52 protein-coding genes (2 of these 52 only partly in view) are annotated in these 56,475 nt (G+C 63.3%); 29 read left to right on the top strand and 23 right to left on the bottom strand.

Annotated elements, in window-relative coordinates; genetic code table 11:
- Positions 1 to 683: the 3' portion of an SAM-dependent methyltransferase gene (locus ABIE35_RS08660; protein WP_354514097.1), read on the top strand. It extends 64 nt beyond the left edge of the window; only the last 683 of its 747 coding nucleotides appear in the window; its start codon lies off the left edge, out of view; the stop codon is at positions 681 to 683.
- Between the two features lie 113 nt (positions 684 to 796).
- Positions 797 to 1,435, top strand: coding sequence for a LysE family translocator (locus ABIE35_RS08665; RefSeq protein WP_354514099.1), 639 nt, complete (start codon positions 797 to 799; stop codon positions 1,433 to 1,435).
- A gap of 40 nt (positions 1,436 to 1,475) precedes the next feature.
- On the opposite strand, the gene ABIE35_RS08670 is transcribed toward ABIE35_RS08665, so the two are convergent.
- Positions 1,476 to 3,062, bottom strand: coding sequence for a molybdopterin-dependent oxidoreductase (locus tag ABIE35_RS08670; protein WP_354514101.1), 1,587 nt, complete (start codon positions 3,060 to 3,062; stop codon positions 1,476 to 1,478).
- A 125-nt stretch (positions 3,063 to 3,187) separates the two neighbouring features.
- Here ABIE35_RS08670 and ABIE35_RS08675 point away from each other — a divergent pair, with 125 nt between their 5' ends.
- The 3 genes from ABIE35_RS08675 to ABIE35_RS08685 all read left to right on the top strand — a co-directional run bounded on the left by ABIE35_RS08675 (position 3,188) and on the right by ABIE35_RS08685 (position 8,078).
- A complete protein-coding gene (locus tag ABIE35_RS08675) occupies positions 3,188 to 4,699 on the top strand; it encodes an aldehyde dehydrogenase family protein (protein ID WP_354514102.1) in 1,512 nt (503 codons plus the stop codon).
- A complete protein-coding gene (locus ABIE35_RS08680; RefSeq protein ID WP_354514104.1) occupies positions 4,700 to 6,355 on the top strand; it encodes a GMC family oxidoreductase in 1,656 nt (551 codons plus the stop codon).
- Positions 6,356 to 6,500: 145 nt separating this feature from the next.
- Positions 6,501 to 8,078: an APC family permease gene (locus ABIE35_RS08685; protein ID WP_354514106.1), complete on the top strand. Its 1,578-nt coding sequence runs from the start codon at positions 6,501 to 6,503 to the stop codon at positions 8,076 to 8,078.
- An 8-nt stretch (positions 8,079 to 8,086) separates the two neighbouring features.
- Here ABIE35_RS08685 and ABIE35_RS08690 read toward each other — a convergent pair whose 3' ends face one another.
- Positions 8,087 to 9,304 (bottom strand): acyl-CoA dehydrogenase family protein, encoded by a 1,218-nt coding sequence (locus ABIE35_RS08690; protein ID WP_354514108.1) that lies wholly within the window; start codon positions 9,302 to 9,304, stop codon positions 8,087 to 8,089.
- A gap of 133 nt (positions 9,305 to 9,437) precedes the next feature.
- Here ABIE35_RS08690 and ABIE35_RS08695 point away from each other — a divergent pair, with 133 nt between their 5' ends.
- Entirely contained in the window at positions 9,438 to 11,156 is a 1,719-nt protein-coding gene (locus ABIE35_RS08695; RefSeq protein WP_354514110.1) for an AMP-binding protein, read from the top strand.
- Between the two features lie 42 nt (positions 11,157 to 11,198).
- Entirely contained in the window at positions 11,199 to 11,708 is a 510-nt protein-coding gene (locus tag ABIE35_RS08700) for a MarR family winged helix-turn-helix transcriptional regulator (RefSeq protein ID WP_354514112.1), read from the top strand.
- A gap of 14 nt (positions 11,709 to 11,722) precedes the next feature.
- Here the strand turns inward: ABIE35_RS08700 and ABIE35_RS08705 are convergent, their stop codons facing one another.
- On the bottom strand, positions 11,723 to 13,027 hold the full coding sequence (locus tag ABIE35_RS08705) for an HNH endonuclease (protein WP_354514114.1): 1,305 nt from the start codon (positions 13,025 to 13,027) through the stop codon (positions 11,723 to 11,725).
- 153 nt (positions 13,028 to 13,180) lie between these two features.
- On the opposite strand from ABIE35_RS08705, the gene ABIE35_RS08710 reads away from it, so the two are divergent.
- The gene (locus ABIE35_RS08710; protein ID WP_354514116.1) at positions 13,181 to 14,371 is read left to right on the top strand and encodes an MFS transporter; all 1,191 of its coding nucleotides are present in this window, start codon (positions 13,181 to 13,183) and stop codon (positions 14,369 to 14,371) included.
- Between the two features lie 4 nt (positions 14,372 to 14,375).
- On the opposite strand, the gene ABIE35_RS08715 is transcribed toward ABIE35_RS08710, so the two are convergent.
- The gene (locus ABIE35_RS08715) at positions 14,376 to 15,083 is read right to left on the bottom strand and encodes a helix-turn-helix transcriptional regulator (protein WP_354514118.1); all 708 of its coding nucleotides are present in this window, start codon (positions 15,081 to 15,083) and stop codon (positions 14,376 to 14,378) included.
- Positions 15,084 to 15,166: 83 nt separating this feature from the next.
- Here ABIE35_RS08715 and ABIE35_RS08720 point away from each other — a divergent pair, with 83 nt between their 5' ends.
- Positions 15,167 to 16,036, top strand: coding sequence for an NAD(P)H-binding protein (locus tag ABIE35_RS08720; RefSeq protein WP_354514120.1), 870 nt, complete (start codon positions 15,167 to 15,169; stop codon positions 16,034 to 16,036).
- A gap of 56 nt (positions 16,037 to 16,092) precedes the next feature.
- On the opposite strand, the gene ABIE35_RS08725 is transcribed toward ABIE35_RS08720, so the two are convergent.
- Both ABIE35_RS08725 and ABIE35_RS08730 read right to left on the bottom strand, forming a co-directional pair.
- Positions 16,093 to 16,983: a helix-turn-helix transcriptional regulator gene (locus tag ABIE35_RS08725; protein ID WP_354514122.1), complete on the bottom strand. Its 891-nt coding sequence runs from the start codon at positions 16,981 to 16,983 to the stop codon at positions 16,093 to 16,095.
- A gap of 59 nt (positions 16,984 to 17,042) precedes the next feature.
- The gene (locus tag ABIE35_RS08730; protein WP_354514124.1) at positions 17,043 to 17,912 is read right to left on the bottom strand and encodes a universal stress protein; all 870 of its coding nucleotides are present in this window, start codon (positions 17,910 to 17,912) and stop codon (positions 17,043 to 17,045) included.
- A 107-nt stretch (positions 17,913 to 18,019) separates the two neighbouring features.
- Between ABIE35_RS08730 and ABIE35_RS08735 the strand changes: the two genes are divergently transcribed.
- Positions 18,020 to 18,169, top strand: coding sequence for a hypothetical protein (locus tag ABIE35_RS08735; protein ID WP_354514126.1), 150 nt, complete (start codon positions 18,020 to 18,022; stop codon positions 18,167 to 18,169).
- Between the two features lie 16 nt (positions 18,170 to 18,185).
- On the opposite strand, the gene ABIE35_RS08740 is transcribed toward ABIE35_RS08735, so the two are convergent.
- The 8 genes from ABIE35_RS08740 to ABIE35_RS08775 form a co-directional block, all read right to left on the bottom strand.
- Entirely contained in the window at positions 18,186 to 18,764 is a 579-nt protein-coding gene (locus ABIE35_RS08740; RefSeq protein WP_354514128.1) for a dihydrofolate reductase family protein, read from the bottom strand.
- A 273-nt stretch (positions 18,765 to 19,037) separates the two neighbouring features.
- Positions 19,038 to 19,331, bottom strand: a complete 294-nt coding sequence (locus ABIE35_RS08745) for a DUF4190 domain-containing protein (protein ID WP_354514129.1) — start codon at positions 19,329 to 19,331, stop codon at positions 19,038 to 19,040.
- Positions 19,332 to 19,393: 62 nt separating this feature from the next.
- Positions 19,394 to 20,173 (bottom strand): enoyl-CoA hydratase, encoded by a 780-nt coding sequence (locus tag ABIE35_RS08750; RefSeq protein ID WP_207596061.1) that lies wholly within the window; start codon positions 20,171 to 20,173, stop codon positions 19,394 to 19,396.
- Between the two features lie 53 nt (positions 20,174 to 20,226).
- A complete protein-coding gene (mmsB, locus tag ABIE35_RS08755) occupies positions 20,227 to 21,168 on the bottom strand; it encodes a 3-hydroxyisobutyrate dehydrogenase (RefSeq protein ID WP_354514131.1) in 942 nt (313 codons plus the stop codon).
- A complete protein-coding gene (locus ABIE35_RS08760; protein ID WP_354514133.1) occupies positions 21,165 to 22,238 on the bottom strand; it encodes an enoyl-CoA hydratase/isomerase family protein in 1,074 nt (357 codons plus the stop codon). Before ABIE35_RS08760 ends, mmsB begins: the two co-directional genes overlap by 4 nt.
- On the bottom strand, positions 22,238 to 23,737 hold the full coding sequence (locus ABIE35_RS08765; RefSeq protein WP_354514135.1) for a CoA-acylating methylmalonate-semialdehyde dehydrogenase: 1,500 nt from the start codon (positions 23,735 to 23,737) through the stop codon (positions 22,238 to 22,240). The genes ABIE35_RS08760 and ABIE35_RS08765 overlap by 1 nt, the downstream gene beginning before the upstream one ends.
- Before the next feature lie 161 nt (positions 23,738 to 23,898).
- A complete protein-coding gene (locus ABIE35_RS08770; protein ID WP_354514137.1) occupies positions 23,899 to 25,290 on the bottom strand; it encodes a cryptochrome/photolyase family protein in 1,392 nt (463 codons plus the stop codon).
- 95 nt (positions 25,291 to 25,385) lie between these two features.
- Positions 25,386 to 25,727, bottom strand: coding sequence for a hypothetical protein (locus tag ABIE35_RS08775; RefSeq protein ID WP_354514139.1), 342 nt, complete (start codon positions 25,725 to 25,727; stop codon positions 25,386 to 25,388).
- Between the two features lie 278 nt (positions 25,728 to 26,005).
- Between ABIE35_RS08775 and ABIE35_RS08780 the strand changes: the two genes are divergently transcribed.
- The gene (locus ABIE35_RS08780) at positions 26,006 to 28,159 is read left to right on the top strand and encodes an amylo-alpha-1,6-glucosidase (RefSeq protein ID WP_354514141.1); all 2,154 of its coding nucleotides are present in this window, start codon (positions 26,006 to 26,008) and stop codon (positions 28,157 to 28,159) included.
- Here ABIE35_RS08780 and ABIE35_RS08785 read toward each other — a convergent pair whose 3' ends face one another.
- Positions 28,160 to 29,572, bottom strand: a complete 1,413-nt coding sequence (locus ABIE35_RS08785) for a ferredoxin reductase (RefSeq protein ID WP_354514143.1) — start codon at positions 29,570 to 29,572, stop codon at positions 28,160 to 28,162.
- Positions 29,569 to 30,870 carry an aromatic ring-hydroxylating oxygenase subunit alpha gene (locus tag ABIE35_RS08790; RefSeq protein WP_354514145.1) on the bottom strand — a complete coding sequence of 434 codons (1,302 nt, stop codon included), beginning with the start codon at positions 30,868 to 30,870 and terminating at the stop codon, positions 29,569 to 29,571. Before ABIE35_RS08790 ends, ABIE35_RS08785 begins: the two co-directional genes overlap by 4 nt.
- Before the next feature lie 172 nt (positions 30,871 to 31,042).
- Here ABIE35_RS08790 and ABIE35_RS08795 point away from each other — a divergent pair, with 172 nt between their 5' ends.
- A complete protein-coding gene (locus ABIE35_RS08795; protein ID WP_354514147.1) occupies positions 31,043 to 31,975 on the top strand; it encodes a LysR family transcriptional regulator in 933 nt (310 codons plus the stop codon).
- Between the two features lie 21 nt (positions 31,976 to 31,996).
- Here the strand turns inward: ABIE35_RS08795 and ABIE35_RS08800 are convergent, their stop codons facing one another.
- From ABIE35_RS08800 to ABIE35_RS08810, 3 genes are all read right to left on the bottom strand, one after another.
- Complete coding sequence (locus ABIE35_RS08800; protein ID WP_354514149.1) at positions 31,997 to 32,221, bottom strand: hypothetical protein; 225 nt, start codon at positions 32,219 to 32,221, stop codon at positions 31,997 to 31,999.
- A gap of 6 nt (positions 32,222 to 32,227) precedes the next feature.
- Complete coding sequence (gene pdxS / locus ABIE35_RS08805) at positions 32,228 to 33,103, bottom strand: pyridoxal 5'-phosphate synthase lyase subunit PdxS (protein WP_354514666.1); 876 nt, start codon at positions 33,101 to 33,103, stop codon at positions 32,228 to 32,230.
- 199 nt (positions 33,104 to 33,302) lie between these two features.
- The gene (locus ABIE35_RS08810; protein ID WP_354514151.1) at positions 33,303 to 33,983 is read right to left on the bottom strand and encodes a GntR family transcriptional regulator; all 681 of its coding nucleotides are present in this window, start codon (positions 33,981 to 33,983) and stop codon (positions 33,303 to 33,305) included.
- A gap of 120 nt (positions 33,984 to 34,103) precedes the next feature.
- Here ABIE35_RS08810 and purU point away from each other — a divergent pair, with 120 nt between their 5' ends.
- From purU to ABIE35_RS08860, 10 genes are all read left to right on the top strand, one after another.
- On the top strand, positions 34,104 to 35,018 hold the full coding sequence (purU, locus tag ABIE35_RS08815; protein WP_354228697.1) for a formyltetrahydrofolate deformylase: 915 nt from the start codon (positions 34,104 to 34,106) through the stop codon (positions 35,016 to 35,018).
- Between the two features lie 48 nt (positions 35,019 to 35,066).
- Positions 35,067 to 37,559: a GcvT family protein gene (locus tag ABIE35_RS08820; protein WP_354514153.1), complete on the top strand. Its 2,493-nt coding sequence runs from the start codon at positions 35,067 to 35,069 to the stop codon at positions 37,557 to 37,559.
- A 134-nt stretch (positions 37,560 to 37,693) separates the two neighbouring features.
- Positions 37,694 to 38,320, top strand: coding sequence for a cyclodeaminase/cyclohydrolase family protein (locus ABIE35_RS08825; RefSeq protein ID WP_354514155.1), 627 nt, complete (start codon positions 37,694 to 37,696; stop codon positions 38,318 to 38,320).
- A complete protein-coding gene (locus ABIE35_RS08830) occupies positions 38,317 to 39,201 on the top strand; it encodes a bifunctional 5,10-methylenetetrahydrofolate dehydrogenase/5,10-methenyltetrahydrofolate cyclohydrolase (RefSeq protein WP_354514157.1) in 885 nt (294 codons plus the stop codon). The genes ABIE35_RS08825 and ABIE35_RS08830 overlap by 4 nt, the downstream gene beginning before the upstream one ends.
- Before the next feature lie 10 nt (positions 39,202 to 39,211).
- On the top strand, positions 39,212 to 41,530 hold the full coding sequence (locus ABIE35_RS08835) for an FdhF/YdeP family oxidoreductase (RefSeq protein ID WP_354514159.1): 2,319 nt from the start codon (positions 39,212 to 39,214) through the stop codon (positions 41,528 to 41,530).
- 199 nt (positions 41,531 to 41,729) lie between these two features.
- A complete protein-coding gene (gene fdhA, locus ABIE35_RS08840; RefSeq protein WP_026005570.1) occupies positions 41,730 to 42,947 on the top strand; it encodes a formaldehyde dehydrogenase, glutathione-independent in 1,218 nt (405 codons plus the stop codon).
- Positions 42,948 to 43,058: 111 nt separating this feature from the next.
- Complete coding sequence (locus ABIE35_RS08845) at positions 43,059 to 44,282, top strand: molybdopterin molybdotransferase MoeA (protein ID WP_354514162.1); 1,224 nt, start codon at positions 43,059 to 43,061, stop codon at positions 44,280 to 44,282.
- Between the two features lie 127 nt (positions 44,283 to 44,409).
- Entirely contained in the window at positions 44,410 to 45,216 is an 807-nt protein-coding gene (locus ABIE35_RS08850; RefSeq protein ID WP_354514164.1) for an IclR family transcriptional regulator, read from the top strand.
- 375 nt (positions 45,217 to 45,591) lie between these two features.
- On the top strand, positions 45,592 to 47,610 hold the full coding sequence (locus ABIE35_RS08855; RefSeq protein WP_354514166.1) for a BCCT family transporter: 2,019 nt from the start codon (positions 45,592 to 45,594) through the stop codon (positions 47,608 to 47,610).
- Positions 47,611 to 47,655: 45 nt separating this feature from the next.
- Positions 47,656 to 47,844, top strand: coding sequence for a hypothetical protein (locus ABIE35_RS08860; RefSeq protein ID WP_354514168.1), 189 nt, complete (start codon positions 47,656 to 47,658; stop codon positions 47,842 to 47,844).
- 74 nt (positions 47,845 to 47,918) lie between these two features.
- Here the strand turns inward: ABIE35_RS08860 and ABIE35_RS08865 are convergent, their stop codons facing one another.
- Positions 47,919 to 48,605: a fasciclin domain-containing protein gene (locus tag ABIE35_RS08865; protein ID WP_354514170.1), complete on the bottom strand. Its 687-nt coding sequence runs from the start codon at positions 48,603 to 48,605 to the stop codon at positions 47,919 to 47,921.
- Between the two features lie 227 nt (positions 48,606 to 48,832).
- Here ABIE35_RS08865 and ABIE35_RS08870 point away from each other — a divergent pair, with 227 nt between their 5' ends.
- A complete protein-coding gene (locus ABIE35_RS08870; protein ID WP_354514172.1) occupies positions 48,833 to 49,405 on the top strand; it encodes a GNAT family N-acetyltransferase in 573 nt (190 codons plus the stop codon).
- On the opposite strand, the gene ABIE35_RS08875 is transcribed toward ABIE35_RS08870, so the two are convergent.
- Positions 49,402 to 50,160 (bottom strand): IclR family transcriptional regulator, encoded by a 759-nt coding sequence (locus tag ABIE35_RS08875; protein WP_354514174.1) that lies wholly within the window; start codon positions 50,158 to 50,160, stop codon positions 49,402 to 49,404. The two genes, ABIE35_RS08870 and ABIE35_RS08875, sit on opposite strands and share 4 nt — an antisense overlap.
- A 175-nt stretch (positions 50,161 to 50,335) precedes the next feature.
- On the opposite strand from ABIE35_RS08875, the gene ABIE35_RS08880 reads away from it, so the two are divergent.
- Genes ABIE35_RS08880 through ABIE35_RS08890 form a run of 3 tightly spaced genes read left to right on the top strand, consistent with a single transcriptional unit; the run spans position 50,336 to position 52,986 of the window.
- On the top strand, positions 50,336 to 51,067 hold the full coding sequence (locus tag ABIE35_RS08880) for a CoA transferase subunit A (RefSeq protein ID WP_354514175.1): 732 nt from the start codon (positions 50,336 to 50,338) through the stop codon (positions 51,065 to 51,067).
- Between the two features lie 21 nt (positions 51,068 to 51,088).
- Positions 51,089 to 51,775, top strand: coding sequence for a CoA transferase subunit B (locus ABIE35_RS08885; RefSeq protein WP_354514177.1), 687 nt, complete (start codon positions 51,089 to 51,091; stop codon positions 51,773 to 51,775).
- Entirely contained in the window at positions 51,772 to 52,986 is a 1,215-nt protein-coding gene (locus ABIE35_RS08890) for an acetyl-CoA acetyltransferase (RefSeq protein ID WP_354514179.1), read from the top strand. Before ABIE35_RS08885 ends, ABIE35_RS08890 begins: the two co-directional genes overlap by 4 nt.
- On the opposite strand, the gene ABIE35_RS08895 is transcribed toward ABIE35_RS08890, so the two are convergent.
- A complete protein-coding gene (locus tag ABIE35_RS08895) occupies positions 52,987 to 53,739 on the bottom strand; it encodes an ankyrin repeat domain-containing protein (RefSeq protein WP_354514181.1) in 753 nt (250 codons plus the stop codon).
- Between the two features lie 9 nt (positions 53,740 to 53,748).
- Positions 53,749 to 54,324, bottom strand: a complete 576-nt coding sequence (locus tag ABIE35_RS08900; RefSeq protein ID WP_354514668.1) for a GlcG/HbpS family heme-binding protein — start codon at positions 54,322 to 54,324, stop codon at positions 53,749 to 53,751.
- 175 nt (positions 54,325 to 54,499) lie between these two features.
- Between ABIE35_RS08900 and ABIE35_RS08905 the strand changes: the two genes are divergently transcribed.
- The 3 genes in view from ABIE35_RS08905 to ABIE35_RS08915 are tightly spaced (at most 26 nt apart) and all read left to right on the top strand, a layout consistent with a single transcriptional unit that may run on beyond the window.
- A complete protein-coding gene (locus ABIE35_RS08905) occupies positions 54,500 to 55,696 on the top strand; it encodes a sensor histidine kinase (RefSeq protein ID WP_354514183.1) in 1,197 nt (398 codons plus the stop codon).
- Positions 55,693 to 56,319, top strand: coding sequence for a response regulator (locus ABIE35_RS08910; RefSeq protein ID WP_354514185.1), 627 nt, complete (start codon positions 55,693 to 55,695; stop codon positions 56,317 to 56,319). The genes ABIE35_RS08905 and ABIE35_RS08910 overlap by 4 nt, the downstream gene beginning before the upstream one ends.
- A 26-nt stretch (positions 56,320 to 56,345) precedes the next feature.
- A protein-coding gene (locus ABIE35_RS08915; protein ID WP_354514187.1) for an HdeD family acid-resistance protein crosses the window boundary here: on the top strand, positions 56,346 to 56,475 show its beginning. The gene runs 437 nt beyond the window's last position; only the first 130 of its 567 coding nucleotides appear in the window; its start codon is at positions 56,346 to 56,348; the stop codon falls past the right edge of the window.

The raw sequence follows: 56,475 nt of genomic DNA on the forward strand, positions 1-56,475 counted from the left end.
TGGCCTTCCTGTCCGACCCGGCGCCGGCTGAGGTTCTGGACATGGGGTGCGGATGGGGTGAACTACTGCTTCGGGTTTTGACGGAGGCCCCGCAGGCACGGGGACGCGGAGTGGACAGTGCTTCCTCGTTCATCGACCGAGCGAGGCAACAAGCATTGACTCGTGGGCTGCTCGACAGAGTGACGTTTGATTCGATGCTTGGGCTCGAAGCCCCGGATCGCCCAGCAGACGCTGTCATCTGCATCGGCGCGAGCCAGATCTGGGGGCCGCCGGTGGAGGACGCGCAGCCGCTCGACTACGCCGCAGCCCTGCGCGTCCTTCGATCTCTGGTGCTTCCCGGCGGCCGGCTCGTCTACGGCGAGGCGATCTGGTCGGCAACGCCGCATCCGGATGCCACTGCCCCTCTGGCTGGACGTGATGACGAGTTCCTGACGGAAGATGCGTTACGGGAGCAGATCCGCTCCGCTGGTTTCGACGTGGTGGACGGCGACCAGGCAAGCGTTCACGAGTGGGACGTCTTCGAGACCGGGTATCGCGACAGGTTTACCCGTTGGCTCGAAGCACACGATGCCGACCACCCCGCCGCAGAACAGGTCCGACGGCGATATGAGGAACAACGCGCAGCATATGAAGAGGGCTACCGAGGCGTACTCGGGATGGCGTATTTCTGCCTAAGGGGGTAGGAGTCCCCCCGACTCTGGGTGCGCGTTTATAAACGACGACATCTCGCATCCTCTCGGGACCCGAAGTGCGTTACATTCGGTTTACCTAATCCTGCCGTCGATTGGAACTCAACATGTTGCCCGCAGCCAGCGTCTGGGCCTTCGCCTTTGCGGCGTTCGCGCTCATCGTCGTCCCGGGTCCAAGCGTGCTCTTCGTGATCGGACGCTCGCTCGCCCTCGGACGAAAGAGCGGCGTCCTAAGTGTGCTCGGCAACGCCCTCGGCATGCTCCCCGCCGTCGCCCTTGTGTCCCTCGGTGTGGGTTCCATCGTCGCTGAATCGATAATTGTCTTCACAGTCATCAAGTTCATCGGTGCTGCCTACCTGGTCTATCTCGGCATCCAAGCCTTTCGTCACCGCAAGGACCACACCGACGCATCCTCCACAGCCAAGACTCCGCCGTCCTCTTTCCGGCTCCTACTCGAAGGATTCACAGTCGGCGTGACCAACCCCAAGACCATCGTCTTCTTCGTCGCAGTCCTCCCCCAATTCGTCGACTACGCCCACGGCGCCATCCCCCTCCAAATGACGGCCCTCGGAATGATCTTCTTCACGATCGCCCTCGCCAGCGACACCATATGGGCCGTTACCGCAGGCACCGCGCGCGCCTGGTTCGCCCGAAACCCGAAACGCCTCGCCCGGATGAGCGCTGGCGGCGGCCTCATGATGATCGGCCTAGGCGGAAGTCTCGCCCTGACGGGCAACAAAACATAGGCAGCTCAAAAGGCACGGCTGGTCGCGCCAACCCGAACCCTTACTCCACCGTCACCATCACCGACGGCCAACCCGAGGCTCCGTCAGGCACCGGATCGGCGCGCTTTTCGGTCTGGGTTTCGCCAGTGGCGTCGGTGGCCCGGGCCTTGACATAGTGCATGCCGGGCGTGGCATCCCATTCATAGGACCATTGGCGCCACGTGATGGTGGATGCTTCGTCGGAGAGGGTAGCTTCCACCCAATCGCCGTCGTCAATCTGGACTTCCACCTTGGTGATTCCCCGGGTCTGGGCCCATGCGGTACCGCCCACAGCAACCTTCCCTGCCTTCAATCTCGCAAAGGACGTAGGTACATCCACCCGTGCCATGGTCTTGATGGGGCCACGTTCTGACCAGCCGCGCTCGGTCCAATAGGCCTTGCTGTCCGCGAAGCGGGTGACCTCCAACTCCACTACCCACTTGGTCGCGGAGACAAACCCATACAGCCCCGGAACCACCATGCGGACGGGGTATCCGTGCTCCACCGGAAGCGGCTCACCGTTCATGCCAATCGCCAGCATGGCATCGCGGTCATCCTGAAGGACCTCCAGCGGAGTGGAGGCACTGAAGCCGTCGATGGATCGTGAGAGCACCATATCCGCGCCGTCCTTTGGCTTGGCCCTTTTCAGGACTTCGCGGATGGGTAGGCCCAGCCATTTGGCGTTTCCAGCAAGCTTTCCGCCCACCGGGTTGGACACACAGGTGAGGGTGACGTGCGATTCGATCAGATCGGCGTCGAGCAGGTCCTGGAAGGTGAGGGTAACCTCTTCCTCAACCATTCCGTGCACCCGCAGTGACCAATCGTTGACGTTGATCTCGGGGACGCTCAGCGCCGTATCAATACGGTAGAACTCGTTGTTCGGTGTCAGCCAGGGGTAGACTCCCGGAACCGGGGACTGGACCCCAGCCGGAACAGGGGGCGCGGCCCTAACCGGCGCCGGCAGCCTGAGTGCATCCCGGGCCTGCGCAACATTGTTGCGCGCGGCCCCCAGGAGCCGCCCACCGGTCGCCGCGATACCGGCGGCGACGGCGGTGATCCCGGCGGCTGCAAAAAAGCGACGGCGGCTGGTACCGGCGCCGCCTACCTGAGTATCGGCGTCGGCCGCTATGTCGGCAGGGGCTTCCGGCCATGCTTTCAACCCCCACAACGGCACCATGAGTCGACGCAGGACGATGAGCCCGGAGATGGTTCCCAGGACGGAGGGGATGGCATCGGCGGGCCCAACCCCGGCTCGAGTCAGGACGCTGGCCACAATTACAACGCCCATGAACAGCACACCCAGGACGCCCAAGGCCCACTTCCGGTAGGCCACAACCCCCAGGACGCAGGCCAGCAGGGCGATGGTCAAGCCCATGCCCACGAACAGCGCAGCCTTGTCATTAGTCCCGAACGTGGCGATCGCAAAGTCCTTCATCCACGACGGCGTGAAGTCGATGAACGTCGATCCCAGGGCAAACACCGGGGTGGCCCTGGCGGTGAAGAAGGCGCCGATCAGCTCGGCAACCGCGAGTACGACGGCGGCAGAGACCACGCCTGCCAGCGCTGCCATGGTTTCGGGGCCTTTGGTCCGGAGTCCGAGCTTTTTCATGTCAGTGGTTCGTAGCGGCCGGGAGCAGGGATGGGTGCAGCATCCTCATGACACACAGCGGCACTTTGAACATCTGTTCATAATTTTCCTTGAACAGATGTTCAAGATGCACTAGCCTGCTTCGTATGACCCAAGCCACATTTTCCGATTCCGCCTCCACCCTTTTCATCAACGGCCGGTGGGAGCCGGCAGCGTCCGGCGCGGTGCGCGAGATCCACAACCCGGCCGACGGCGAACTGGTCGCCACGGTGTCCGAAGCCGACCGTGAAGATGCCGAGCGCGCCATTTCCGCAGCCCGCAAGGCCTTCGATTCCGGCGTTTGGGCGAACGTCCCCGCTCCCGAGCGCGGCGCCTTCCTGCTCAAGGTCGCCGCTGAACTCCGCGAACGCCGCGAGAAGTTCGCCCGTGCCGAATCGCTTGATACCGGCAAGCGGATCGTCGAAAGCCGCATCGACATCGATGACATCGCCGCCTGCTTCGAATATTTCGGAAGGCTCGCCGGGCAGTCTGCGGGCCGGGTAGTCGACGCCGGGGACCCCGCCGTCGTCAGCAGAATCGTCTACGAACCCGTGGGCGTCTGCGGCCTGATCACACCGTGGAACTACCCGCTGCTCCAGGCTGCGTGGAAGATCGCCCCCGCACTGGCCGCCGGCTGCACGTTCGTCCTGAAGCCTGCCGAACTGACCCCCTCCACCGCAATCCTGGCCATGCAGTTGCTGCAGGACCTGGGCCTGCCCGACGGCGTCGCCAACCTGGTGACCGGCCCCGGAGTAAAAGTGGGCGCACCGCTTTCGGAGCACCCCGACATCGACTTGGTTTCCTTCACCGGCGGCTTGGAAACCGGCAAGCGCATAGCCGCGGCCGCCGCCGGCACCGTAAAAAAGGTCGCACTGGAACTCGGCGGCAAGAACCCCAACGTCGTCTTCGCCGACGCTGACTTCGATGCCGCCGTCGACAATGCGCTGAACGGCGCCTTTGTGCACTCAGGCCAGGTCTGCTCGGCAGGGGCGCGGCTGGTGGTGGAGGAATCCATCGCCGAGCGCTTCGTCGACGAACTGGTCCGCAAGGCACAGGGCATCCGTATCGGCGGCCCGTTCGATGAGTCCGCCGAAACCGGACCACTGATTTCCGCAGCCCACCGGGAGAAGGTGGACGCCTATGTCCAGCGTGGCGTAGCCGAAGGCGCGCGGCTGCGGTGCGGCGGCGCGGCCCCTGAAGGCGAAAAGTTCGACGCCGGTTTCTACTACCAGCCCACCGTCCTGGACCGCGTGACCAGGGGAATGTCGGTAGTCATCGACGAAGCCTTTGGCCCGGTAGTAACAGTGGAAACCTTCCGTACCGAGGACGAAGCCGTGGCCACCGCCAACGACACCATCTACGGGCTGGCGGGTGCGGTCTGGACCCAGGATGCCGGCAAGGCCCAGCGGGTGGCGGGCCGTTTGCGCCACGGCACAGTGTGGATTAACGACTACCACCCCTACCTTCCTCAGGCCGAGTGGGGCGGCTTCGGCCAGTCAGGCGTCGGCCGCGAACTCGGCCCCACCGGGCTGGGCGAGTACCAGGAAGCCAAGCACATCTACCAGAACACCAGCCCCCAAGTGACCGGCTGGTTTGCAGACCACGGCAAGGAGAAATAGATGCACGTCGACACCATCGACAACCTCAGCGAGCGCGGGTTCGATTACGTCGTCATTGGCGGAGGATCTGCCGGAGCTGCCGTCGCCGCCCGGCTGAGCGAAGACCCGGCTGTCACCGTGGCCTTGGTGGAAGCCGGCCCCGATGACCGCAACCTGCCGGAGATCCTGCAACTGGACCGCTGGATGGAGCTGCTGGAATCGGGCTACGACTGGGACTACCCGGTAGAACCGCAGGAAAATGGCAACTCCTTCATGCGCCACGCTCGCGCCAAGGTCATGGGTGGCTGCTCCAGCCACAACTCCTGCATCGCTTTCTGGGCTCCCCGCGAAGACCTGGACGAGTGGGAGTCAAAGTACGGCGCCACTGGCTGGAATGCTGCTGCCGCCTGGCCTTTGTACCAGCGCTTGGAAAGCAACGAGGACGCAGGCCCGGAAGCTCCACACCACGGTGACTCCGGTCCAGTGCACCTGATGAACGTTCCCCCGAACGATCCCGCGGGAGTCGCCCTCCTCAATGCCTGTGAGCAGAGCGGCATCCCCCGGGCCAAGTTCAATGACGGCACCACCGTGATCAACGGCGCCAACTTCTTCCAGATCAACCGCCGCTCGGACGGGACGCGTTCCTCCAGCTCGGTGTCATACATCCACCCCATAGTGGATCGCGAAAACTTCACGCTGCTGACCGGCTTGCGGGCCCGACAACTGGTGTTCGACGCGGACAAGCGCTGCACCGGCGTCGACGTCGTGGACTCGGCCTTCGGCCGCACGCACAGGCTGAACGCGCATCGCGAGGTCATCCTGTCCACCGGTGCCATCGACTCACCCAAGCTCCTCATGCTTTCCGGCATCGGTCCGGCCGAACACTTAGCAGCGCATGGCATCGAGGTCCTGGTGGATTCCCCGGGCGTCGGCGAGCACCTGCAGGACCACCCGGAAGGCGTGGTCCAGTTCGAGGCCAAGCAGCCCATGGTGCAGACCTCCACCCAGTGGTGGGAGATCGGCATCTTCACTCCCACCGAAGAGGGCCTGGACCGCCCGGACCTGATGATGCACTACGGTTCCGTGCCGTTCGACATGAACACCCTGCGCTACGGCTACCCCACCACGGAGAACGGCTTCAGCCTCACGCCGAACGTCACCCACGCGCGTTCCCGCGGAACGGTCAGGCTGCGCAGTCGGGACTTCCGGGACAAGCCCATGGTGGATCCGCGGTACTTTACGGATCCTGACGGCCACGACATGCGCGTCATGGTGGCCGGCATCCGCAAGGCCCGGGAAATCGCAACGCAGCCGGCCATGGCTGAGTGGACCGGCCGGGAGCTCTCCCCCGGCATCGAGGCACAGACCGACGAGGAACTGCAGGATTACATCCGCAAAACCCACAACACCGTCTACCACCCCGTCGGCACCGTCCGCATGGGCGCGGTGGACGACGACATGTCCCCGTTGGACCCCGAACTGCGGGTCAAGGGTGTTACCGGATTACGCGTGGCCGATGCGTCCGTCATGCCGGAACACGTCACCGTGAATCCGAACATCACCGTGATGATGATCGGCGAGCGCTGCGCCGATTTCATCAAGGCCGATTCCAGCAAGGCCAGCAGAACGGAGGAAACCACGACGGCGGAAGCCGACTTCAGCTTGTCTGTCGCCTGAACAGGCACCCTGCTTTTAGACCCACGCAACAAACAATGGGGGAAACAGCCGGAGGCACAGCGTGGTGCCCGGCCTTTGATTTCGACTGCGACCAACGGCGGCCGCAGGTTATCACCATTCGTGCACGTCTGAACTAGGAGTTCGCATGTCAGAACCCAGCAAATTAGGACCCTGCAAGAGCGATGCTAGCGGCATGGACGAGTTTGGCTATGCCCAAACCCTGGACCGCAGCATCGGTAAGTTCGCCAGCTTCGCCGCCGGCGTCAGCTATATCTCCATTCTCACCGGTGTTTTTCAACTGTTCTACTTCGGATTTTCGACGGCGGGACCCGCCTACGCCTGGTCGTGGCCCATCGTTTTCGTAGGCCAACTGATGGTCGCCCTGTGCTTTGCGGAATTGGCCGGGCGCTATCCGGTGGCTGGGTCGGTGTACAACTGGGCCAAGAGGCTTTCGACTGGAACGTGGGCCTGGCTGGCGGGCTGGTTGCTGCTGCTCTCCTCCATCGTGGCTCTGGGGTCCGTTGCCTTGGCCCTCCAAATCACCCTCCCGCAAATCTGGAGCGGCTTCCAGCTGGTGGGCGACGGAACAGGTCCCTACGACTTTGCCGTCAACGGGGTCATTCTGGCCAGCATCATGATCGGTATTTCCACGCTGATCAACGCGTTCGGCGTGAAACTCATGACAATGATCAACAGCGTGGGCGTGTTCGTGGAACTGGTTGCGGCCGTCCTGCTCATTGCGGCGCTTATCTGGCACTCCGTGCGGGGGCCCGAAGTCCTCCTGGATACTGCCGGATTCGGTGAAGAACATCCCTTGGGCTTCTTCGGAGTTTTCCTCATTGCTGCCATGGCTTCGGGGTACGTCATGTACGGCTTCGACACCGCCAGCTCCTTGGGCGAAGAAACCAAGGACCCCAAGAAGACCGCTCCCAGGGCGATCCTTCGCGCCGTCACGGCTTCCTTCCTCCTGGGAGGCTTGCTCCTCCTCGGCGGAATCCTGGCCGCGCCCGATCTCTCCGATCCCAAGCTTGGGGCGCCTGACGGCGGACTGCAGTACATCGTCCTTTCAGTATTGGGCGGCCCGTTCGGCAAGGCCTTCCTGGCGTGCATCGTGGTAGCAGTGGTTGTCTGTACCCTCGCCGTCCATGCAGCAGCCATCCGGATGATGTTCGCCATGGCCCGGGACAACAACCTTCCCTTCAGCCGGCAGCTCAGCAAAGTTCACCCCACCCGGAAAACGCCCACTGTTGCTGCCATCGTCATCGGCATAGTTGCCGTTATTCCGTTGATCGTCAACATCTCCCAGCCGGCCATTTTCACCATCCTCTCCAGCATCAGCATCGTCCTGATCTACCTGTCTTACCTCTTGGTGACAGTGCCCATGCTGCGGCGCCGGTTCTTGAAGAAGTGGCCCTTGAAGGACGACGGATCAGAACCGGGATTCAGCCTCGGCAAATGGGGGCTGCCCGTGAACATCCTGGCCGTGCTGTGGGGCGGCGCCATGACGCTGAACCTTGTGTGGCCACGGCCGGAGATTTACAACTCGGTGCCACCGTTCGAGTGGTACCTGCAATGGGGAGGTGTGATCTTTGTTGGCACGGTCGTCATCGGCGGAACGCTGCTCTACCGTCTCCGCATCAGGCACAAGACCGGAGTCCTGGCCGAGCACGCCGCCCTGGTCACTCCCGAGGAGTCTCCCCAAGTGGTAGGCCAAAACTCCTAGCCCGCTACTTAGACGAACGCCGATTTCCCTGTCACCGCGCGGGCCACGATCATGGAGTTGATCTCGTAACTGCCCTCGTAGGTGTACAGGATTTCGGCGTCGCCAAAGAGCTTGGCCATCTCGAAATCAGTGGTGATTCCGTTCCCGCCCAGCAGGGAGCGACCCATCGCAACGGAGGAACGCGCCAGCCGGGTGGTGGTGGCTTTACACATGGCCGCCTGCACCATCTGGAGTTTCCCGGCCTCCTGGATCCGGGCGAGCTCAACCATCATGGACAAGGACGCGTTGGCGTTGCCCAGAATGTCGGCGAGCTGCTGCTGGACCAGCTGGAAGCGAGCCAGCTGTTTGCCGAACTGCTTGCGTTCCAAGGCGTACGAACGGGCAATATCAAAGGCTGCCAACTGAATTCCCGCGGCCTGCCACCCCACCCATGCCCGGGAATCGCGCAACAGGTCATTGGCTCGGGAAAACTCCGTGGCCCCCGGAAGGAGGTTCTCCACTGGGATGCGGACTTCGTCCAGGACGATGTCCGCATTCTGCATGATGCGCAAGCCGATTTTGTTCGAAATCTTGGTGGCCGAGTAACCGGGGCGGTCCGTCTCCACAATGAAGCCCTTGATGTGGCCGTCGGATTCGTCCCGGGCCCACACCAACGCGAAGTCGGCAATCGTGCCTGCCCCGATCCAGCGCTTGGCACCGCTGATGACCCATTCGCCGCCGTCGCGCCGCGCCGTCGTCGAAAGTCCTCCGGCGATGTCCGAGCCGTGATCCGGTTCGGTGAGGGCGAAGGCGCCAAGCTGAGTGAGAGCTTCCAGTCCGGGCAACCACTTGCGCTTCTGCTCTGGGGATCCGAGCTCGTCAATCATGCCCACGATGAGTTCGTTGTGGATGCCCACCAACGCCGAGAGTGACACATCCGCCCGGGCTATCTCCGTGTACATGAGGCCCTTGAAGAGCTTGGTAGAGCCGTCTGTTTGGAGTCCACCGAGCCCGAACTTGGCCATGTCAGCCAGCAGCCCGAACGGGAACTCCTCCCTGTTCCAGTACTCGATGCTGGCCGAACGAATGCGGGTCTGCAGGAACTCCCTGATCTCCTGGTACCGCAAGCGCTCTCCGGCCGGGAGCAGGTCCACTACGTGCATCAGGTCCGCCTCCGGATAAGGAGGGAGGACGCGTTCTGGTGCCGCACCGCTGGTAACGGTGCCGGCAGCTTTGTCGTCGAGCATTAGACCCCTTCGTCATGTCCCGCACAGGCTCTTCCAAACCCTTGGATGTCCTAGTATATTGCAAGGTGATGTGGATCACTAGGCGGGGTATCCGGCAAAGGTGCCAGGGAAGCCCGAAGGCGAAAGGCGGACTATGACAGTCACAGAAGACTTCCGTGCGGCCCGCGACCGGCTGTTGGAACTGCGTGAGGACTACACGCTGGCGCATGCCGAATTCGAATGGCCGCGGTTTGAGGAGTTCAACTTCGCCTTGGACTGGTTCGATCAGATCGCGGCGGACCCGGCCAGGGGCAGCAAGCCCGCCTTGGTCATCGTGGAACAGGACGGCAGTTCCACGCGCCGCAGCTACAAAGACCTCGCAGAACGTTCTTCCCAGGTAGCCAACTGGCTGCGGAGCCAGGGCGTCCAGCGAGGCGACCACATGATCATCATGCTCGGCAACCAGGTTGAACTGTGGGAACTCATGCTGGCCGGCATCAAACTGGGCATTGTCATGATTCCCACCACCACCCTCATGGGCGCCCGTGATCTCCAAGACCGCGTTGAACGCGGCGGTGCGGCTTGGGTGGCTGTCGGAAGTGCCAACATCGGCAAGTTCGCCGACGTCGAGGGGCATTACACCCTGATCGAGGTCGGCGCGGATCGCGCCAACGCAGCCGCCAAACAGTACGCAGATGCGTACGACGCCGGCACGGACTTTACACCCGACGCCCCCACTAAAGCGGACGAGACACTGCTGCTCTACTTCACCTCCGGCACCACGTCACGGGCGAAGCTCGTGGAGCATACCCACACGTCCTACCCCGTGGGCCACTTGTCCACCATGTACTGGATCGGTCTGGAACCGGGCGACGTCCACCTGAATGTCGCCTCCCCCGGCTGGGCCAAACACGCCTGGTCCAATGTCTTCACGCCGTGGATCGCTGAGGCCACGGTCTTCATTTACAACTACCAGCGCTTTGACGCAGTCGCCCTCATGGAGCAAATGGGCCGCGAAGGCGTCACCAGTTTCTGCGCGCCTCCCACGGTGTGGCGCATGCTCATCCAGGCCGACCTCACGCAGCTCACCAGCCCGCCACGCAAAGTGGTCTCGGCCGGGGAGCCACTGAACGCCGAAGTTATCGGCCAAGTGGAGAAGGCTTGGGGAGTCACCATCCGCGATGGCTTCGGCCAAACCGAATCCACCGTCCAGATCGCCAACACTCCGGCCCAGCCGGTGAAGATCGGCTCCATGGGCCGCCCGCTCCCCGGGTACGACGTCGTGCTGGTAGACCCCGTCACTGGCCAGGAAGCCGACAACGGCGAACTCTGCTTGCGCTTGGACCCGCGGCCCGTGGGACTCATGAAGAGTTACTTCGGCGACGAAGCGAAAACGGCCGAGGCCTTCCGTGATGGCTACTATCACACGGGCGACATGGCCAGCCGCGATGCCGACGGCGTCATTACGTACGTCGGCCGGGACGACGACGTCTTCAAGTCCTCCGACTACCGTTTGTCGCCTTTCGAACTCGAAAGCGTCCTGATCGAACACCCCGCAGTGGCGGAGGCCGCCGTCGTGCCTTCACCTGATGCTGTGAAGCTGTCGGTTCCGAAAGCGTTCGTGGTTCTGGCTGCCGGCTATGAAGCCGGACCGGCGGTCGCGGAGGACATTCTCAAGTATTGCCGCGAGCATCTGGCACCGTTCAAACGCATCCGGCGGCTGGAATTCGGCGAGCTTCCCAAGACGATCTCCGGAAAGATCAGGCGGGTGGAACTGCGCGGCACGGAAGTCGCCCGGCACGGCGAGGGGCCGCTACCCTCCGGTTTGGGCGTGGAATACACCGAGGAAGAGTTCCCGAATCTGAAAGACTAGCCACCCGGAAGATCAGGCCAACCAAGCAACCGAAGGAGGCCCATGGGCACGCCACTCCCCCGAGACCCCATCGCCGACGCCCAGCGCAACTGGGAGCGGCATGGCTGGGGCGACGTCGCCGCGCCCATGGCCGCCATCACGGCGATCATGCGCACGCAGCAGATCCTGCTGGCCCGCATCGAAACGGTCCTCAAACCGTTCGGGCTGACCTTTGCACGCTACGAACTGCTGGCACTTCTGAGTTTCGCCCGCAGCGGCGCGCTGCCCATGAACAAGGCCAGCGCGCTCCTGCAGGTGCATCCCACCTCGGTGACCAACGCCGTCGACCGCTTGGAAAAAGCCGCCCTGGTGGCACGCTCTCCGCACCCAACCGATGGGCGCACCACCTTGATTGAGCTCACCGCTGAGGGCCGTACCCTCGCCAAGAAGGCGACTGCGGCACTCAACTCAGAGGTTTTCGGCAAGTCAGGTTTCGGATCCGACGACGTCGATCACCTCATCCGCGTCCTGGGGACCTTCCGGAGGGATGCCGGGGATTTCACCGATGAATAGTGCTTTTTACCCTTCTACGTTCTGGAGGGTTGGTGCCCGGGCAGGGGTGGAGCCTTTGATTGGTACGAGTGTCCGGTGGGGGTGCTGATTTCCAAGGTGTGAACATCACCGGGCATGGCTTTGGTGCTCCAGCCGGGGTTTTCCTTGGTGTGGTTGCACGCCTCGCATAAACCAGCGCCGTTAGCCAAACTGGTCTTTCCTCCTGAGCGCCACGGAACCACATGGTCAATATGCCGGATGGGCGCATCGCAATAGGGAGTCCGGCAACTATCGTCGCGGGTTTCGATGAAGCGCCGGAGCCCACCAGGGAAGAGCCGGGCCTTGGAATCGGTGGCAAGGAGCTCTCCCGTAGCTGGAGCCGTGTAGAGCCGGCGAAGCCAAACGGAGAGGTCCTGGTCATGGGCTGTCTGCCCCGACCCGAGCAGTTCCCTTCCCCATGCAGCGGGGACGATTCCATAGCCCTTGAGCCGGGCTGGTTCGCTGTCACCTTGGAACAAGGTGCGGTCGGTCATAACGAGGTCCAGGTTGATCCCCGAAATCCCGCTCGGGGTACCCGTAATGCGTTCGGTCAAGGTGTCGGCCATGAGCTGGCCCCGGCCTCGGGCATCCCCACTGGAACGGCCCGAATCAGCCGCCCGAGTCAGCGCGGCGTAGACCGCTACTCCCTGGGCAACCGGAAGCAAGGCCGTCAGGTACGTCATGGTGTCCGGGGCCGGGCGCAGGCTGACAGTCCGTTCGGCGGCAGCACGGCTGGCACGCCCGACTACCGCCCGCGGATCCCGCCGATATGCGGCAGCTTTCGCGGCGGCAATGATCGCTTTGTCGCCCTTGCCGTCAAAGGTCCCGGTATCGGGGGCTAGCTCCTGGTCCACCGCACAACGGTCCTCGACAGACAGGCAGGCCGTTTCCCTAACAAGAAGCGTGGCACGCCATTCATTCAAGTGCCCCGATTTCAGGGCCGCCAAGGTGCGGGGCATCTCCGTGACAAGGGCTTTCGCCAAGCCCAGGAGACGGGACCCGCGGTTTGGTGACTCGCGCCGGGCCAACGCAACCTGCGCTCCCACCCCTTGTCCACGCTCGGTCGCGGGGACGCCTGCCTCGGCTTGCTCGGCACGCTGGGCAAGGTCAAAAGCCACAGCAACCCGCGCCTGCAAAGCGGAGATCGCAGCCTTCATCTCCTCCAGGACCCGCAACTGTTCGATCAGGTCACTGCTAACGGTGCTGGCGGGTACAGTGCCGGGCCGAACAGAATCCGCCAAGACGGGAGCGCGCCCGAGCACCACCCCTGCGCCCGCTGGCCTCTCCCCAATTCGCTCCATGCACTAACTCTGGCAGCAGGCACCGACAATATAACGTCGGTGACCGCAGGCGAAGCCCAATGAGCGGGCCGCTCTTGAGGGAGTCCCTCGGAGGACCTCCCTTAAGCGGGACTCCCTCCCAGTCCTTAACCCTGATGGTCTGGAGTCATGACCATGACTCTCCCCAGTACCAAGACCCGGCGTTTGCCATTGGTGACCTACGTTCTGGCAGCGGGTGTGTTCCTGATGGGAACCACCGAATTTATTGTTGCGGGCATCCTGCCGGAGATCGCCGCTGATCTTGGCACGTCCATTGCCGATGCGGGCCTCATGATCACGGTCTTCGCAGTGGGGATGATCGTGGGTACTCCCACTATGTCCATCCTGACCCTTAAGCTGCCACGCCGCCTGACGCTGGGCCTCGCACTGGTGGTGTTCGCGGTGGGTCACGTCATCGTGGCGCTCACCTCCGATTTCACGCTCATTCTTGGTGCGCGTTTCCTCACGGCCTTGGCGACCGGCGCTTTCTGGGCGGTAGCCGCCGTCGTGGGTGCTAAAGCCGCAGGCTCGGCTTCCGCGTCCCGCGCGTTGGGCGTTGTTTTGGGCGGCGGGATGCTCGCCAACGTAGTGGGTGTTCCCTTGGGAGCGTTCGCCGGACAGGTGATTGGTTGGCGTGGGCCGTTTTGGATACTTGCCGCACTGGCACTGGTGGGTGCAATGGCCGTGTACCGGTTGGTTGCCGCAGATCCTGATTCAGGACACACCGCGTCCGTCCGTGCGGAGCTGGCGAGCATGCGGGACTCGAGGATGTGGCTTGTCCTTGCAGGTTGCGCGATGGTGTGCGGATCTTCCTTGGCTGCGTACACCTTCATCTCCCCGCTGCTCACGGAGAACACCGGGCTTGCCGCTGCGGCTGTGCCCTTGGTGCTGATGGCCTACGGCATCGGTGCATTTCTTGGTTCCACTCTGGGTGGCCACTTCGGGGCCCATCGCCCGTACCCGGCACTGTTCGTCTCGGCAGGCATGACCTTCCTGGTTCTTGGCGCCCTTTTCCTGTTCTCCCGCTTCGCCGTAGTGACAGTGGCCCTGATCTTCCTGCTGGGCCTCTTCGGCATGGCAACCAACCCGATCTTGATCGGCAAGGCAGTTGGATATGCCGGGCAAGCGCCAACTCTGGCTTCGGCGCTCAGCACCTCCGCGTTCAATCTGGGCACGGCCGTGGGATCCTGGATGGCCGGCGTCGCCCTGGAATCGGCGCTGGGGGCCAGCGGACCGGTGCTGGTTGGCGCCGGCGTCGCTGCGCTCTACTTCCTGCCGCTCACGGTGCTGATGCTCAAAGATCGGAAGGAAGCCGCCGTGGCGTGAAAGCCTACTGTGCGTCGCTCACGCCGAAGTCGCTTGTGAGCCAGTCCTCAATCGAATTCCAGGGAAAGGTGCGCCGAACATGTGGCCCGGGCGAGACTGTGGAGGCCTCCATCCGGTCCAGCCGGAAGAGGCGCCAGTCGTCCCGGTCAACGTCATAAGCGACGAGGTACCAGTGCTGTTGCCGCAGGAGATGTCGGTAGGGCTCGACCGTGCGGGGCGAGCGGCGGCCATGTTGGTCCGTGTAGTCGAACCCGAGGCGTGCGCCCGTCGCGACGGAGTCGGCGATCGTGCCGACAAGCTCCCAGTCCACGGACGCAGGAGCCTCGCGTAGAACCTGCGTGGAAAGCGCCACCGCTGCGGCCCGCCGCTGCAGGCCGCCAGGCAACACCTGTTCGAGCTTCGTGCGCGCGGTCGCGGCTGTGGCATCCTCCGGCTGCCACGCTTCCAGGATCAGGAGGCTCGTGATGATCGTCGAGACTTCGTCCGCGCTGAGCAGCAGCGGTGGAATCTTCATGCTCGGCCGCAGTGCGTACAGAGCACCTGGGCCCGGGCGGGAACTGACGTCGTAACCCATGCCGCGAAGACGCAACGCGTCCCGGCGTACGGTTCGCGTGCTTACCCGCAGGCGGGCCGCGAGGTCGTGAGCGGCCCACGTCCGCCCTGACTGGAGAAGTGCCAGCAACTCCAACGACCGTGTCGAAGGTGAGTCCATGGATCCATGATTACCCAAGATACGGCCAGGATACGGCCGCATCTGCTTATAGCGTGGAAGAACGAGCGGAAGAAAGGAATTCCATGAAGATTGCCGTCACAACACCTCAAGGCAACGTCGGCCGACATCTGACGCGGATGCTCATCCGGGCAGACGTCAGGCCGATGCTGCTCACCCGCCACCCAGAGAACGTCACCGCTGCCCTCGCTGCGCACGTCGATCTGGTGGCAATGGACTCGCGCGAGCCAGGTCAGGTCGTTTCGGCTACCGTAGGCGTCGACGCCATCTACTGGGTCGATCCGCCCGCCGAGTCCCCCGACCCGATGGCCGACTATCGCCGCGCGACGGAGTCCGTTGTCGCCGCAGTTGAGACGAACCGGATCGGACGGGTCGTCTTCCAGAGCAGCGTCGGCGCGGAGAAGCGGCACGGCGCGGGCGAGATCGACGGCCTCGCGGAGACGGAAGTCGCCCTCGACGGCTGCGGTGCGGACGTTACCTACCTGCGGTGCGGCTACTTCTTCACCAACCTGCTGTTCGAGGCGGACTCGGTGAAGACCGGGCTGCTCCAGACCGTACAACCTGTCGATGCCCCAATGAGCTGGGTCGCACCGCGGGACATCGCCGAAGTGGCCGCGCTCAGCTTGTTGAATCACGAGTGGAGCGGACGCCGCGTCCAGGCAGTCCACGGCCCCGAAGACCTGACATGGACGCAGGTCGCCAAGATCCTCGCGGAGGAACTCGGTCGCGAGGTGCGCGTCGAGCGGATCGGCGACGAGCAGATGCGCGAGCACTACCTCCAAGCCGGCATGCCGCCCGCCGTGGCAGACGCGGTGCTGGGGATGTCCACCGGGCTGCGGGAAGGCTTCGTGCCGGAGCAGGAACGTTCGATCGTCACCACCACCCAGACCCACCTGCGGAGCTGGATCCGTGAGGAGCTCATCCCGCTCCTCTGAAACAGGATGGGAGCACGATGGAGTTGAAGCTGCAGTGCGGGCCCGCTGTCCTGCAGTCAGCCGTCCGCCCGGGTCCTTTCGGCAGCGGACTCGACGGCGTATTCGCTGGCCGCCCACGAGGCCAGCAACTGGAGGCGCTCGGCCGACGGCGAACCGGGTTCCGCCGCGTAGATGGTCAGCGTCAGCCCGGGTTCGGCCGCCATCTCGAGGCCCTCGAAGGCGAGGGTCATCTCGCCGACGATCGGATGGTTGAATGTCTTGAATCCAGTGCCGTGATGGCGGACGTTGTGGGCGCCCCAGCGGGTGCGGAATTCCTCGCTGCGGGTGCTGAGTTCACCAATGAGATCGTGAAGTTCTTTGTTGTGCGGGTCGCGTCCAGCCTCCGTGCGCAGTATGGAAACGGTCACCTCCGCAAAGGCATCCCAGTCCGGGTAGAACTCCTGGGCACGGCTATCCAGGAACGTGAACCGTGCGATGTTGGGCGCCTGGCCCGGCATATCGTAACAGTCCTTGTAAAACGCCCGGGCCAACGGGTTCACGGCCAGCAGATCCATCCGGCCGTTCCGAACAAAGGCCGGACCAGCGGTGACAGCGTCCAGTGCCCACTGCAGGCTCTGATGCGGCACGTAGGACTTGGCGCTGCGTCGCCTCGGCGGCCGCGCTACTGGACTGGCGGCGTGAGCGAGATCGAACAGATGGGCCCGCTCCGCGTCATCGAGGATCAACGCCCTCGCGAGGCTCTCAAGGACTTGTGGGGAGGCTCCGCTGATGGCGCCGCGCTCCAAACGCGTGTAATACTCCACGCTCAGCCCCGCAAGGGTGGCCACCTCGCTGCGACGCAGTCCTTGGACCCGCCGATTCGAGCCGGCCGGCAGCCCCACTTGCTCGGGTGCCACTTGGGCTCGCCGGGAGATCAGGAATTCGCGAACTTCTGCCCGATTGTCCATACCTTCACCCTAGTTCCGGGCCGTCGCGGCAGGGAGTCCCTGCGGGGGCCTCCACCGGCTTATGCAGGCTCGGCTTTCCGGCGGGACACCAAAACGGGACTGTGGGCATGGTGCAGGACAGCGTGCGCGGTGGAGCCGATAGTGCCCTTGATGACGCCGTGCCCTTTGGTCCCCACCACCGTCAGGCGTGCTCCTTGTGAGGCTTTGACCACGGCCCGGGAGAAGGAAGCATCCACCAGCAACTCTCCGGCCACCGTGATTCCGGGAGCCTTGTGCCGGGCATGGCTCATGACGGAATCCAGGAGGGCTTCCGCGTCGGGATAGTCTTCTACGGGATCGCGCAACCGCCGGTACCCGGCAGGTTCGTGGAGCACATGCACGATCTTGAGATCAGCACCTGTTGCTTCAGCGAAATGGCAGGCATCCTCAAGCGCTGTCGGTGTTCCCGAGTCATCCACGGCAAGCAACACAAGGCCCTCAGGGTTGTCGTCAGCACGAATCACGGCCACAGGACATTCTGCCGTCGCGGCCAACTCCAGGCTGACGGATCCCACCAGCAAACCCATGAACCCGCCAAGTCCCCTGCTTCCGAGCACCAACATCGCAGCACCGGCCGAAACGTGGGCCAGGTGATCTCGAGGCATCCCGTGCAACAAGGTGGAGCGGACTTCCAGATCGGGAACGGCCTCCTTGGCGAGGGCAACACCTTCTTCCAGGACTTTCTGGGCTGCCCGTTCCAGACCGCTATCGGCAACACCGGGAACGGGTCCCCTGTTGTGGGACAGCAGGACCCACAAGGAACAGTGCACCACGTGGAGGGAACAGTCCCGCAGGATCGCATGCTGGGCGGCCCACTGAACGGCGCGGTGTGATTCTTCGGATCCGTCATAGCCAACCACGATCGTCTTGGATGCGCCCTCGTTCGTCATGGCCAGAGCCTACGCCGGCCCCGGGGGCGGCACCATAGCGTAATCCTCGCCGCCACGGAGCGGGTAGGCTACTAGGCTCCGATGCTGACACTTCAGGAGGAAACACCGTGGGCTTTGCCGAAGAACTCAGGAACCAGTCCGCCGGGGATTGGGACGCCGCCGTCAACCATGCATTCGTGGACCAGCTGCTGGACGGGGCCCTCCCCGATGAGCAGCTGCGGTGCGGCTGGAGCGGGCGTTCTTCGACGCAGCGCTGATCCCCGCCGCTATCAGCTAGCCCTGCTTCCGAACGGTGTAACTGAGCTCCACCAAGCCTTGGTCATAGCTGTTCACGGACACGAGTTTCAAAAGTGCGGGGTCGCGTCCGGCGGGGAACACGCCCCTGCCGGCGCCTTGGCCTACCGGCATGACCACCAACCGGACCGCGTCCACCTCCCCTGCCGCGAAGAACGTCTCGCCGAGGGACAGACTGCCCCACAGGACAATGTCCTTGGCGGACTCGCGCTTGATGCGGCGGATCGCCTCGATCGCGTCGCCGGATTCAACGTTCGACGGCGGGAAGTTGCCCCAAGGGGCTTCCTTCAGTTGGCGGGAAAAAACGTGCCGGCGCAAGCCATTCAGGACTGGTGCGATGATCTCGCCCTCCGACGCTGGAGTCGGCCAGAACTCTACGAAGTATCTATACGTGTTGGCACCCAGAACCATGGCTTCCACGCTGCCAAGCCATTCGAGTTGGGCCCGGTCAAACTCGGCCGTTCCGCCTTCCAATAACTCGTAGGCCTTGAACTCGTTGTTGGTGTCGGCGGCGAAACCGTCGGCGGTTACAAAATCCTGCACGATCAGCTGTCCCATGACTCACTCCTCGAACGCGGGTGGTGGCCCGCAGGAGCCTACGCCGCGAAGTACGGGCGGACAACCCTTTGGCGGGTCTCCTGTTCATCGGAGCCACGGCAAGACTCCGGAGTTCCCGTCAGCTCGGTCCAGTGCCAGCTGTCAGGACAGTCATCGTTGTCGCAAAATTGCCAGGTCATGGTTTCCCTCGTCGTCGCGTGTTCGTGTGTCCTCCAAGGAAGAGGCGCGAACACCCGGGATGTGACGAAGGAAGGACCGTGAGCTGCGTCCTATTTACCCGGCCGAAGTAAAGGCGAAGATCAGCGCCGAGCCCAAGGACAGGACCCCAATGCCGTAACCCACCACCAAGGCGCCAATGGCAAAGCCCCGTCCCCGTTCGCCGCGCTGCTGAATTTGGTTCAAGGCCACATGGCCTGCCCCAACGACGAATACCGCGATGACTGCCATGCCCGCGAAAAACAGCCCGACGAGGGCAAGTACAGCCATCGCCGCGGCAACGAGGGCCTGCCGGTTGATCGGCTGGGTGGATGCTTCAGTGTGGTTAGCCTGAACGATCTCCGTTGACATGTTCTCTCCCCATTTGTAAGTGCACCGAGTCTATCCCCGACACACCCGAAAACATGCGCGAATTACCGGTGTTTGAACTCCGGTTGGCGCTTCTCGCTGAAGGCGGCCATGCCCTCCTTTTGGTCCTCGGTAGCGAAGAGCGAATGGAACACCCTCCGTTCGAAGACAACCCCTTGGGACAGTCCCATCTCGAAGGCCGCGTTGACCGCTTCCTTGGCCACCATGGCGGCGGGCTTGGACTTGGAAGCGATGACTTCTGCTGCCTTGACTGCTTCGTCGATGACTTCAGCGGCGGGAACCACCCTGGAGACCAGGCCGGACCGTTCGGCTTCGTCCGCATCCATGAACCGGCCCGTCAGGACCATGTCCATCGCTTTGGCCTTGCCCACAGCGCGGGTCAGCCGCTGGGAGCCGCCCATACCCGGGATGACCCCCAGGTTGATCTCCGGCTGGCCGAACTTGGCGTTGTCCCCGGCGATGATGAAGTCGGCCATCATCGCCAGTTCGCAGCCACCACCCAGGGCAAAACCGGAAACCGCAGCAATGACGGGAATGCGCAGGCGGGTGAGGTCCTCCCAACGCCGGAACCAATCTGCTGCGTACATGTCCATGTAGCTGTTGGAAGACATTTCCTTGATGTCGGCCCCGGCTGCGAATGCCTTGGCGGATCCCGTGATCACCACGGCCCCCACCTCGGGGTCTGTATCCATCGCGGAAACTGCATCCACGAGCTCATTCATAAGTGCGGTGTTCAGCGCATTCAGCGCCTCCGGCCGGTTCAGGGTCACCAGTCCAACCCGGCCCCGCCGTTCCACCACAATGTTCTGGTACTGCTCCGTCATGCTCTCCCTCTCCGCCAAGCCCAACCAAACCACAACCACTCAGTTCAAACCTCTCACACGGACTTGTCCCGGATCTCCGTGATGATGCCGGAGAAGTCCCTGCCGGCGCCCTCGCCGGCCGCAAAAGCGTCGTAGATTCGTGATGCCAAGGGTCCCATTTCCGCCGCAACACCCGTGCTCTCCAACGCATTCAGGGCCAGGCGCAGGTCCTTGGCCATCAACGCTCCAGCGAAACCCGGCTGGTAGTCGCGGTTGGCGGGGCTGGTGGGAACCGGGCCCGGAACAGGACAGTTGGTAGTGAGCGCCCAGCACTGCCCGGACGCGTTGGAAGCGACGTCGAACAACGCCTGGTGCGTGAGGCCCAACTTCTCCCCCAACACGAATGCCTCGGCAACAGCAATCATGGATACCCCCAGGATCATGTTGTTGCAAACCTTGGCAGCCTGTCCGGCGCCGTGGTCTCCACAGTGGACGATCCTCTTACCCATCAATTCCAGGATCGGCTGCACGGTCTCAAAATCCTCCGGAAGCGCACCCACCATAAACGTCAAGGTGCCCGCTTCGGCGCCCACCACGCCGCCGGAAACCGGGGCATCAACGGACCGGTGCCCGGCTTCCACCGCGATCGCCGCGGCTTCCCGGGCTTCGTCCACGTTGATGGTGGAGCAGTCCAGGAACAGGGTGTTCGGCTTCGCAACCGACAACAGCCCCGGTCCGCCCACGCCACGGTAGGCATCCAAAACATGCTTGCCGCTGGGGAGCATGGTCAGTACCACGGCCGCCTCCGCTGCAGCCTCGTGGGCCGAGGATGCCATGGGAATCCCGTGCGCAACAGCCGCTTCCACGGCCGCCGGAACAGGATCATAGCCAATGACGTCGTGCCCGGCCTTGATCAGGTTCGCCGCCATCGGCCCACCCATGTGTCCCAGTCCGAGGAACGCGATGAGGCCCGCTGCCGGGCCTTGGATGCCTGACATTGCTGCATTCTCTGTCATACCGTCTCCTTCGACTCGCTGCCCAGCCCGGCCAGACCCAGTTCCCGTTCGCCGAGCGGCGCAAAGTAGCCTTCGACGTCGGACGCCTGGACGTCAGCCAGGGTGGGCGGCTTCCATTGCGGATTCCTGTCCTTGTCCACCACCTGCGCACGGATGCCCTCCCGGAAATCAGGACCGGCAAGGCAGCGCAGCCCCACCCGATACTCCTGATCCAAAGCCTCCTCCAGGGAGAGCCCCCGCACGCGTCGCAGCGATTCCAAAGCGACCTTCACCGAGGTGGGCGACTTCGCCTCAATGGTGTCCGCAGCGGCAGCAGCTTCGGCCCCGGCGGAGCGCAGGCTCCGGACAATCTCTTCGGCGTCGTCATACACGTACGCGGCGTCGATCCACTCGTGCTGGGCCGCCAGTGCCGAGTCCGGCGCGGCTTGCGTAAAGCGCCCGACGGCGGCTTCCGGCGTCGAGCTTTCCAGCGCTTCCGCCAGCGCGGGCAGTTCTTCGGACGGCACAAAGTGGTCCGCGAGTCCCAGGAACAACGCGTCCGAACCGGACAGGTGTGCTCCCGTCAGGGCCGCGTGGGTTCCAGCCTCCCCCGGCGAGCGCGACAGCAGGAGCGTGCCGCCGACGTCGGGCACGAAACCGATGGTTGTTTCCGGCATGCCGGTGCGCGTGCGTTCGGTGACCACGCGCACTGAGCCATGGGCCGAGATGCCAACGCCACCGCCCAAAACCAGCCCGTCCATGAACGCTACATACGGTTTGGGATAGTGGGCAATCAACGAGTTCAGGCGGTACTCGTCCGCCCAGAACTCCGCAGTTTCGGTTCCGCCGTGCAGCATGTCCTTGTAGATGGCAACAATGTCGCCGCCGGCGCACAGCCCGCGGTCTCCCGCGCCGCGCACCAGAACTGTGGCAACGGCGTCGTCGTCGGCCCAGTCCGTCAACTGCCGCAGCATGGCTCGCACCATTCCCACGTTCAGGGCGTTGACGGCTTTCGGGCGGTTCAGGGTCACGATGCCCAGGTGGCCCCGGCGCTCAAAAAGAACCTCGTCTTCAGTCTCTACGGCCCCCATCAGCTGCCTGCCGGCATGATGAAGCTGGCACCTTGGCGGATGCCGGAGGGCCACCGCGACGTCACGGTCTTGGTCTTGGTGTAGAACCGGAACGCGTCGGCGCCGTGCTGGTTGAGGTCGCCGAAGCCGGATGCTTTCCAGCCGCCGAACGTGTAGTACGCAATCGGCACGGGAATCGGCACGTTGATGCCCACCATGCCCACCTCCACGCGGCTGGCGAAGTCGCGGGCGGAGTCGCCGTCGCGGGTGAAAATTGCGACGCCGTTGCCGAACTCGTGCTCGCTGCAGAGCCTGAGTGCTTCGTCGTAGTCAGCTGCCCGCAGCACGCTCAGGACAGGTCCGAAGATCTCTTCCTTGTAGATCTTCATGTCCTTGGTGACGTTGTCGAAGAGGGTGGGGCCAACCCAGAAGCCGCCGTCGTAACCGTCCACGGTGAGTCCGCGGCCGTCGGTGACCAGGGTTGCGCCTTCGTCCACGCCGGACTGGATGTACCCCTCAATGCGTTCCTTGGCAGAGGCTGCCACCACCGGCCCGAAGTCCGAGTCCTTGTCCAGGCTGTGGCCAACCTTCAGGTCCTTGACGCGCTCGGTCAGCTTGGCCACCAGGGCATCGGCAGTTTCCTGTCCCACGGGCACGGCCACGGAGATGGCCATGCAGCGTTCGCCCGCGGAACCGTACCCGGCACCAATCAGTGCGTCGGCCGCCATGTCCAGATCGGCGTCGGGCATGATCACCATGTGGTTCTTCGCCCCACCGAAGCACTGTGCACGCTTGCCGTGCGCGGCTGCCGTGGCGTAGATGTACTGGGCGATCGGCGTGGAGCCCACAAAGCCGATGGCCTTCACGCGTGGATCTTCGAGCAGCGCATCCACGGCTTCCTTGTCACCGTTGATGACGTTGAAGACGCCATTCGGAACCCCGGCTTCGCTGTACAGCTCGGCGAGGCGCAGGGGCACGGACGGGTCCCGTTCGGAGGGCTTGAGGATGAAGGCGTTGCCGGCTGCGAGCGCCGGGCCGGACTTCCACAGCGGAATCATGGCCGGGAAGTTGAAGGGCGTGATGCCTGCGACCACGCCGAGTGGCTGGCGGAGCGAGTGGACGTCGATCCCCTGACCGGCGTTATCCGAGAATTCGCCCTTGAGGAGATGCGGCGCACCGGCGGAGAACTCCACCACCTCGATGCCGCGCTGGATGTCGCCCTTGGCGTCCGCGAACGTCTTTCCATGCTCGGAGGACAGGAGCCTGGCGAGCTCGTCCATGTTGTCGTTGACCAGGTCCACGAACTTGAGCAGGATGCGTCCCCGGCGCTGCGGGTTCATGGCCGCCCATTCGAGCTGGCCCTTCTCGGCGTTTGCGACGGCGTTGCGGACCTCGTCGGCGCTGGCCAGCGGAAGCCGGGCCTGGACTTCGCCCGTGCAGGGATCGTAGACATCACTGAACCGGCCGGACGTGCCGTCGATCCTCTGGCCGTCTACGTAGTGTGAAAGCTCGCGCACCATGGTGGAATGCTCCTTTGCATCGTGAATGACTGCCGTGCCGCTGGTGCTGGGACCATTGCGGGGAACACGTGACCAACTGTGATCCAGGTCATCTCTGAACCCGAATATACTCGGACTTCCTACTAATTTCCAGAGGGGTGTTTTCAGGGCGTGGTGGCGTCCTAGTGGACTTCCTTCATCCCCTTGTACGCTTCGAGTGCTTCCGCCCGGGTGGTTTTGAGGTCCACGATTTCCTCTGGGTATTCGGGCGTTCCAAATTCGGGGATCCAGTGGGCGATGTACTTCCCCTGGGGATCGAACTTGACCCGCTGAGCCTCAGGGTTGAAGATCCTGAAGAAGGGCGAGGCGTCCGCCCCGGAGCCTGCCACCCATTGCCAGTTGGCAGGATTCGACGCCGGATCGGCATCCACCAAGGTGTCCCAGAACCACTGCTCCCCGAGCTGCCAATGGATACCCAGGTTCTTCACCAGGAAGCTGGCGGCCACCATGCGGACCCGATTATGCATCCAGCCTGTGTGCCACAGTTGGCGTTGCCCCGCGTCCACCATGGGGAAACCGGTGCGGCCCTGCTGCCAAGCCTGGAACTCTTCCGGCGCGCTTTCGTGGCCGGGGTGCTTCCCGTTGCCTCCGCTGCTGCCGGGCCAGGCCCACGGGAACCGATCAAACTCCGGGCGAAGGTTCGCGGTGGCGAGTTCCGGGTTGTGGAAATACTGGTGCCAGCAGAATTCGCGCCAGCCCAGCTCGGAGGCATAAATCGAGGCGCTCTCGGACCGCTTGGATCCCAGGGCGTGCCACACCTCAAACGGGCTCAGCTCACCCCACCGGAGGTAGGGCGACAGGCAGCTGCTGCCATCAGTGTCGGGACGGTTCCGGCCCTCGCTGTAGTTGGAGAGCCCTTTCTCCACGAACGCTGCCAGTCGCTGGTGGCCGGCAGCCGCTCCAGGGGTCCACATCCCGGCCAATCCCCCGGACCAGTCCGGATTGGTGGGCAGGAGATGCCAGGAGTCCAGCTTTTCATCGGCCGGCAGCTTGCCCGTGTAACCATGCCCCTTTGCGGGTACGGCCAACGGCTCGCGGAATTCCTGTGCGGACACCGTCCGCCAGAACGGTGTGAATACTTTGTATTGCCCACCCGTTTTGGTGGTCACGTTCCACGGCTCATGAAGCAGGGACGCCTGAAAGCTGGCTACGTGGAGCCCGGCCTCGGCCGCCCAGGTCTTGAGTCCGGCGTCGACCGTTCGCTCAGCCGCACCGTACCGGCGGTTCCAGTAGAGCGCGCCCGCACCAACCGCCGTCGCGGTTTCCTGCACTACGTCTGCGGCAGGTCCGCGGCGGAGCAGCAGTGGTATGCCGAGTTTGTCCAGTTCTTCACGCAGCGCCGTCAGCGAATGGTGGAGCCACCAACGCGCAGCGCCACCATGGGCGCGGATGCCCGGAGATTCTTCGTCGAGGACGAACAGGGCCACGGCTTCGCCGTCGTCGACGGCGGCCCGCAAGGCCGGGTTGTCGGCGACCCTCAGGTCGTCCCGGAACCACACGATGGACGGTTTCATCAATTCCTTTCAGCGCACACCCCGGAAACAGGACCAGCCCATGCCCCCTCATGAAATCCTAGGGGCACGGGCTGGACGCAGGCTGTTGATTGAAATCAGGCGATGGACGGAACAGCTTCCTCGGCAATGTCGGAAAGAACCGGGACGGTGGTTTCCGACTCGCTCCACAAAGGAACACTGTTCACTACGTAGTCCCTTGCGGCCGCACCCACCATGCTCATGCCGGGGTAGATTCTGCGGCCGTTTACCTTGATGGGCCTGAACCCTTCAAGCTCAAGGGCTGTCTTGAAGGCGGAGTCGGGAATGGGGATTTTACGTCCAAGAACGCACCAGCTGATGTACAGGCCATAGAAGGTGTCAAAATCCAGGCCGTTCTCAGTGTCGTCCTCGAACACCACACAGTCGCGGACAAAGCTGCTGATTTGGGTGTCGGTCATTACGGGGCCTCCGGCGTCGGAAGAAAAAGCGGGCCGCCGGGCTGCATCAGCGAATGTCCTCTTGCCATTATAGACCCCGTATACCGCGGAGTAACTGGAAAACAGGTTAACTCTGGGTTGCGGACACGATTTTTCCCTTCCCCTGGACCGAGGCCCCGGACGACTCTGGTGCCGGCACCCTCTCCGGCGTAGCGTCGACTATATCCACGCAAATGGCCGGCCATCACAGCAGCCGCCGGTCACAGCGGCCGGAACAGCCCAGTGGCAAGGAGCACCAAGTGGTTGGTTGGAATGCTGACACCGCGGCCGGGCCTTTGGGGTCGGGCACGATCACTTTGGTGGAAGGCTCGTCCTTCTGCATTTCCTCCTCCAACGGAGACATCCATCCCGATCTGCCCCATGGTGTCTTCCATCTGGATACCCGCATTCTTTCGCGGTGGGAACTGACCATCAACGGCCAGGTGGTAGAGCCTTTGGCCGCAGAAATCCGGGAACCCTACCGCGCACTGTTCGCAGGACGGGTTCCCCGCTCCGATGGCTATGCGGACAGCCCCCTGCTGGTGGAGAGGCTCAGGGAAGTCGGGGCAGGCATCTTCGAGGAGATCACGGTCCGCAACTACTCCAAGCACCCTGTGGAGTGCCGGATTCTCCTGACGGCCGAGTCCGATTTTGCAGACCTTTTTGAAGTGAAGGACGCCCGCATCACCCGCGAATGGAAGGAAACCCGCGTCCCGGAGGGCGATTCTCTGGTGATTCGTGGAAAGTGGGAGGGAATCCGCAAGGGCGTGGTGATCCGGGCTGAGGGCGCCGGCGCAGGAGCCCGGGCCTTGGGCTTCACTGCAAAGATTCCGTCTTCGGGAAGCTGGAGCACCCGTGTGAGTGTTGTTCCCGCCGGGGATGGCACAGGGGCGCCCTCCGGACACCCGTCCCGCGGCGAGATGTCCCCCAGCGATCGCCGTCGGCAGGAATGGGTGGCCAAGATTCCCCGTCTGCAGGTGGGAAACCGTTCCATCCAACGCACTCTCAGCCGCAGTTACGAAGACTTGGGGGCGCTGCGGATCCAGGACCCGGACCATCCGGACAGGGTGGTGGTGGCCGCCGGAGCACCGTGGTTCATGACGTTGTTCGGCCGGGACTCGCTGTGGGCATCCGAGATGGCGTTGCCAGTTGACCCGTCGCTGGCGTTGGGAACCCTCCGCACCCTCGCTGACCGGCAAGGAACGGTGGTGGACTCTGCAAGCGAGGAGGAGCCGGGGAAGATCCTGCATGAAGTCCGGCTCGATGTTTCCAGCGGCTTGGCCTTGGGCGGCAAGTCCGCGTACTACGGGAGCGTGGACGCCACTCCCCTTTTTGTGGTTGTCCTGGGCTCCGTCAGCCGGTGGGGCTTCGCCAAAGACGTCATTTCTGAGCTACTCCCCAACGCAGACCGCGCGCTTGACTGGATCCGGGACTACGGCGATCGCGATGGCGACGGTTTCGTGGAGTACGGGCGGCCCAACCAGCATGGGCTCATCAACCAGGGGTGGAAGGATTCCTGGGACGGCATCAACTTTGCCGATGGCACCATCGCTGAGCCACCGTTGGCGCTGTGCGAAGTCCAGGCGTACGTGCATGGCGCCTATATGGCGCGCGCCTGGATGGCGTACGACGACGGCGACCTCACCTTGGCGGCCGAACTACGGGAACGCGCGGACCGCCTGAAAAAGAAGTTCAACGAAGAATTCTGGCTCCCGGACAAGGGCTACTACGCGGTGGCCTTGGATAAGGACAAGCGGCCCGTGGACGCGTGTGCTTCAAACATGGGGCACTGCCTGTGGTTTGGCTTGGTGGATGAAGACAAGGCGCCCCTGGTGGTTGAACGGTTGATGTCTCCGGAGATGTTCAGCGGATGGGGCGTCCGGACGCTTGCCACGGACATGGGCGCCTACAACCCGGCCAGCTACCACAACGGATCGGTCTGGCCGCATGACAACGCCCTGATAGCGGCAGGGCTGCTCCGTTACGGATTCGTGGAGGAAGCCCAGCGAATTGCCACGGCCCTTCTTGACGCTGCCGAGTCCTCGGGCGGAAGACTCCCGGAACTCTTCTGCGGCTTTCCCCGCGAACAGTTCAGGGAACCGGTACCGTACCCCACGGCGTGTTCCCCACAAGCCTGGGCTGCAACCACCCCCATCCAGTTAATCACCGGACTCATGCGGTACGACGCCCACATCTCCCTGGGAGGGCTCTGGCTGGACCCGGTCCTGCCAGAGTCCTTTGGCGACCTGCACATCAGCAACGCCCCCATGGGAAGCGGACGCATCACCATAGACATCGATGGCTCGTCGGCACAGGTGGAGGGACTTCCCGAGGGCATGACCCTCCACCGCGCACAACGGCCGTGGATCACGGAGTTGGTGGAACGGGCGGAGCTAAGGCGGGCTGAACCTTAACTAGGCGTCAATCACCATGTCGGTCTTTGCGGTGGAGCAGCAGGGAAGGAACTTACCGGCGTCAATCTCACGTGCACGGATGCCACCTTGATGGTTCATCTCAATGTCGCCGGACAGTTTGACCACTTTGCAGGAACCGCACATGCCCTCTTTGCAGTTGGCGCCGATCCTGACGCCGGCACGCTGGGCCGGGCCCAGGATGTGCTCGGACGGGTCCACGCGCACATTGATGCCCGTGCGCAGGAAGGACAGGGTGAGGCTGCCGGTTCCCACAGTCTCAAAGCTCGAAGCGTCAGGTGTGGCAGCTTCCTGCTCCACGTCTGCCCCGGCGTCTGACGCTTCGGCGGCCGGATCCGGCTCGGCGGATTCCAGTTCCAGGCCGGTCGCTTTCAGGGTTCCCTCGGCGTCGTAACCTGGCTCGTAAAGCCCAAACGCTGCGGGCTGGCTTTCGTAGTAGTCCTCGGCGGATTCCGCGATTTCCTCGGCAATCTCCTCCGCGATGTCCGCTGCGTGCGCAAGCTCCTCCTGGTATTCAAGGATGGTCTGGCGATCGCCGGTGAAGAACTCCATGTGGATGGAGGTATCGTCGACGCCCACCTTCCCCAGGAGCTCAGTGGCGGTGTTCAGGTAGCCCTCGGGACCACACGCATAGACTTGCCGGCCGTTGGCATCTGGGGCCACCTGCTCCAGCATTGCTGCCGTGAGCCTTCCACTCAGCCCTTCCCAGTCCGCGGGTTTGGCGCGGTCACCCAGGGAGTAGAAGACCTTGATGCGCGAGTCCACCGAGGCGATGTAGGCGAGCTCCTTGTTAAAGGCAAAACCCTCGTCCGCCGCCCCGTGATAAAGCACCACCACATCGGCCTGCCCAGGGAGGGAGTGGATGGTCCGCACCATGGACATGATGGGGGTGATGCCCGCCCCCGCAGCCAGCAGGAGGTACCGTGCCCGCCGGTCGGCGTCGGGCAGGTGGAAGGCCCCCACGGGCCCCAGCATCTCCAGGACGGTGCCGGGTTTGATGTTCTCGTGCACCCACGGTGAAACCAGGCCAGTTGGATCGCGTTTAACAGTGATGTCGAAAGTCCACGGCTTGGTGGGGGCGCTGGACAGCGAGTAGCTTCGGTCCGCCGGATCCTGGTCTTCCCCGTTCACAGGGAAGGCCACGTTCACGTACTGGCCGGCTCGGAACGCCAGGGGTGCACCATCGGAGCGACGGAACACAAAGGTCATCATTCCGCCCACTTCGGGAACAATTTCCACGCATTCGGCCATGAACTCCTGCGGATGCCAGGGACCCAACGCACGGGCTGCGCTGGCGGGTCCCTCGCTGCTTCCCATCACCCTGTTCCACGGCATTTCAAGGCCGCGAATGCGATGTGGCTCCTGGACCAGCGTCTCAGTGAGGAGTTCGGTCATGCCAAGTGCTCCTGGACACGCTGTACGTACCAGTTGATGAAAGCCTCCACCTGGTACTCGCTCTTCATGTACGGGCCGGGCTCGTAGGCGGGGCTTCCGGCACCGGTCTGGCAAAGCTCCACGAATGCCTTGTCCTGCAGGTTGGTCTGCTTCCAGGTGTAGGTGAGCTTCTCGAGGTCGTAGTCCACGCCTTCCACGGCGTCGTCAGCTACCAGCCAAGTGGTGCGCACCAGGGACTGATGTTCGTTGATGGGGAAGACGCCGAAAGTGATGACGTGGTCGCTCTGGAAGTGGAACCAGCTGTTGGGCTGCAGGTGCATGGAGCAGCGGCCCAACCGGAAGTCGCGCAAATCGCCGAGCAGCTTCTTGGAAAGCCTGCGTCCATCGGCCGAGAAGGACTCGCCTTCGCCGTCGAGCGATTCGCGGGAGATGCGGATTCCGGCGATCCGGGTGTCAAGCTCCTCCACTACCTCATAGGGCAGGCCGTAGCGACGGCAGCGCTCCTCAAGAGAGGCCTGTGCTTCCTTGTTACGGTCCCACACCTCCTCAAGGTGGGCCGGGATCAGCCCCTCCGTCAGGCCCCAGGTGGGAAAGAGCGAGCAGGCGAGTTCCGGGTGCCCATCGCAGTGGTAGCACTCACGGTTGTTCTCCATGACGAGCTTCCAGTTGCCCTCTTCGATGATGTTCTGCTGGTAGGCAATCTTCGTCTTGGAGAGATCGTGGGGCGCGAGGTAGGGCTCGAAGATCTTGGAGGTCTCGTCAAAGTCTGTGGGCGGTTCATCAGCGATGCAGACGAAGATGAGTCCGGCGACCTCGCGGCTGTGGGCACGCTTGAGGGCGAAGCAGTTCTTGTCGAACTTGGCTTCGCCGGGAGCGGAGGCATGGATCAGGTTGCCCTCGGGGGAATAGGTCCAGGAGTGGTAGCCACAGACAAGGTTGCCGGTGGAACCCGTGGATTCGGTCAGGACGCGGGCGCCGCGGTGGCGGCACACGTTGTGAAGGACGTTCACGCCGCCGTCGTCATTGCGCAGGACGATCAGGGAGTAGGGGCCGTAATCCACGGTGATGTAGTCGCCCGGCTCCGGAAGCTCAGCGACGCTGCCGGCAAAGATCCAGTGCTGGCCGAAGATGGCTTCCATGTCGATCTTGAAGATCGTGGCGTCGGTGTAGAAGGGCGCATCGAGGGAGTATCCCTTGCGCCGGAACTCAAACAAACTGCTGATTTCCTCCAGCTGCTCTGCAGGCAAGGATGAAGCGAGTTTTCCGCGTGAGTTGAGGGGCAAGACTGGAGCAGACATGTATTTCCTCCCAGGAGGCGTGGGTGTAAGTGTGTGTTTCATTGGGGACCGCGGTGCATCATCGCAACCGGCGTTATCGAAGTCTTCGTAGTACGAGATTAGGGATGAATGACCTGCAACAAAAGCGCAATATTTTGGAGATAACCGTGCACATTAGGTGCATGATGGGTGCATGATCGATGCGAGGCTCATCACACTGCGGGTGTTTGCCCGCTGCGGCACCATAGGCGCCACGGCGGAGCTCACCGGCTACTCCCCTTCCGCCGTCTCTGCACAGCTGCGGGAGCTCCAGCGCATGCTGGGAATGCAACTGCTGGCAAAGGACGGGCGGGGCGTGCGGCTGACCGCTACTGGCCGCTTTCTGGTGGCCGGTTCGGATGCCCTCATTGCCGAATGGGAGAGCCTGCGCGCAGCAGCCATGGAGGCCGGCGATCAGGTGCAGTCACGGTTTGGGCTGGGTGGATTCTCGACGGCGGCCGCCCAGTTGCTGGCGCCGCTGGCCGCCACCCTGCGCTCCACACGCCCCCTTCTGGAAGTGCAGGTGCTCGAGGCAAACCCTGCCCGATGTTTCGACTTATTAGTTGCCGAGCGAATCGACCTTGCGGTGATAGTTGCCATGCAGTCCGACGCCCACGTTGAGGACGATCCCCGCTTCGAACAGACCGTTCTGCTGGACGATCCCCTGGACGTGATCATTCCCGCTACTCACCGGCTGGCATCGCGGGAAACGGTGACGTTGGAAGAGCTCGCTGCAGAACCGTGGATCACCGAGGCGGCCGGCTCCACGTACCACTCCCTCTTCACAGCCGCATTCACGGCCGTAGGGGTGACACCCCGCATTGCCCACGAGGCCGTTGAATGGGAAACCCAAATCGCTTTCGTGGGCGCAGGGCTGGGCGTTGGCCTCCTGCCGCGGTTGGCACCCCTGCATAGTGCCGAGAACGTGGTTCGGCTACGCATTACCGGCAAAGGGAAACCGGCACGCCGTATTGTGGCAGCCGCGCGCAGGGGCAGCATCGCGTCGCCTTTGATCCAGGAATCGCTCGCTATCCTGCAGGAGAGCGCACACCGGATCCTCACGGCCCGCCCCGAGGACGACCGCTGAACGAAGAACGGGCAGGGCAGTTCAGGCCCAGATTTGGTAGCCCGTGGGCTTGTCGAACAGCTTCCTGGTGGAGAGTCCCTCCGCCGCAATCCAGAGCACCGAATCGTCGTCGGAGGCCTGCTCCACCACCCCGGTGAGAACGTGGCGCTCCAACAACCACACCTCCACCGTGTGGCCGACGAGTTGAGCCCAATCGTTCCGCAGGCCGCGACCATTAGCGGTCCTAACAAGAGCGAGATCCGTCATTTGGCTTCACCAGCCGCGTTCTGCGAGGCGGTGGGGCTGGGGGATGTCGTCCACGTTGATGCCCACCATGGCTTCGCCCAGACCGCGGGAGACCTTGGCGATGACATCGGGATCGTCGTAGTAGGCAGTGGCGTTCACGACGGCGGCGGCGCGCTCTGCCGGGTTGCCGGACTTGAAGATTCCCGAACCGACGAACACGCCGTCAGCGCCGAGCTGCATCATCATCGCAGCATCAGCCGGGGTAGCAATACCGCCGGCGGTGAAGAGGACCACGGGGAGCTTGCCGGTGGCGGCAACTTCCTTGACCAGCTCGTACGGGGCCTGCAATTCCTTGGCCGCAACGTAGAGCTCGTCCTCGGGAAGGGCGGCGAGCTTGGCGATCTCGGAGCGGATCTTGCGCATGTGGCCGGTGGCGTTGGAGACATCGCCGGTGCCGGCCTCGCCCTTGGAACGGATCATCGCCGCGCCCTCGTTGATGCGGCGCAGCGCCTCACCGAGGTTGGTGGCACCGCACACGAAGGGAACGGTGAAGTTCCACTTGTCGATGTGGTTGATGTAGTCGGCCGGGGTCAGGACCTCGGACTCGTCGATGTAGTCCACACCGAGGGACTGCAGAACCTGGGCTTCAACGAAGTGGCCGATGCGGGCCTTGGCCATGACCGGGATGGACACGGCCGCGATGATCGCATCGATCATGTCCGGATCGGACATGCGGGACACGCCACCCTGGGCACGGATGTCGGCCGGGACGCGCTCGAGCGCCATAACGGCGACGGCACCGGCGTCTTCGGCGATGCGGGCCTGCTCGACGCTAACGACGTCCATAATGACGCCGCCCTTGAGCATCTCCGCCATACCCCGCTTAACGCGGCTGCTGCCCATCAGAGGGATGTGTTCGAAAAGGAGGGGTCTTGTCGTCACGCGATACTCCAAGGGCTGAAGGCTGTGATTGCATCACAAGCGCCCGGATAGACCAGCGGCAACCCGCATAAGTCTGATATCCGGATGATATATTAGTTGGAGTGTTCAGTATGCAACCGGCCCAACCAGAGAGTCAACAGTCTGGAAGGCGCAGGCGGCGTCAGGCCGCGAAAAGAGCCTGACGCACGGCTTGCTCGAAACCACTCACGTGAACCCGGGCCAACCCGGCAGCCTTCTCCTCATCGCCGTCAATAACAGCCCGGAGCAGATCCAGGTGTTCGCGCACGTGGTGCTCCAGATTGGGCAGCCGGTCCAGGACCATGCACCAGATGCGCGTGGCCAGGTTGTCATAGCGGATCAAGACGTCTTCAAGGTGGGGATTCGCGGCAGCCGCGTAGATCCCCTGGTGGACACTGGCATCGAGTCGCAGCGTTTCCACTACTGAAGCAGCGCTGACATCGAAAGCTTCCACCGCTTGCATGACATCCCGCAAGTGCTGCCTGGTGGCGGGCGAGGCGACCCGGGCCGCCCTTGCGGCAGCGAGCGGCTCCAACTGCGCCCGAATCTCGGAGATGAAAGCCAGGTCGGTTACCTCCACGCGGGTGGCAAATGTGCCCCGCCGAGGATAGGTGATGACCAGCCGGTCCAGCTCCAGCCGCTTCAGGGCCTCACGCACCGGAGTCCGGCCTATTTCCAGGTCCTTGGCAAGCTGATCGTCGTTGAGGAGGTCGCCGGGCTTGATGTCCAACATCAAGAGTCGATCCCGGAGGCGTTCGTAGGCGACGTCAGCCAAGGACTTCCTTGCGTCTTGGCCGGCGATTGCCAGAGTTTCAAAAGCCACAGCGCCATCCCCTTCTTCACAACCGACAAACCTATTGACCTGCCTGAGCCACCAGTATACGCTGAATACCAATCCTAATATATCAGTTCAGGACCCAGGAATATATCTAAAGGAGGAGACATGACCCTCGTGGCTACAGACTCACCGGTAAGCACACTACCCAAGCCCGAATTGCTCAAAGAAGAGCAAGCGCAGAAGTTCGTACTCACATTGTCGTGCGTCGAACGCGCCGGGATCGTTCAGGCAGTGACCACCTTCCTGTTTGAGCGCGGCTTCAACATCGAAGAACACCAACAGTTCGACGACGGACTCCGCCAGACACTGCACCTGCGGACCGCTTTCTCGGGCCCGCTGTCCTACTCACCGGAGCGTCTTGAAGAGGAGTTCAGCGCGATTGCCGACCGCTTCGAGATGAAGTTCAGCTTCCATGACCAGACCAAGAAGCGCGTACTGGTGATGGTTTCCAAGTTCGGGCACTGCCTGAACGACCTCATCTTCCGCTGGCGCGGCGGCAGCCTCGGTGGCGACCTCGTAGTGGTTGCTTCCAACCACGAGACCCACCGGGCCATGGCTGAAGCGGCCGGCCTTCCCTTCGTCTACATTCCCGTCACCCCGGACACCAAGGCAGAGGCTGAACAGCGCCTCCTGGACCTGGTGGAGGAGTACAACGTGGACCTCGTGGTGCTGGCACGCTACATGCAGGTCCTCTCCGACGATCTCTGCCGCGCCCTTGAGGGCCGTGCCATCAACATTCACCATTCCTTCCTGCCTGGCTTCAAGGGCGCCCGCCCCTACCACCAGGCTTACGACCGTGGCGTGAAGCTGGTGGGTGCCACTGCCCACTACGTCACCGCGGACCTGGACGAGGGACCGATCATCGAACAGGAAGTCATCCGCGTCGATCACAGCTACGGCCCCACGACGCTCTCAACCGTGGGCCAGGATGCCGAAGCCCTGGCATTGTCCCGCGCCGTCAAGTGGCATTGCGAACACCGCGTGCTGCTGGACCAGACCAGCACCGTGGTTTTCCGCTAAGCCACCCGTCGCCCCAGACCCCACACGAACTTCAGCAGGAGAACCCCCATGACATCCACGCCCCGCATTGTCATCATCGGAGCCGGGATCGTCGGCACCAACCTCGCCGACGAACTGGTCACCCGCGGATGGAACAACATCACCGTCCTGGACCAAGGACCCCTGAACATGCCCGGTGGCTCCACGTCGCACGCGCCGGGCCTGGTTTTCCAGACCAACCCATCAAAGTCCATGGCCCTCTTTGCCAAGTACACGGTGGAAAAGCTCCTATCCCTCACCGAGGACGGCCAGAGCTGCTTCAACCAAGTGGGCGGCCTTGAAGTTGCCACGAATGAGACTCGCCTGGCTGACCTGAAGCGCAAGCTCGGCTACGCACAATCGTGGGGCATCGACGGCAAGATCCTCACCCGCGAGGAATGCAAGGAGCTATACCCCCTGATCAATGAGGAAGACATCCTGGGTGGCCTTCACGTCCCCACCGATGGCCTGGCGCTTGCCGCCCGCGCCGTGCAGCTGCTGATCAAGCGCACCGAAGCTGCCGGCGTGAAGTACATCGGCAACACCGAGGTCACCGGAATTGAGCAGTCAAACCGCCGCGTAACCGGCGTCGAGACCGCCGATGGCGTCATCCCCGCGGACATCGTGGTCTCCTGCGCCGGCTTCTGGGGCGCCAAGGTGGGCGAGCTGATCGGGATGTCCGTTCCGCTCATTCCACTGGCACACCAGTACGTCAAGACCACCCCGGTTCCCGCCCAAAAGGGCAAGAACGAACTGCCCAACGGCGCCCAGCTGCCCATCCTGCGCCACCAGGACCAGGACCTCTACTACCGCGAGCACGGCGACCGTTACGGCATCGGCTCCTACGCGCACCGCCCCATGCCCGTGGATCTGGATGAGCTGGGCAGCTACGAGCCCAGCAGCATCAGCGAGCACAACATGCCGTCCCGCCTGGACTTCACCCTGGAAGACTTCCTTCCCGCGTGGGAAGCATCCAAGCAGATCCTTCCGGCACTGCGGGAAAGCGAGATCGAGGATGGCTTCAACGGCATCTTCTCCTTCACTCCGGATGGTGGCTCGCTGGTAGGCGAGTCCAAGGAAGTGGACGGCTTCTTCGTTGCCGAAGCCGTGTGGGTTACCCACTCCGCCGGCATCGCGCGCGCCGTGGCAGAGCTGCTCACCACCGGCAAGTCCCAGATTGATCTGGGCGACTGCGATATCCACCGCTTCGAAGAGGTCCAGCTGACCCCCGAATACGTCAGCGAGACGTCCCAGCAGAACTTCGTGGAAATCTACGATGTGATGCACCCGCTCCAGCCCAAGCTCTCCCCCCGCAACCTCCGCGTCAGCCCCTTCCATGCCCGCCACAAGCAACTGGGCGGCTACTTCCTGGAAGGCGCCGGATGGGAGCGCCCGTACTGGTTCGAATCCAACGCTGAACTGCTCAAGGAAATGCCGGACGACTGGCAGCCCCCGGCCCGTGATGCGTGGTCTGGAATGTTCAGCTCGCCCATCGCCGCAGCCGAGGCATGGAAGACCCGTACCGCGGTTGCCATGTACGACATGACGCCGCTCAAGCGCCTTGAGGTATCCGGCCCCGGCGCCCTGAAGCTGCTCCAGGAACTGACCACCGGAGATCTGTCCAAGAAGCCCGGCGCTGTCACCTACACCCTTCTCCTGGACGAGGCCGGCGGCGTCCGAAGCGACATCACGGTGGCCCGCCTCAGCGAAGATACGTTCCAGCTGGGCGCCAACGGCAACATCGACACCGCCTACTTTGAGCGCGCAGCCAGGCACCAGACCGAGAACGGCAGCGCCGGCGACTGGGTCCAGGTCCGCGACACCACCGGCGGCACCTGCTGCATCGGTTTGTGGGGTCCGTTGGCACGTGACCTCATCGGCACGGTCAGCAACGATGACTTCAGCAATGACGGCCTGAAGTACTTCCGGTCCAAGAAGGTCACCATTGGAGGCGTCACCGTCACCGCGATGCGCCTGTCCTACGTGGGCGAACTCGGCTGGGAGCTCTACACCAGCGCGGACAACGGGCAGCGCCTCTGGGATGCTTTGTGGAAGGCCGGCCAGCCGTTCGGCGTCATCGCCGCGGGACGTGCCGCCTTCAGCTCCCTGCGACTCGAAAAGGGCTACCGCTCCTGGGGCACGGACATGACCACCGAGCACGATCCCTATGAAGCGGGTCTTGGGTTTGCCGTGAAGATGACCAAGGAGAACTTCGTTGGCAAGGCCGCACTGGAAGGACGCACCGAGGAAGGCTCTGCCCGTCGCCTGCGCTGCCTGACGGTCGACGACGGCAGGAGCCTGGTGCTGGGCAAGGAACCGGTGTTCTATAAGGACCAAGCGGTGGGTTACGTGACCAGCGCCGCTTACGGCTACTCGGTCCGCAAGCCGATTGCCTACGCGTACCTGCCCGCTGCAGTATCAATCGGAGACTCCGTGGAAATCGAGTACTTTGGCCGCCGCATCCAGGCGACCGTGACCCAGGATCCGCTGTACGACCCCACCATGAGCAGGCTCCGCGGCTAAAACGCCACGTAGTTCGCCACAGCATGCGGCCCGGGCCCCTTCCTCCTTCGTGGCCGGGAGGGTCCGGGCCGCAGCTTTGCCCCTCAGCCTTCTCCCCAGTTCAGCCTTCTCCCCCAGTTCAGCCAGGACGGCACATGATCAGCTCAGAAACCATCAATGACTACCTTTCCCGGCTTGCCTCACGTCAGCCGACCCCCGGTGGCGGTGCAGCTGCGGCCTTGCACGCGGCACAGGGTGCTGCCTTGGTGGCGATGGTGGCCAGATACACCACCGGACCAAAATATGAGCAGCACGCGGCACTCGTCGCCAGGATCACCAGCGCAGCCGACCACTTGATCATTGAGGCATTGCGTCTGGCGGACGCCGACGAACACGCTTTCCAGTCCGTCATCGATTCCTACAAGCTGCCCTCCGAAACCGAGCAGCTCAAGGCAACAAAGGCCGCCGCCATCCGGGACGCCCTGGTCCAGGCCGCGCACACGCCTGCCCAGCTCATCAAGGTTTCCGGTGAGGTGGTGGACCTCGCCACCGAACTTTTCGACGTGGCCAACCCCAATGTCATTAGCGACGTCGCAGCGGCAGCAGATGCAGCCCGCGCTGCCGCCACCACTGCCCGGGTCAACATCGACATCAACGTGGTGGCGATCAAAGACACCGCAGCCCGCACACGTTTAGCGGACCAGACGGACGGTCTTGAGGACAAAGTTGTCCTGGCCGCCGACTCCCTGGTCAAGCGTGTCCGCGAAAGGATCCTCTCATGACCACTGCAGTTCTTTCCGGCAAGGGACTCGCTTCCCTCATCCGGCAGCAAGCCCAGGATGAGGCCCGCAACCTGGGCTCCGATGGAATGCGGCCCACCCTCGCTGTTGTGGTGGCTACGGAGGACGAGTCAACGCTCTGGTACGTCCGTTCGATCGAGCGTTCAGCAGAACGCTCAGGAATTGGATGCAGAATTGTTGATCTTGGCCACGACGCCAGCGAACAAGCGCTGGCCAGTGTCCTGGCCGACCTCAGCGCGGAGCCAACCGTCCACGGCATCATCCTCCAAACTCCCCTTCCTGCCGCCGTTCGGGCAGACCGGTTGGTGGGGCTCATCGCCCCGGAAAAGGACATCGACGGCGCAAATCCCCTCAGCCTCGGCCGCCTGGCTGTCGGCCAACCGGCATTCGCGCCCGCTACTGCGCGGGCGGTGGTGGAATTGCTGGACCACTTTGAGATCCCGGTTGCGGGCCGGAACGTCACCGTCGTCGGACGTTCAGCCGTGGTGGGCAAGCCGCTGTCCCTGCTCCTATTGGAGCGGGACGCGACCGTCACCATCTGCCATTCCAAGTCGGGGCCGCTGGAACGCCATACCCGGCCCGCCGACGTCGTGGTTGTTGCCGCAGGGCGCACCGGGCTGCTGAAGGGCAGCGATGTCTCAGCGGAGACGGTAGTAATCGACGTCGGAACAAACGTCCTCCCCGACGGTTCCCTGGTGGGAGACGTCGACGAAGCCAGCGTCACCGGAGTCGCCGCCGGCCTGAGTCCGGTTCCAGGCGGTGTGGGGTCAGTGACCACAGCACTGTTGCTGCTGCACACAGCGGAAGCCGCCCGGCAGCAGTCCCCCGCCGCGCTCCTGACTGCTTCCACTTCCCGGATCTGAAGGGTTTCCCATGCATTCCAAAGCTCCGCGCGAGAACATTGACGAGTCGAAGCTGACCGTCAGCAAACCCAAGACCAAGGCCGTGGGCATCCCGGCTGTTGCCAATGCCCTGAAAATTTCGCTGGAACAGATGGGGCCGCTCCGCAGCGTCCAGACCCTGCTGGCAGTGAACCAGTTGGACGGGTTCGACTGCATGGGTTGCGCCTGGCCTGAACATGAGAAGCGGAATGCGGCAGAGTTCTGCGAGAACGGCGCCAAGGCAGTAGCCGAGGAAGCCACCCGCCGCCGCGTCACGCCCGAGTTCTTCGCCAAGCACTCCGTTGCCGAGCTCAAGACCCGCGATGATTTCTGGTTGGGCCAGCAAGGCCGGATCACCCACCCGATGTTCCTCGATGAAGGCGCAACGCATTACACGCCCATCGGCTGGGAGGAAGCGTATGACCTCATGGCCGAGGAGCTGCGGAGCATGGAACACCCTGACCAGTCGGTCTTCTACACCTCGGGCCGGACCTCCAACGAGGCAGCGTTCGTGTACCAGCTTTTGGTTCGCGGCATTGGTACGAACAACCTCCCGGACTGTTCCAACATGTGCCACGAGTCCTCCGGCTCAGCACTGGTGGAAACCATCGGGATTGGCAAGGGCTCTGTCAGCCTGACGGACCTGGAAACGGCGTCGCTGATCTTCGTGGCGGGCCAAAACCCCGGCACCAACCACCCCCGCATGCTCAGCGCCTTGGAGAAGGCCAAGAAAAACGGCGCGGTCATCGTGTCCGTCAACCCCCTTCCCGAGGCCGGGCTCCTGCATTTCGAGAACCCGCAGCATGTGGCAGGAATGATTCAAGGGACACAGCTGACGGACGACTTCCTGCAGATCCGCGCCGGCGGGGACCAGGCCCTCTTCCAAGGCCTGGGCAAATACCTTTTGGAAGCCGAAGCCGCCGGACGGAACACCCCGGGATTGGAAACTGTTCTGGACCACCACTTCATTGAGAACCACACGGTGGGTCTCAACGACTATCTGCGTTTCCTGGAAAAGGTGGAGTGGGATGACATTGTGGAGGCATCGGGCCTGACGCTGGAGCAGATCCAGGCAACCGGAGAGCGGATGCTCGCTTCCAGTTCCACGATCGTGTGCTGGGCCATGGGACTGACCCAGCACAAACACTCCGTACCCACCCTCCGCGACGTGGTCAACGTCCTGCTGCTCCAGGGCAATATCGGCAAGCCCGGCGCCGGCGTCTGTCCGGTGCGCGGCCACTCCAACGTCCAGGGCGACCGCACCATGGGCATCTTCGAGAAAATGCCGGAGACGTTCCACGACCGGCTGGACCACGAATTTGAGTTCCGCTCTCCCCGTGCGCACGGCTACGACACCGTGGCAGCCATCCGGGCCATGCGGGACGGGAAAGTCCGCTTCTTCATGGGCATGGGCGGCAACTTCGTCCGCGCCGCCCCTGATTCGGAAGTGACCGAGCTGGCCCTGGCCAACACCCGGCTGAGCGTCCAGATCTCCACGAAACTCAATCACTCGCACCTGTCCACCGGCCGGCGTGCGCTGATCCTGCCCACCCTCGGACGCACCGAAAAGGACACCCAGCGCACCGGCGATCAGCGGGTCACCGTGGAAGATTCCATGAGCGCCGTCCACGCATCACGGGGGCGGCTCAAGCCCGCCAGTGACCACCTCCACTCCGAAGTGGCGATCGTCTGCAACCTTGCACACCGCCTTTTCACAGATGGCCACAGCCGCCTGCCCAACACACCGCAGGCCTCCTGGCTGGCCATGCGGGACGACTACGCGTTGATCCGAAAGCACATTGAAGCGGTGTTTGATGGCTTTGAGGACTTCGAAGCGCGGATCCAACATCCTGGCGGCTTTGTGCTTCCCCATCCGCCGCGCGATGCCAGGAAGTTCGACACCCCGTCCGGGAAGGCACATTTCACGGGCAACGAGCTGGAGTTCATCAAGATCCCTCCGGGCCGGCTGGTCCTTCAAACCCTGCGATCCCACGACCAGTACAACACCACCATCTACGGCAAGGACGACCGCTACCGCGGCATCCATGGCGGCCGGCGCGTCGTGCTCATCAACGCCGAGGACATCACAGAGCTGGGATTTGCCGACGGGGACATGGTCCACCTGATCTCCGAATTCCAGGGAACGGACCGGCGGGCAGAGAACTTCCGCCTGGTGGCCTATTCGACGCCCAAGGGATGCGCCGCTGCGTATTACCCGGAAACCAACGTCCTGGTGCCACTCGATTCAGTGGCGGACACCAGTGGGACGCCTACATCGAAGTCCGTGATCATCAGGCTGGAGAAAGCCTAGACAGCGCTGTACAGCATGATCTGCGTCACATAGGATGACTGATATATCTATAGAGTATTCATGAAAATATCAGCTGTCCGGTTGTCCGTGAATGGTGCTTCGGTGGCCTGAAACCTGGGGAGGTATTTCTTCGCCGAAGCACCACTTTCGGACCATTGGGCAGCATATTTCAGCAACAGCCAAAGAACAGGGAGTGACCATGTCAGGAAACAGAGCAGTCGCCTACAAGGAACCCGGTGTCGTGGAAATCATCGACACTGACTACCCAACGTTTGAGCTTAAGGACGGGCCGGGCGTCAACCCTGCAAACGTCGGGCGGAAAGTGCCACACGGCGCGATCCTCCGCACCGTGACCACCAACATCTGCGGTTCGGACCAGCACATGGTCCGTGGCCGCACCACAGCTCCACAGGACCTGGTGCTCGGCCACGAAATCACCGGCGAAGTGGTGGAGGTAGGACCCGACGTCGAGTTCATCAAGGTGGGCGACATCGTCTCGGTGCCCTTCAACATCTCCTGTGGCCGCTGCCGGAACTGCAAGGAACAGAAGACCGGCATCTGCCTCAACGTCAACCCCGACCGCCCCGGCAGCGCCTACGGCTACGTGGACATGGGAGGCTGGGTGGGCGGCCAGGCAGAGTTTGTGCTGGTTCCCTACGCTGACTGGAACCTGCTGCGCTTCCCGGACCGCGATCAGGCGCTTGAGAAGATCATGGACTTGACCATGCTCTCGGACATCTTCCCCACGGGTTTCCATGGCGCCGTCACCGCCGGCGTCGGCGTGGGTTCCACGGTTTACGTCGCAGGTGCCGGGCCCGTGGGCCTTGCCGCCGCCGTCGGCGCTCAACTGCTGGGCGCCGCCGTCGTGATTGTGGGCGACATGAACGAGGACCGGCTGGCGCAGGCGCGCTCCTTCGGCTGCGAAACCGTCAACGTGTCCAATGGGGATCCTAAGGAACAGATCGCGCAGATCCTCGGCGTTCCCGAGGTGGACTGTGGCGTGGATGCAGTGGGGTTCGAAGCCCGCGGCCACGGAAAGGACGCCTCCCACGAAGCCCCCGCCACCGTGCTGAACTCCCTCATGGACATCACGGCCGCCGGCGGATCCCTGGGCATCCCCGGCCTCTATGTCACCGGCGACCCGGGTGGAATCGACGACGCCGCCAAGCACGGCTCCCTCTCACTGTCCCTTGGTACCGGCTGGGCCAAGTCCTTGTCTTTCACCACTGGCCAATGCCCGGTCATGAAGTACAACCGTCAGTTGATGATGGCCATCCTGCATGACAAGGTCCAGATCGCCAAGGCAGTCAATGCCCAGGCGATCCCGCTCGAGGACGCTCCCCGCGGCTACGCTGAATTCGACGCCGGAGCGGCAACAAAGTTCGTACTGAACCCCAACGGCTACGTGAAGGCCTGACCGTCCACTCAGTACGCATCAACTGATACCGGGGACTGCGCGGCAAGAAGTACGGGAAGGCCGTGCAGTCCCTGGTATCTGCGTCATACCCACCTCAGGAAGCGGGCATCAATGCTTGCACAAGCCACGTGCACCCACGCATCCACCTGGGCCGAAGCGCGGCAGCTGGCCTACCAGTGCGCCAGGCCGCTACCGTCCATGATGGTTACCCTCCGCGAAGCAATGGGCCGCATTCTGACCAGCCCCGTCGTCGCACAGCAGGATCTCCCCCACTATGCTTCATCAGCCATGGACGGGTGGGCCGTTAACAGTGCCGGCGACGGCGACAGCACCGGGCCATGGATGGTGACGACGCCGGGCCGGCCGCTCCCCGCGGGACAAGCAAGCGTGATCGCCACCGGAGGGCTTGTCCCCACCGGCGCCACTGCAATCCTGCGCAAGGAAAGCGGCCGTGTTTCCGCTGACGGGTACCTCTCGCTCAGGCACGATTCGAAGCCACACGAAACACTCCCTGGCCGGCACATTCGTCCAGCCGGAGAAGAAGCTGTGGCCGGCGATGTCCTCATACCCCCCGGCACTCTCCTCAACCCGGCGCACATAGCCCTGGCTTCTGTGGCAGGCCACGACAACGTTCAGATACAGCGCAAGCCCAGGGTCGCCGTCGTACTTACCGGCTCCGAAGTAGTCACCTCAGGCGAGCCTGCACCGGGACAGGTCCGCGACGCCTTTGGTCCCCAACTGGATACTGTCATTTCGCAACTGGGCGGCGAGCCCGCTGGCCAACTCAGGATCGGCGACTCCTACGATGAGTGGATTGTGGCATTGGGCGGCGCTCTTGAAGGCCCAGTTCCCGACGCCGAACGGCCGGACGTCACGGTTACCACCGGCGGAACAGGTAAATCCGGCACGGATCACTTCCGCGACGCTGTTGCCGCGCTCGGCGGCAGGCTCCTCCTGGACGGTATTGCCATGCGTCCAGGACATCCGGCCGTACTGGCCGAACTTCCTGATGGTCGTTTCATCATTGGGCTTCCGGGGAACCCGCTTGCAGCCATGATGGCGCTCATGACCCTTGGAGAGCCCCTCTTGGCGGCCTTGGGGGACAGGCCCCTCACGGAAGCCAGCCTGATGACGTCCGGAGCTGACATGGAACCGGACCCCCGGCGAACACGGCTGGTTCCTTGCACCGTAATCCATGATCTGGCGTTCCCGGCATCCCACACAGGTCCGGGAATGATGCGCGGGCTTGCTTGGGCAAATGGATACATGGCGGTGCCTCCCGAAGGCGTGGCAGCCGGCTCGCCCGTTCCGGTGCTGCCGCTGCCGTGGAATTAGCCCCTTTGAGTCCCATGGTGTGAAAGGGTCCGTGCAAAACTCCGTCTAGGATGAGGAAAGACGAGGGTGCAGGCCGAACATGGCTACCGGCTCAGGGCGGCCTGCTTGGACAATGACACGAGGCATCATGGCCGCAAGCAGTAACCCGGACCCTGACAAGGACGTGGAGGCCCAAGGTGGCGGCGTCCAATCAGTGGACCGTGCGCTCCAGATCCTGGAGATCCTGGCGCGCGAAGGAGATGCCGGAGTCAGTGAGATCGCTGAGGAAATGGGCGTCCACAAATCCACGGTGTCGCGTCTGGTGGGCTCCTTGGTCAACCGTGAAATCGTCCGGCAGAACAGCGAACGCGGCAAGTACCAACTGGGTTTTGGGATCCTTCGCCTGGCGTCCTCCATTCCCGGCAGGCTGAGTGTGGTGCATGAGGCACGCCAGGTTTTGGAGTCGCTGGCTGCCGAATACAAGGAGACGGTCAACCTCGCCGTTCTTCGGTCCAACTATGCCGTCAACGTGGACCAGGCGATGGGACCCTCAACCTTGGCCACCTACGACTGGGTGGGGAGCCTGACGCCGCTCCACGCCACTTCCAGCGGCAAAGTGCTGTTGGCGGCCTTGACGGCTGATGAGCGAACCCAGGTCCTCAAAGCAGTGGGCATGCCTGCGCGAACACCCCGCACCATCACCAATCGGGGGGAACTGGAAAAGCAGTTGCTGGAGGTGGCCCGTAACGGGTACGCCACAGTCCACGAGGAGTTTGAAATCGGCTTGACCGCCGTTGCCGTGCCTATCTTCAACCACGCTGGAAGCGTCATTGCCGCGGTCAGCATCTCCGGTCCCGCGTTCCGCTTCTCACCGGAGGACCAGCCGGGGCTCATTGAGGGACTCCGGGAGGCCGGGCTGACCATCAGCGCCCGGATGGGCTACAGACACCGCTAGCCCTCATTTACACCAGATATATGCGTAACAGCAAGCGTTAGGCCTAACGACAGCCCTCAAGGCCAATTGATATATCAAGTTGCGTCAAAGAGCCGAAAAGCCTTGACTTTGGGTGTGACGGGGCGCACTCTGTTGCTTAGCGCGAATGTTGTTGATTCATGCGGAACGTCTCTCAGGTTCCTCGAGCCCGGCGTTCAACCAATCAGTCCTACCAACGAGGTGCACCATGAAACTGCCTGTCCACGCTCCTGAAACGGGGGGCCGGGGACAGCACAACATGGTCAGCGGGGAAGCCCCCCAGCCTTCCCTTCGGCCTCACCATCCAGGGCCATGTATAAACGCAAACCCATGACTCGCCGAGCAAAGGACCCGCTCATGGCTATAAACAGCGACACAAAACCCTTAACACCAGAAGAGTTACCCGCCGACGACCGCTTGGCAGGTAGTTCATCATCAACCAGCCCTGCCCACGCGGAGACGCCTGGCGTCATCAGTGTCTCCCCAGACAACACCAACTTGGCAGCCCTCGACGCTGAGGACGGAGGTGCAGAGCCTCTTCCGGATTCCGAGGAATACGAACAGATCATGGAAGAGCTGCGCCACGCCAAAACCGAGCAGGCCGTTTCTGCCCGCCGGAACCGCAAACTTACGCTCGACAAAGTCACCTTCGGAATCACAGGCGCCATCGCCGTCGCCTTCGTGATCTGGGGCTTTGTGGGACGCGACAGCCTTTCCGATACCTCCAAAGGTGCCCTGAACTGGGTCATGGAGTACACCGGCTGGCTCTTCATGGTCCTCGCCTCATTGTTCGTCGTCTTCGTCCTCTGGCTTGCCCTGGGCAAGTTCGGCAACATTCCGTTGGGCAAAGACGGCGAAAAGCCCGAGTTCCGAACCGTGTCCTGGGTGGCCATGATGTTCGCCGCCGGCATGGGAATCGGGCTCATGTTCTACGGTGTGGCCGAACCGCTGTACCACTACATCTCGCCACCGCCGGGAACAGTGGACGGCCGCACCCCGGCCGCCATTCAAACCGCCATGGCCACCTCCATTTTCCACTGGACACTGCACCCTTGGGCCATGTACGCCGTAGTTGGTATCGCCATGGCTTATGGCACCTACCGCCTCGGCCGCAAGCAACTGGTGTCCGCAGCTTTTACGTCACTGTTCGGCATCCGCATGGTGGAAGGACCGATCGGCAAGTTCATCAACATCCTGGCCATCTTCGCCACGCTCTTCGGAACCGCCGCCTCGCTGGGCCTCGGCGCCCTTCAGATCGGCAGTGGCATGACCTCCAACGGCTGGCTTGGTGAGATTGGCACGCCCGTGCTGGTGGTCATTGTTGCGATCCTGACCTTCTGCTTCGTGGCATCAGCTGTTTCAGGCATCAGCCGCGGCATTCAGTGGCTGTCCAATATCAACATGGTGCTGGCCGTTGTTTTGGCCCTCATTGTGTTCGTTGCCGGCCCAACGCTGTTCATCCTCAACTTGATCCCTTCCGCCGTGGGTGACTACGCACGGGATTTGGCTGAGATGTCCTCACGCACCGAGGCCGTGGGCGATGACTCCCTGCGCAGCTGGATGACCAGCTGGACCATCTTCTACTGGGCCTGGTGGATCTCATGGACGCCCTTCGTGGGAATGTTCATCGCCCGCATCAGCCGTGGCCGCACCATCCGCCAGTTCGTTACAGGCGTGCTGCTGGTGCCCAGCGTCGTCAGCGTCATCTGGTTCGGCATCTTCGGTGGCGCTGCATTCCACGTCCAGCAAGAGGCAGACAAGGCCGGCACTCCTGGACTTGTGACCATGGTGGACGGCGCACCATCCATCAACTTTGATGGTGCCCTGTTCGATCTGGTGAAGAACCTGGGCATGCCGGGCTGGCTAACCGCCGCCGTCATTGTCCTGGCTATGGTTCTTGTGGCGATCTTCTTCGTCACCGGCGCGGACGCAGCCTCCATCGTGATGGGATCCCTCAGCTCCAACGGCGCTGAGCACCCGCGTCGGGGAGTTGTGATCTTCTGGGGAAGCCTCACCGGCGCAGTGGCAGCGGTCATGTTGCTTGCCGGTGGCGATAAACCCTCCGAAGCGTTGTCCGGCCTGCAAAGAGTGACAATCGTGGCTGCCCTGCCCTTTGTGATCGTCATGCTGTTGCTGTGCTTCGCGCTGGTCAAGGACCTTCGCCGCGATCCCCTGCAATTGCACAAGCGGTTGGCCACCTCCGTGGTGGATCGAGCTATCCGCACCGGCGTTGAGCAACACGGTGGCGTTCAGTTCGACCTCGTCACCAAGCACGACTGCGCTGAGAAGTGTACGGATTCCGAGTGCGCCGGGGGAACGCCCACGGGAACCATACCCTTGGTTGGCAAACCCCAACTGGAATCCGACGACAAATAGTCCAGCTTCTTAGCTGTTTCTCTTCAGACATCAGGAAGGTTCACCATGTCCAAAACCGCTACCCAAGGCACCCTTCGCCTCAACGCCCCGGCCAGCGCCCAGGCAGGCAAGGATGTGACTCTTACCTTGGACTCGTCCAAACCAATGACCGTGCGTATTGAGGTTGACCACTGCCCCTGCGGATCCGAACATAACCGGGCGGGCTCTTATGTAGACACTGACTTCAGCCGCTAAACAGCAACACACACTAAAGCAGGCGCCGGGGTTCCGGCGCCTGCTTTGTTGTTAGTACTGGTGGAGGCTAAGGCCTATTTGGGCATCAGCACCGAGTCGATCAGGTAAACCGTGGCGTTGGCGGTCTGGACGCCACCGCAGATCACGTTGGAAGCTCCGTCAACCGTGAGGGCATCCTTGGTGCCGGCAACCGTCACTTCGCCACCCTGGACAGTCTTGTGGGTGCCGACGATCTGGTCCGGGGTCAGCTGACCGGGGACTACGTGGTAGGTGAGAATCTTGCTCAGCAGGGCATCGTCCGTCTTGAGCGTCTCGATTGTTGCAGGGTCGATCTTGGCGAAGGCATCGTCAACCGGTGCGAACACCGTGAATTCGCTGCCGTTCAGGGTGGAAACCAGGTCCACCTTGGGGTTGAGCTTGCCGGAAACGGCGGCGGTCAGGGTCTTGAGCAGCGGGTTGTTCGATGCTGCTACGGCTACCGGGTCCTGGGCCATGCCCATTACCGAACCGGCACCGTCCGGAACCTGTGCGGCGTAACCGGCGCAGCCGGGGCCCACAAGGTTAGCGGCCGGATCCATGGCGGCGCTGCTCATGGCGGAGGCCGACGGCGAAGCAGACGGCATGGCTGAGGACGTCTCCGGAGCGGCAGATGCCGAGGAAGGCGAAGTGGAGGTGCTGGAACCACCACAGGCAGTGAGACCGAGAAGGGCGGCTGCAGTGAGGCCAACGAAGGCGAGGGCGGGGCGCTTTGTGGACAACATGTCATTCTCCTTGTTTGTGGAACCAGGGCGTTGGGTCCATTGGTGGTGGGACACTGGCTGCTGATGCTGCTTTTGCTTCACCGGCGGTTTGTGTCTCACCAGCTATTCGGAGGGTGGGACGGGGTGGATGGGTCCGGATTGAAAAAGTTTTTTGAACCCGTGAATCCCGGTGCATCACGCAGGCAACCCCTGGCGGAGGGGCTCACCCCGATGACAGGATGGTCCGCATGGCTATCGAGGTCCGACCCGCTACGGTGTTCGATGACGTGAAAATCATGGTGGGGCCCAAGAACCCCGACTCCAACGTGTGCTGGTGCCTGAGCTACCGGATCCCGTCCAAGCTGAACCAGGAGCTCCAAAAACAGGAACGCGGCAAGTACGTTCAAAAGCTGGTTTCCGAGGACCCGCCTCCCGGCGTTTTAGCGTACGACGGCGAGGAAGTAGTTGGGTGGGCAGCGGTCCACCCGCGTGCGGACACCACTTTTGCGAAGAACCGGAAGATCCCGCAGGTGGACGACGCGAAGGTGTGGTCCGTCTGGTGCATTCGGGTGAGGCCGGGGCATCGCGGCAAGGGAATCTCCCATGAGCTCCTGCGCGGGGCCATCGCCTTCGCCAAAAGCCACGGAGCGCCCGCCATTGAGGGGTACCCCGTGGACAACAAGGGCGGCAAGGTTGATCTGACCATGGCCTATGTGGGCACCCGGAGGCTCTTCGAAAGGGCAGGCTTCAGGAAGGTCGCCGAAACCACCTCAGTGCTCAACGGTTTCCCGCGAGTGCTGATGCGTCTGGACCTGGACTAGCCCCCCTGCAGGCGTGCCGTCATCCGGTGCGCTTCCTCGAGTAACAGCCTGCCCAGGAACTCCTGACGGTCCGGACGGAACCTGGGCTCAATCCCGGTCAGGGAGAGAGCCCACGCCGGCTGGCCCTGCTGGTTAAATACCGCGGCTCCCATGCCCCAGCTACCCTCCAGGATCAGCCCCGGATTGACGGAGTACCCCGCCAGCCGCGTCCGTTCCAGGTTGTCCCGCACCACGTCAGCAGGATGTCCCGCGGCAAACTCTCCGGCATGCGCGGACCAATGATCCAGCAGCGAGTCCTGTTCCCCAGGGGGCAGGAAGGCCATGATCGCGGTCCCCGCAGAAGCCACCCCCAGCGGGAAGCGCACCCCTTCGTGCAGGACAAACGACCTCACGGGGAAAGCACCCTCTTCTCGCAGGACACAAATGGTTTCGTTACCGCGGCGGATGGAGAAGAACGCACTCTCCCCCGTTTCCGTAGCGAGCCTGCGCAGCGACGGACGCGCAATGTCCTCCATGGGGAACCGGGCGGCCGCCACGGAGCCCAGCAGGAAGATCTCCGGCCCCAGCACCCACTTGCCGGCGTCGTGCTCCAGCAAACCTTCGGCAGCCAACGAGGTCAGCAACCGATGCACGGTGGGACGGGTCAACCCGGATTCCCGGACCAGCCCCGCCAGAGAGGTTCCCTCCGGCTTCCGACCCACGAGCCTCAGCAACTGGGCAACCCTGCCAACAACCTGCGCTCCTTGTACCGCCATAGCACCCTCCAGGAAGTTTCATCCACAATATGGACAACTTCAAGCCTAGCGTCCACACCATGAGTAGCCGACACCACTGCTCATTGCGCGTACTCGGCATGAAACCTAGGCTCTTCCCTAGGAATCCATGAGTCCATAAAGTGGACGACCCAACAGGCTCAACGAGGAGTTCGGAATGTCAACCATTTACGCGAGCGCAGCCCAAGCGCTGCAGAACCTCATGGCAGACGGCCTGACCATCGCCGTCGGCGGTTTTGGCCTCAGCGGTATCCCTGCGGATCTGATCGACGCCGTCCGGGAATCGGGTGCCAAGGACCTCACCATCGTGTCCAACAACATGGGCGTGGACGGCAAGGGGCTCGGTGTGCTGATTGAAGCGGGCCAGGTCCGGAAGGTCATCGCTTCCTACGTGGGCGAAAACAAGCTCTTCGCCGAGCAGTACCTCGCCGGGAAGCTGGAAGTGGAGTTCACCCCACAGGGCACCCTGGCTGAACGCCTCCGCGCCGGCGGCGCCGGCATCCCCGCCTTCTACACTCGCACCGGCGTGGGAACCTTGGTTGCCGAAGGCAAGCCCCTGGAAGAGTTCGACGGCGTCACGTACGTCCGCGAGCGCGCCATCACCGCCGACGTCGCGCTGGTTCACGCCCACACGGCTGATACGGACGGCAACCTGATCTACCGCTACACCGCCCGGAACTTCAACCCGGTGGTGGCCACCGCCGGGAAAGTCACCATCGCCGAGGCCGAGGTCATTGTGCAGCCGGGCGAGCTGGACCCCAACCACATCGTGACCCCCGGCGTTTACGTGCAAGGGCTGGTCCAGGCCACCGCGCGGGTCAAGGACATCGAACAGCGCACGGTCCGGCAGCGCACAGTCCGCCCCCGGCACGAATCCCTCACGGTTTAGAAAGCATAGGAGCTCATCACCATGGCATGGACACGTGACCAGATGGCCGCCATCGCGGCCGAAGAATTGAACGACGGCGACTACGTCAACCTCGGTATCGGCATCCCCACGCTGGTGGCCAACAACCTGCCCGACGGCGTGCGGGTGGTCCTCCAGAGCGAGAACGGCTTGCTCGGGATGGGCCCCTTTCCCTACGAGGGCGAGGAAGACGCAGACCTTATCAACGCCGGCAAGCAGACCGTCACCATCACCCCCGGTGGGAGCATCTTCGACTCCGCCACCTCGTTCGGCATGATCCGTGGCGGGCACGTGAAGGTGGCCATCCTGGGCGCAATGCAGGTCTCCGGCTCCGGCGACCTCGCCAACTGGACCATTCCCGGAAAGATGGTCAAGGGCATGGGCGGGGCCATGGACCTGGTGGCCGGAACACCGCGTGTGGTGGTGCTGACCGAGCACAACGCCAAGGACGGCTCGGCCAAGATCGTCACCGAATGCACCCTCCCGCTGACGGGCCTCCGTTGCGTTGACCGGATCATCACGGACCTCGCCGTTTTTGACATCGAGGACACGCACGACGGCGGCACCCGCCTTCTACTGACCCGCCTCGCCCCGGGCGTCACTTCGGAAGAGCTCCGCAGCAAGACGGACGCGGAGTTCACGGAAGCGCTCACCTCTGAAGAACACACGCTTGAAGGAGCCAACGCATGAGCCTGAAAGACCAGTTCGGTAAAGACATCCTGCTCACAGGATGGGGACACAGCAAGTTCGGCAAGCTGACGGATGACACCTTGGAGTCGCTGATCGTCCAGGTGGCCGGCGAAGCCATCATGAACTCGGGGTTGGACCCCAAGGACATTGACGAGATTTACCTCGGGCAGTTCAACTCCGGCATGCAACCCCTGGGATTCACGTCATCGCTGGCCCTTCAGTTGTCCGCGGATCTCGCCAATGTTCCCGCAACGCGCACTGAGAATGCTTGCGCCTCCGGCTCGGCGGCTTTCCAGCAGGGGGTCAAGGCAGTCCTCGCGGGAACTGCACGGAACGTCCTGGTGATTGGGGCCGAGAAAATGACCGACGCCGGCGCGGATGTGGTGGGGGCAGCCCTCCTCGGTGCTTCGTACGAGATGGCGGGCAAGGCGTCCTCCACGGGATTCACTGGCCTGTTCGCTGAGGTGGCCAAGCACTACGGGAAGCGCTTCGGGGCCGGCATCGACGCCGGGGAGTACCCCGGCGGCCTCGGTGATGTCCTGGGCTCAATTGCCGCCAAGAACCACCGCAACGGCCTGGACAACCCGTACGCCCAAATGCACAGGGACTTCGGCGAGGAATTCTGCCGGACCATTTCCGAGAAGAACCCCATGGTGGCCGAGCCCTTGCGCCGCACGGACTGTTCGCCGGTCTCGGACGGTGCCGCCGCCGTCGTGCTGTCAACGTCGGCAACCGGTGGCGCTACGGCGCCAGTGCGCCTTGCCGGGTTCGGTCACGCGAACGACTTCTTCCCAGCGGAGAAGCGCGATCCCACCGAGTTCGCAGCCACCAGGGCTTCCTGGGAGCGTGCGCTGGGCATGGCTGGTGTAGACCTTGAGGGCTTGGACTTCGCCGAGGTGCACGACTGCTTCACCATCGCCGAGCTCATCATGTATGAGGCCATGGGGCTCACACCTCGCGGCGAAGGTGCGCGCGCTGTCCAGGAGGGCTGGGTATACAAGGACGGGAAACTGCCCGTCAACGTTTCCGGCGGACTCAAAGCCAAGGGACATCCAGTGGGCGCCACAGGCGTGTCGCAGCATGTCATCGCGGCCATGCAACTCACGGGCACCGCGGGGGACATGCAACTCCCGAACGCCCGCCGTGGTGCCGTGCAGAACATGGGCGGCGTCGGCATCGCCAACTACGTGAGCGTGCTGGAAGCCGTGTAGCTAGCGGTTACGGATCAGTTCCTCGATCTCGACGAACCCGAGCCGCTCTGCGTTCTGCAGGGCGGTTCGGCCCTGGGGGTCGCGGATGTCCGGGTTGGCACCGGCTGCAAGCAATTGTCGGACCACTTCCTGCTGATTGGGTCCACCATTATTGAGCAGGATGGCTTCCTGCATGGCGGTCCAGCCCAGGTTGTTGACGTGGTCCACGGGTACACCTGCTGCGATCAGAATCCGGACGGTTTCCGTGTGCCCGTGCTCGCTCGCCGGGATCAGCGCAGTGCCGCCGTATCTGTTGGTGCTGCGAACATCCGCCCCCGCGGCCAAGGTCAGCTGCAGGACCTCGTTGAAACCCTCCGCGCCCGCGTAGAGGAACGCGGAGTCCTGGATGTCGTCCTTGGCATTGACGTTTCCGCCGGCTGCGATGAGTTCACGAACCCTCGCAGCGTCATTGGCTTTCGCGGCAAGGATCAGGAGCCGATCGGTTTCCATCTGGGCCTCCGGTGAGAGTTTGGGTGGCACTGCAGCCGACGACGACGGGACGGGGCTTACGCTCGACGTCGCGGCCGTGCTGGGGGCTGGCGAAGGTTCAGAAGGCGGGCCCGGGCTGGAAGGCGGGGGCGCCGCCGTCGAGCTTGAACTGGCCGTGGGCGAGGAGGGAGAAGCCGGCGCGCAGCCGGCCACGAGCCCGGCGACCAGCAAACCCGCACCGATCACCAAACCCGCAGCCGGCCTGCGCGTCTTCGCAAGACTCATACCTCGAGGCTACTTCGCTGCCGCAGCCAGGGCCTCAGCGCCAGCGGTTGCGCAGGCTTCATCCAAGGCGCCGTCGGGTGCGCCGCCAACTCCGATGCCGGCAACGGAAACACCGTTGACCTTCAACGGAACCCCGCCGGACAGGAACAAGGTGCCCGGGAGGTCTGCGATGGAGGGGCCGTTGCCGTTAATGCGCTTGGCGAGTTCGCTGGTGGGAGCACCGAAGGCTGCGGCCGTGTAGGCCTTCTGCTTGGCGGCTTCGATGGTGTGCTCTGCTGCGTTATCACCGCGAAGGAGTGCCTGGACGGTGCCGAAACGGTCAACCAAGGCCACGGTGACGAACGGCAATTTATCCGCCTGGCACTTGGCGAGCGCGGCGTTGACTGCGGCACTCGAAGCACCCACGGAGATGCGGTTCTGGGCTACGACGTTCTCCGGCGCCGGCTGCACTTCTGCGGCGACTTTCACGGGGGCGGCGGCCGGTGCTGCGGCGGGAGACACGGCATTGGCCACGGCAGTAACACCGCCGGTGAGCAGCAGCGCTCCGGCAGCGGCGGCGGCGATCATCTTGTTGGACTTCTTCACGGGATTCTCCTTGTAGTGAGCGTCGGGTGCAGTTGGCATCGGGTACATCTCCATGCTTTCGCGGACGCCCCCACACCACATCGCCCGGTCGCCGTTCCCGGGCTCAGCCTTTCCGTCATCGGTATCAGCCAAAAGGTGGAGAGACCAACGCCCGCGCGGGACCTAGCATGGGAAGATGCCAACTGCCCCTCCACAGCCGGCTCCGAGCATTCGCCTCGATGGCCGCATCGATGCTGTGGTGCATCTGGGCTTCGCCGTCCTGATGGTCGCTTCAGGGGTGCGCTACGTCATGCGGCACTCCCCCGCCGACAACCTCTGGACAGTCGCGTTGGCTGGAACCGTCTGCGCCCTCTACACGGTCACAGCAATGCTGGCCCGGCGACGGGAACGTGGCCGGCGGCAACCCGGCCAGCCGCGCCGGCTCTGGATTCCGTGGATGATCGTGTTGGTAGCGGCGTGGGCAGCGCTCGTCATTGCCGCCCCCAGCTTCGCATGGTGTTCCTTCGCCATCTTCTTCCTCACCCGGACCGCTTTCCGAGGGTGGGCCGCCTATGTGGCGGGTGGCGCAACGGCGGCCGCCACCGCCGTCGGACTCTTCCGGATGAGCGACTGGACAGACATCGCAATGCTGCTGGGTCCGCTCGCCGCGGGCGCCCTGCTCACGTTGATCTACGACAAGATTGAGCGCGACCAGGACCGGCTTGCCGCCGGCGAGCGGGAGGCCGGAGTCGCCGCCGAGCGCGAGCGCGTTTCCCGGGAAATCCACGACACCGTCACTCAGGGCCTGGCCAGCAGCCTGCTCCTCCTCGAAGCAGCCCAACGTGCCTGGCCGGCTCCTGCATCGAACCAGGACGTGCGCAAAGCTGCGGATCTGTTGCGACGCAACCTCGCCGATACCCGCAGCCTGGTGCACGAACTCTCCGCGCCCGGCCTGGAAACCGGGCCCCTCCCCGAGGCTTTGGAGCACGCCGCACGGCAATACGTGGAGACCATCCGTGTCCAGGTCACCGGAGATCCGCGACCACTCCCTTCCGAGGTGCGGCACGCACTGCTGCGCGTCACCCAGAGCGCAGTGGCCAACATCAAACTCCATGCCCGCGCCAACCACGCCAGCGTGACCCTTGGGTACCTTCCGGATGCGGTCACCTTGGACGTGTACGACGACGGCCGCGGCTTTGATCCCGGAACGGTACCTCCGCCGTCGGAAGCCGGAGGATACGGGCTTCGGGCCATGCGGCAACGCGTGGAACAGTTGGGCGGAGAATTGTCCGTGGAGAGCACGCCGGACGAGGGCACCATCATCGCGGCGCAACTGCCGGTCGGGCCGCCCGCACAACCAGCCAACGGCGCAAAGGAGGAGGAGGCCCTGTGACCAGCATTTCCGTGGTCCTCGTGGACGACCACACCGTAGTCCGGAGCGGGCTCAAGGCGTTGCTGGGCACCCAAGCCGATATCGCCGTCGTCGGGGAAGCCGCCTCCGGTGAGGAAGCCCTGGAAGCGGCGCAGCGGCATGCCCCCGATGTCGTCCTCATGGACCTGGCCATGGGCGCCGGGATGGACGGCATCGAAGCCATCAAACAGCTCCGCCAGCGAACCCCCAAGCAGGCGATCATTGTGTTCACCACCTACGACTCGGACGCAGATATCGTCCGTGCCGTGGACGCCGGCGCCATGGGCTATCTGCTCAAGGATGCCGCCCCGGAGGAGATCTTCGCGGCGGTTCGCGGGGCTGTGCAGGGGAAGAGCGTGATGAGCGCTCCGGTGGCCTCCCGGCTGTTCCAACAACTGCGGAACCCGGATGAGATCCTCACTCCCCGCGAAGCGGAACTGCTCAGCCTGCTCACCGAAGGCCTCAGCAACCGTGACCTCGGAAAACGCCTCTTCATCTCCGAGGCAACGGTCAAGACCCACCTTGCCCACATCTACGCCAAACTGGGCGTCGAGACGCGGGCAGCGGCCATCGCCACAGCTATCCGACGAGAGGGGATGCGGTAGGAGACGCGGTTGGCTACTCTGGCCCTATGTCGGACGCAGCGGATCGCAAAATGTTCAAAACCCCGGGAACGGCTTTGATCGTCCGGGGAGTCCTCGCCATTGTTTTTGGCCTGTTGATTATTGCCTTGCCCAGCGCCACGGCGTTCGTGGTGATTG

The sequence above is a fragment of the Paenarthrobacter sp. 4246 genome (assembly GCF_040546855.1).
Lineage (GTDB): Bacteria > Actinomycetota > Actinomycetes > Actinomycetales > Micrococcaceae > Arthrobacter.

Excerpts from the sequence above, each read along its gene's own strand:
- ABIE35_RS08885 (WP_354514177.1), top strand. The coding sequence starts at position 51,089 with ATGGCATGGACACGTGACCAGATGGCCGCCATCGCGGCCGAAGAATTG.
- ABIE35_RS08785 (WP_354514143.1), bottom strand. The coding sequence starts at position 29,572 with ATGACCGAACTCCTCACTGAGACGCTGGTCCAGGAGCCACATCGCATT.
- ABIE35_RS08765 (WP_354514135.1), bottom strand. The coding sequence starts at position 23,737 with ATGGTGCGCGAGCTTTCACACTACGTAGACGGCCAGAGGATCGACGGC.
- ABIE35_RS08695 (WP_354514110.1), top strand. The coding sequence starts at position 9,438 with ATGACAGTCACAGAAGACTTCCGTGCGGCCCGCGACCGGCTGTTGGAA.
- ABIE35_RS08685 (WP_354514106.1), top strand. The coding sequence starts at position 6,501 with ATGTCAGAACCCAGCAAATTAGGACCCTGCAAGAGCGATGCTAGCGGC.
- ABIE35_RS08720 (WP_354514120.1), top strand. The coding sequence starts at position 15,167 with ATGAAGATTGCCGTCACAACACCTCAAGGCAACGTCGGCCGACATCTG.
- ABIE35_RS08880 (WP_354514175.1), top strand. The coding sequence starts at position 50,336 with ATGTCAACCATTTACGCGAGCGCAGCCCAAGCGCTGCAGAACCTCATG.
- ABIE35_RS08725 (WP_354514122.1), bottom strand. The coding sequence starts at position 16,983 with ATGGACAATCGGGCAGAAGTTCGCGAATTCCTGATCTCCCGGCGAGCC.
- ABIE35_RS08820 (WP_354514153.1), top strand. The coding sequence starts at position 35,067 with ATGACATCCACGCCCCGCATTGTCATCATCGGAGCCGGGATCGTCGGC.
- purU (WP_354228697.1), top strand. The coding sequence starts at position 34,104 with ATGACCCTCGTGGCTACAGACTCACCGGTAAGCACACTACCCAAGCCC.
- ABIE35_RS08895 (WP_354514181.1), bottom strand. The coding sequence starts at position 53,739 with ATGAGTCTTGCGAAGACGCGCAGGCCGGCTGCGGGTTTGGTGATCGGT.
- ABIE35_RS08745 (WP_354514129.1), bottom strand. The coding sequence starts at position 19,331 with ATGTCAACGGAGATCGTTCAGGCTAACCACACTGAAGCATCCACCCAG.
- ABIE35_RS08905 (WP_354514183.1), top strand. The coding sequence starts at position 54,500 with ATGCCAACTGCCCCTCCACAGCCGGCTCCGAGCATTCGCCTCGATGGC.
- ABIE35_RS08730 (WP_354514124.1), bottom strand. The coding sequence starts at position 17,912 with ATGACGAACGAGGGCGCATCCAAGACGATCGTGGTTGGCTATGACGGA.
- ABIE35_RS08740 (WP_354514128.1), bottom strand. The coding sequence starts at position 18,764 with ATGGGACAGCTGATCGTGCAGGATTTTGTAACCGCCGACGGTTTCGCC.
- ABIE35_RS08795 (WP_354514147.1), top strand. The coding sequence starts at position 31,043 with ATGATCGATGCGAGGCTCATCACACTGCGGGTGTTTGCCCGCTGCGGC.
- ABIE35_RS08870 (WP_354514172.1), top strand. The coding sequence starts at position 48,833 with ATGGCTATCGAGGTCCGACCCGCTACGGTGTTCGATGACGTGAAAATC.
- ABIE35_RS08715 (WP_354514118.1), bottom strand. The coding sequence starts at position 15,083 with ATGGACTCACCTTCGACACGGTCGTTGGAGTTGCTGGCACTTCTCCAG.
- ABIE35_RS08845 (WP_354514162.1), top strand. The coding sequence starts at position 43,059 with ATGCTTGCACAAGCCACGTGCACCCACGCATCCACCTGGGCCGAAGCG.
- ABIE35_RS08890 (WP_354514179.1), top strand. The coding sequence starts at position 51,772 with ATGAGCCTGAAAGACCAGTTCGGTAAAGACATCCTGCTCACAGGATGG.
- fdhA (WP_026005570.1), top strand. The coding sequence starts at position 41,730 with ATGTCAGGAAACAGAGCAGTCGCCTACAAGGAACCCGGTGTCGTGGAA.
- ABIE35_RS08705 (WP_354514114.1), bottom strand. The coding sequence starts at position 13,027 with ATGGAGCGAATTGGGGAGAGGCCAGCGGGCGCAGGGGTGGTGCTCGGG.
- ABIE35_RS08855 (WP_354514166.1), top strand. The coding sequence starts at position 45,592 with ATGGCTATAAACAGCGACACAAAACCCTTAACACCAGAAGAGTTACCC.
- ABIE35_RS08865 (WP_354514170.1), bottom strand. The coding sequence starts at position 48,605 with ATGTTGTCCACAAAGCGCCCCGCCCTCGCCTTCGTTGGCCTCACTGCA.
- ABIE35_RS08850 (WP_354514164.1), top strand. The coding sequence starts at position 44,410 with ATGGCCGCAAGCAGTAACCCGGACCCTGACAAGGACGTGGAGGCCCAA.
- ABIE35_RS08790 (WP_354514145.1), bottom strand. The coding sequence starts at position 30,870 with ATGTCTGCTCCAGTCTTGCCCCTCAACTCACGCGGAAAACTCGCTTCA.
- ABIE35_RS08825 (WP_354514155.1), top strand. The coding sequence starts at position 37,694 with ATGATCAGCTCAGAAACCATCAATGACTACCTTTCCCGGCTTGCCTCA.
- ABIE35_RS08710 (WP_354514116.1), top strand. The coding sequence starts at position 13,181 with ATGACTCTCCCCAGTACCAAGACCCGGCGTTTGCCATTGGTGACCTAC.
- pdxS (WP_354514666.1), bottom strand. The coding sequence starts at position 33,103 with ATGGGCAGCAGCCGCGTTAAGCGGGGTATGGCGGAGATGCTCAAGGGC.
- ABIE35_RS08690 (WP_354514108.1), bottom strand. The coding sequence starts at position 9,304 with ATGCTCGACGACAAAGCTGCCGGCACCGTTACCAGCGGTGCGGCACCA.
- ABIE35_RS08835 (WP_354514159.1), top strand. The coding sequence starts at position 39,212 with ATGCATTCCAAAGCTCCGCGCGAGAACATTGACGAGTCGAAGCTGACC.
- ABIE35_RS08770 (WP_354514137.1), bottom strand. The coding sequence starts at position 25,290 with ATGAAACCGTCCATCGTGTGGTTCCGGGACGACCTGAGGGTCGCCGAC.
- ABIE35_RS08775 (WP_354514139.1), bottom strand. The coding sequence starts at position 25,727 with ATGACCGACACCCAAATCAGCAGCTTTGTCCGCGACTGTGTGGTGTTC.
- ABIE35_RS08875 (WP_354514174.1), bottom strand. The coding sequence starts at position 50,160 with ATGGCGGTACAAGGAGCGCAGGTTGTTGGCAGGGTTGCCCAGTTGCTG.
- ABIE35_RS08675 (WP_354514102.1), top strand. The coding sequence starts at position 3,188 with ATGACCCAAGCCACATTTTCCGATTCCGCCTCCACCCTTTTCATCAAC.
- ABIE35_RS08830 (WP_354514157.1), top strand. The coding sequence starts at position 38,317 with ATGACCACTGCAGTTCTTTCCGGCAAGGGACTCGCTTCCCTCATCCGG.
- mmsB (WP_354514131.1), bottom strand. The coding sequence starts at position 21,168 with ATGACAGAGAATGCAGCAATGTCAGGCATCCAAGGCCCGGCAGCGGGC.
- ABIE35_RS08800 (WP_354514149.1), bottom strand. The coding sequence starts at position 32,221 with ATGACGGATCTCGCTCTTGTTAGGACCGCTAATGGTCGCGGCCTGCGG.
- ABIE35_RS08670 (WP_354514101.1), bottom strand. The coding sequence starts at position 3,062 with ATGAAAAAGCTCGGACTCCGGACCAAAGGCCCCGAAACCATGGCAGCG.
- ABIE35_RS08860 (WP_354514168.1), top strand. The coding sequence starts at position 47,656 with ATGTCCAAAACCGCTACCCAAGGCACCCTTCGCCTCAACGCCCCGGCC.
- ABIE35_RS08750 (WP_207596061.1), bottom strand. The coding sequence starts at position 20,173 with ATGACGGAGCAGTACCAGAACATTGTGGTGGAACGGCGGGGCCGGGTT.
- ABIE35_RS08680 (WP_354514104.1), top strand. The coding sequence starts at position 4,700 with ATGCACGTCGACACCATCGACAACCTCAGCGAGCGCGGGTTCGATTAC.
- ABIE35_RS08665 (WP_354514099.1), top strand. The coding sequence starts at position 797 with ATGTTGCCCGCAGCCAGCGTCTGGGCCTTCGCCTTTGCGGCGTTCGCG.
- ABIE35_RS08760 (WP_354514133.1), bottom strand. The coding sequence starts at position 22,238 with ATGGGGGCCGTAGAGACTGAAGACGAGGTTCTTTTTGAGCGCCGGGGC.
- ABIE35_RS08700 (WP_354514112.1), top strand. The coding sequence starts at position 11,199 with ATGGGCACGCCACTCCCCCGAGACCCCATCGCCGACGCCCAGCGCAAC.